The sequence below is a fragment of the Afipia sp. MLSD5-FHT05B12 genome (genome assembly GCF_058793355.1).
Window position 1 is genome coordinate 1 of the sequence record NZ_JBXAFS010000012.1, and the last position, 57079, is coordinate 57079.

The 57079-nt window shown below is 56.9% G+C and carries 53 protein-coding genes; 42 read left to right on the top strand and 11 right to left on the bottom strand.

From position 1 onward, the window contains the following. On the top strand, nucleotides 1-113 hold a 113-nt coding region (locus AC1Q6J_RS15810; RefSeq protein WP_492280280.1), incomplete at its 5' end, for an integrase core domain-containing protein. Between the two features lie 141 nt (nucleotides 114-254). Here AC1Q6J_RS15810 and AC1Q6J_RS15815 read toward each other — a convergent pair. Then, nucleotides 255-827 carry a hypothetical protein gene (locus tag AC1Q6J_RS15815; RefSeq protein ID WP_492280165.1) on the bottom strand — a complete coding sequence of 191 codons (573 nt, stop codon included), beginning with the start codon at nucleotides 825-827 and terminating at the stop codon, nucleotides 255-257. A gap of 356 nt (nucleotides 828-1183) precedes the next feature. Between AC1Q6J_RS15815 and AC1Q6J_RS15820 the strand changes: the two genes are divergently transcribed. The 9 genes from AC1Q6J_RS15820 (at nucleotide 1184) to AC1Q6J_RS15860 (ending at nucleotide 10262) form a co-directional block, all read left to right on the top strand. Next, nucleotides 1184-2110, top strand: coding sequence for a LysR family transcriptional regulator (locus AC1Q6J_RS15820; protein ID WP_492280166.1), 927 nt, complete (start codon nucleotides 1184-1186; stop codon nucleotides 2108-2110). Nucleotides 2111-2379: 269 nt separating this feature from the next. Beyond that, complete coding sequence (locus AC1Q6J_RS15825; RefSeq protein ID WP_492280167.1) at nucleotides 2380-3507, top strand: ABC transporter substrate-binding protein; 1128 nt, start codon at nucleotides 2380-2382, stop codon at nucleotides 3505-3507. A 52-nt stretch (nucleotides 3508-3559) separates the two neighbouring features. Then, nucleotides 3560-4477 (top strand): branched-chain amino acid ABC transporter permease, encoded by a 918-nt coding sequence (locus tag AC1Q6J_RS15830; RefSeq protein WP_492280168.1) that lies wholly within the window; start codon nucleotides 3560-3562, stop codon nucleotides 4475-4477. A gap of 74 nt (nucleotides 4478-4551) precedes the next feature. Further along, nucleotides 4552-6276 (top strand): branched-chain amino acid ABC transporter ATP-binding protein/permease, encoded by a 1725-nt coding sequence (locus AC1Q6J_RS15835; protein ID WP_492280169.1) that lies wholly within the window; start codon nucleotides 4552-4554, stop codon nucleotides 6274-6276. After that, a complete protein-coding gene (locus tag AC1Q6J_RS15840; RefSeq protein WP_492280170.1) occupies nucleotides 6273-6983 on the top strand; it encodes an ABC transporter ATP-binding protein in 711 nt (236 codons plus the stop codon). The genes AC1Q6J_RS15835 and AC1Q6J_RS15840 overlap by 4 nt, the downstream gene beginning before the upstream one ends. A gap of 13 nt (nucleotides 6984-6996) precedes the next feature. Then, a complete protein-coding gene (locus tag AC1Q6J_RS15845; RefSeq protein WP_492280171.1) occupies nucleotides 6997-7731 on the top strand; it encodes a nitroreductase in 735 nt (244 codons plus the stop codon). Next, nucleotides 7718-9259, top strand: coding sequence for an AMP-binding protein (locus AC1Q6J_RS15850; protein ID WP_492280172.1), 1542 nt, complete (start codon nucleotides 7718-7720; stop codon nucleotides 9257-9259). The genes AC1Q6J_RS15845 and AC1Q6J_RS15850 overlap by 14 nt, the downstream gene beginning before the upstream one ends. A 32-nt stretch (nucleotides 9260-9291) precedes the next feature. Next, nucleotides 9292-9687, top strand: coding sequence for a nuclear transport factor 2 family protein (locus tag AC1Q6J_RS15855; protein ID WP_492280173.1), 396 nt, complete (start codon nucleotides 9292-9294; stop codon nucleotides 9685-9687). An 8-nt stretch (nucleotides 9688-9695) separates the two neighbouring features. Further along, complete coding sequence (locus tag AC1Q6J_RS15860) at nucleotides 9696-10262, top strand: gamma carbonic anhydrase family protein (RefSeq protein ID WP_492280174.1); 567 nt, start codon at nucleotides 9696-9698, stop codon at nucleotides 10260-10262. A 57-nt stretch (nucleotides 10263-10319) separates the two neighbouring features. Here AC1Q6J_RS15860 and AC1Q6J_RS15865 read toward each other — a convergent pair whose 3' ends face one another. Further along, on the bottom strand, nucleotides 10320-10535 hold the full coding sequence (locus AC1Q6J_RS15865) for a hypothetical protein (protein ID WP_492280175.1): 216 nt from the start codon (nucleotides 10533-10535) through the stop codon (nucleotides 10320-10322). A gap of 379 nt (nucleotides 10536-10914) precedes the next feature. Here AC1Q6J_RS15865 and AC1Q6J_RS15870 point away from each other — a divergent pair, with 379 nt between their 5' ends. Continuing rightward, nucleotides 10915-11400 (top strand): lipocalin-like domain-containing protein, encoded by a 486-nt coding sequence (locus AC1Q6J_RS15870; RefSeq protein ID WP_492280176.1) that lies wholly within the window; start codon nucleotides 10915-10917, stop codon nucleotides 11398-11400. A gap of 137 nt (nucleotides 11401-11537) precedes the next feature. On the opposite strand, the gene AC1Q6J_RS15875 is transcribed toward AC1Q6J_RS15870, so the two are convergent. Continuing rightward, nucleotides 11538-11921 carry a hypothetical protein gene (locus AC1Q6J_RS15875; protein ID WP_492280177.1) on the bottom strand — a complete coding sequence of 128 codons (384 nt, stop codon included), beginning with the start codon at nucleotides 11919-11921 and terminating at the stop codon, nucleotides 11538-11540. Nucleotides 11922-12130: 209 nt separating this feature from the next. Here AC1Q6J_RS15875 and AC1Q6J_RS15880 point away from each other — a divergent pair, with 209 nt between their 5' ends. The 14 genes from AC1Q6J_RS15880 to AC1Q6J_RS15945 all read left to right on the top strand — a co-directional run bounded on the left by AC1Q6J_RS15880 (nucleotide 12131) and on the right by AC1Q6J_RS15945 (nucleotide 25455). Beyond that, nucleotides 12131-12427 carry a hypothetical protein gene (locus AC1Q6J_RS15880; protein WP_492280178.1) on the top strand — a complete coding sequence of 99 codons (297 nt, stop codon included), beginning with the start codon at nucleotides 12131-12133 and terminating at the stop codon, nucleotides 12425-12427. A gap of 48 nt (nucleotides 12428-12475) precedes the next feature. Beyond that, nucleotides 12476-13432: a cyclase family protein gene (locus AC1Q6J_RS15885; protein WP_492280179.1), complete on the top strand. Its 957-nt coding sequence runs from the start codon at nucleotides 12476-12478 to the stop codon at nucleotides 13430-13432. A 56-nt stretch (nucleotides 13433-13488) separates the two neighbouring features. Further along, nucleotides 13489-14796 (top strand): histidinol dehydrogenase, encoded by a 1308-nt coding sequence (gene hisD, locus AC1Q6J_RS15890; protein WP_492280180.1) that lies wholly within the window; start codon nucleotides 13489-13491, stop codon nucleotides 14794-14796. 2 nt (nucleotides 14797-14798) lie between these two features. Next, complete coding sequence (locus AC1Q6J_RS15895; RefSeq protein WP_492280281.1) at nucleotides 14799-15563, top strand: SDR family NAD(P)-dependent oxidoreductase; 765 nt, start codon at nucleotides 14799-14801, stop codon at nucleotides 15561-15563. A gap of 27 nt (nucleotides 15564-15590) precedes the next feature. Further along, on the top strand, nucleotides 15591-16049 hold the full coding sequence (locus AC1Q6J_RS15900; protein WP_492280181.1) for an SRPBCC family protein: 459 nt from the start codon (nucleotides 15591-15593) through the stop codon (nucleotides 16047-16049). A gap of 25 nt (nucleotides 16050-16074) precedes the next feature. Then, a complete protein-coding gene (locus AC1Q6J_RS15905; RefSeq protein ID WP_492280182.1) occupies nucleotides 16075-17007 on the top strand; it encodes an alpha/beta hydrolase in 933 nt (310 codons plus the stop codon). A gap of 15 nt (nucleotides 17008-17022) precedes the next feature. Beyond that, a complete protein-coding gene (locus AC1Q6J_RS15910; RefSeq protein ID WP_492280183.1) occupies nucleotides 17023-17895 on the top strand; it encodes an FAD binding domain-containing protein in 873 nt (290 codons plus the stop codon). Between the two features lie 14 nt (nucleotides 17896-17909). Continuing rightward, on the top strand, nucleotides 17910-18392 hold the full coding sequence (locus tag AC1Q6J_RS15915; protein WP_492280184.1) for a (2Fe-2S)-binding protein: 483 nt from the start codon (nucleotides 17910-17912) through the stop codon (nucleotides 18390-18392). Continuing rightward, on the top strand, nucleotides 18385-20772 hold the full coding sequence (locus AC1Q6J_RS15920; protein ID WP_492280185.1) for a xanthine dehydrogenase family protein molybdopterin-binding subunit: 2388 nt from the start codon (nucleotides 18385-18387) through the stop codon (nucleotides 20770-20772). The genes AC1Q6J_RS15915 and AC1Q6J_RS15920 overlap by 8 nt, the downstream gene beginning before the upstream one ends. 27 nt (nucleotides 20773-20799) lie before the next feature. After that, nucleotides 20800-22056, top strand: a complete 1257-nt coding sequence (locus tag AC1Q6J_RS15925) for an amino acid ABC transporter substrate-binding protein (protein ID WP_492280186.1) — start codon at nucleotides 20800-20802, stop codon at nucleotides 22054-22056. A 79-nt stretch (nucleotides 22057-22135) separates the two neighbouring features. Next, the gene (locus tag AC1Q6J_RS15930; RefSeq protein ID WP_492280187.1) at nucleotides 22136-23008 is read left to right on the top strand and encodes a branched-chain amino acid ABC transporter permease; all 873 of its coding nucleotides are present in this window, start codon (nucleotides 22136-22138) and stop codon (nucleotides 23006-23008) included. After that, nucleotides 23005-23994, top strand: coding sequence for a branched-chain amino acid ABC transporter permease (locus tag AC1Q6J_RS15935; protein WP_492280188.1), 990 nt, complete (start codon nucleotides 23005-23007; stop codon nucleotides 23992-23994). The genes AC1Q6J_RS15930 and AC1Q6J_RS15935 overlap by 4 nt, the downstream gene beginning before the upstream one ends. After that, nucleotides 23991-24722 (top strand): ABC transporter ATP-binding protein, encoded by a 732-nt coding sequence (locus AC1Q6J_RS15940; RefSeq protein WP_492280189.1) that lies wholly within the window; start codon nucleotides 23991-23993, stop codon nucleotides 24720-24722. The genes AC1Q6J_RS15935 and AC1Q6J_RS15940 overlap by 4 nt, the downstream gene beginning before the upstream one ends. Further along, nucleotides 24712-25455, top strand: coding sequence for an ABC transporter ATP-binding protein (locus AC1Q6J_RS15945; protein WP_492280190.1), 744 nt, complete (start codon nucleotides 24712-24714; stop codon nucleotides 25453-25455). The genes AC1Q6J_RS15940 and AC1Q6J_RS15945 overlap by 11 nt, the downstream gene beginning before the upstream one ends. On the opposite strand, the gene AC1Q6J_RS15950 is transcribed toward AC1Q6J_RS15945, so the two are convergent. Further along, nucleotides 25447-26370, bottom strand: coding sequence for a LysR family transcriptional regulator (locus AC1Q6J_RS15950; RefSeq protein WP_492280191.1), 924 nt, complete (start codon nucleotides 26368-26370; stop codon nucleotides 25447-25449). The genes AC1Q6J_RS15945 and AC1Q6J_RS15950 overlap by 9 nt on opposite strands. A 426-nt stretch (nucleotides 26371-26796) precedes the next feature. Then, the gene (locus tag AC1Q6J_RS15955; RefSeq protein WP_492280192.1) at nucleotides 26797-27429 is read right to left on the bottom strand and encodes a TetR family transcriptional regulator; all 633 of its coding nucleotides are present in this window, start codon (nucleotides 27427-27429) and stop codon (nucleotides 26797-26799) included. A 150-nt stretch (nucleotides 27430-27579) separates the two neighbouring features. On the opposite strand from AC1Q6J_RS15955, the gene AC1Q6J_RS15960 reads away from it, so the two are divergent. The 3 genes from AC1Q6J_RS15960 to AC1Q6J_RS15970 are packed head-to-tail and all read left to right on the top strand — an operon-like array spanning nucleotide 27580 to nucleotide 32779. After that, the gene (locus AC1Q6J_RS15960) at nucleotides 27580-28656 is read left to right on the top strand and encodes an efflux RND transporter periplasmic adaptor subunit (RefSeq protein ID WP_492280193.1); all 1077 of its coding nucleotides are present in this window, start codon (nucleotides 27580-27582) and stop codon (nucleotides 28654-28656) included. Next, complete coding sequence (locus tag AC1Q6J_RS15965) at nucleotides 28653-29726, top strand: efflux RND transporter periplasmic adaptor subunit (protein ID WP_492280194.1); 1074 nt, start codon at nucleotides 28653-28655, stop codon at nucleotides 29724-29726. The genes AC1Q6J_RS15960 and AC1Q6J_RS15965 overlap by 4 nt, the downstream gene beginning before the upstream one ends. Then, nucleotides 29723-32779, top strand: a complete 3057-nt coding sequence (locus tag AC1Q6J_RS15970) for an efflux RND transporter permease subunit (RefSeq protein WP_492280195.1) — start codon at nucleotides 29723-29725, stop codon at nucleotides 32777-32779. The genes AC1Q6J_RS15965 and AC1Q6J_RS15970 overlap by 4 nt, the downstream gene beginning before the upstream one ends. 643 nt (nucleotides 32780-33422) lie before the next feature. Here the strand turns inward: AC1Q6J_RS15970 and AC1Q6J_RS15975 are convergent. Further along, nucleotides 33423-34268, bottom strand: coding sequence for a LysR family transcriptional regulator (locus AC1Q6J_RS15975; RefSeq protein WP_492280196.1), 846 nt, complete (start codon nucleotides 34266-34268; stop codon nucleotides 33423-33425). A 143-nt stretch (nucleotides 34269-34411) separates the two neighbouring features. Between AC1Q6J_RS15975 and AC1Q6J_RS15980 the strand changes: the two genes are divergently transcribed. The 7 genes from AC1Q6J_RS15980 (at nucleotide 34412) to AC1Q6J_RS16010 (ending at nucleotide 40572) form a co-directional block, all read left to right on the top strand. Next, complete coding sequence (locus AC1Q6J_RS15980) at nucleotides 34412-35197, top strand: SDR family oxidoreductase (protein ID WP_492280197.1); 786 nt, start codon at nucleotides 34412-34414, stop codon at nucleotides 35195-35197. Between the two features lie 15 nt (nucleotides 35198-35212). Next, a complete protein-coding gene (locus AC1Q6J_RS15985; protein ID WP_492280198.1) occupies nucleotides 35213-35923 on the top strand; it encodes a ribonuclease activity regulator RraA in 711 nt (236 codons plus the stop codon). Nucleotides 35924-35973: 50 nt separating this feature from the next. Next, nucleotides 35974-36966, top strand: coding sequence for a tripartite tricarboxylate transporter substrate-binding protein (locus AC1Q6J_RS15990; RefSeq protein ID WP_492280199.1), 993 nt, complete (start codon nucleotides 35974-35976; stop codon nucleotides 36964-36966). 47 nt (nucleotides 36967-37013) lie between these two features. Beyond that, nucleotides 37014-38186, top strand: a complete 1173-nt coding sequence (locus AC1Q6J_RS15995; protein WP_492280200.1) for an enolase C-terminal domain-like protein — start codon at nucleotides 37014-37016, stop codon at nucleotides 38184-38186. Between the two features lie 30 nt (nucleotides 38187-38216). After that, nucleotides 38217-39059: an NAD(P)-dependent oxidoreductase gene (locus AC1Q6J_RS16000; RefSeq protein ID WP_492280201.1), complete on the top strand. Its 843-nt coding sequence runs from the start codon at nucleotides 38217-38219 to the stop codon at nucleotides 39057-39059. 362 nt (nucleotides 39060-39421) lie between these two features. After that, nucleotides 39422-39775: a transposase gene (locus tag AC1Q6J_RS16005; RefSeq protein WP_492280202.1), complete on the top strand. Its 354-nt coding sequence runs from the start codon at nucleotides 39422-39424 to the stop codon at nucleotides 39773-39775. Beyond that, on the top strand, nucleotides 39751-40572 hold the full coding sequence (locus tag AC1Q6J_RS16010) for an IS3 family transposase (RefSeq protein WP_492280282.1): 822 nt from the start codon (nucleotides 39751-39753) through the stop codon (nucleotides 40570-40572). The genes AC1Q6J_RS16005 and AC1Q6J_RS16010 overlap by 25 nt, the downstream gene beginning before the upstream one ends. A 542-nt stretch (nucleotides 40573-41114) precedes the next feature. Here AC1Q6J_RS16010 and AC1Q6J_RS16015 read toward each other — a convergent pair. From AC1Q6J_RS16015 to AC1Q6J_RS16025, 3 genes are all read right to left on the bottom strand, one after another. Further along, complete coding sequence (locus AC1Q6J_RS16015; RefSeq protein ID WP_492280203.1) at nucleotides 41115-41312, bottom strand: hypothetical protein; 198 nt, start codon at nucleotides 41310-41312, stop codon at nucleotides 41115-41117. Between the two features lie 267 nt (nucleotides 41313-41579). Further along, nucleotides 41580-43283: a bifunctional protein-serine/threonine kinase/phosphatase gene (locus AC1Q6J_RS16020; protein ID WP_492280204.1), complete on the bottom strand. Its 1704-nt coding sequence runs from the start codon at nucleotides 43281-43283 to the stop codon at nucleotides 41580-41582. A gap of 36 nt (nucleotides 43284-43319) precedes the next feature. Then, the gene (locus AC1Q6J_RS16025) at nucleotides 43320-44579 is read right to left on the bottom strand and encodes a nitrate/nitrite transporter (RefSeq protein ID WP_492280205.1); all 1260 of its coding nucleotides are present in this window, start codon (nucleotides 44577-44579) and stop codon (nucleotides 43320-43322) included. Nucleotides 44580-45248: 669 nt separating this feature from the next. Between AC1Q6J_RS16025 and nirB the strand changes: the two genes are divergently transcribed. From nirB to AC1Q6J_RS16050, 5 genes are all read left to right on the top strand, one after another. Next, nucleotides 45249-47708 carry a nitrite reductase large subunit NirB gene (nirB, locus tag AC1Q6J_RS16030; protein WP_492280206.1) on the top strand — a complete coding sequence of 820 codons (2460 nt, stop codon included), beginning with the start codon at nucleotides 45249-45251 and terminating at the stop codon, nucleotides 47706-47708. Continuing rightward, entirely contained in the window at nucleotides 47705-48040 is a 336-nt protein-coding gene (gene nirD, locus AC1Q6J_RS16035) for a nitrite reductase small subunit NirD (RefSeq protein WP_492280207.1), read from the top strand. The genes nirB and nirD overlap by 4 nt, the downstream gene beginning before the upstream one ends. Before the next feature lie 12 nt (nucleotides 48041-48052). Beyond that, the gene (locus tag AC1Q6J_RS16040) at nucleotides 48053-50713 is read left to right on the top strand and encodes a nitrate reductase (RefSeq protein WP_492280208.1); all 2661 of its coding nucleotides are present in this window, start codon (nucleotides 48053-48055) and stop codon (nucleotides 50711-50713) included. Nucleotides 50714-51377: 664 nt separating this feature from the next. Continuing rightward, nucleotides 51378-52175: a crotonase/enoyl-CoA hydratase family protein gene (locus AC1Q6J_RS16045; RefSeq protein WP_492280209.1), complete on the top strand. Its 798-nt coding sequence runs from the start codon at nucleotides 51378-51380 to the stop codon at nucleotides 52173-52175. 51 nt (nucleotides 52176-52226) lie between these two features. After that, complete coding sequence (locus AC1Q6J_RS16050) at nucleotides 52227-53018, top strand: SDR family oxidoreductase (RefSeq protein WP_492280210.1); 792 nt, start codon at nucleotides 52227-52229, stop codon at nucleotides 53016-53018. A gap of 67 nt (nucleotides 53019-53085) precedes the next feature. Here AC1Q6J_RS16050 and AC1Q6J_RS16055 read toward each other — a convergent pair whose 3' ends face one another. Further along, nucleotides 53086-53544, bottom strand: a complete 459-nt coding sequence (locus AC1Q6J_RS16055; protein WP_492280211.1) for a MaoC family dehydratase — start codon at nucleotides 53542-53544, stop codon at nucleotides 53086-53088. A gap of 222 nt (nucleotides 53545-53766) precedes the next feature. Between AC1Q6J_RS16055 and AC1Q6J_RS16060 the strand changes: the two genes are divergently transcribed. After that, a complete protein-coding gene (locus AC1Q6J_RS16060) occupies nucleotides 53767-55341 on the top strand; it encodes a fatty acid--CoA ligase (protein WP_492280212.1) in 1575 nt (524 codons plus the stop codon). Between the two features lie 53 nt (nucleotides 55342-55394). Beyond that, the gene (locus AC1Q6J_RS16065) at nucleotides 55395-56345 is read left to right on the top strand and encodes a LysR family transcriptional regulator (RefSeq protein ID WP_492280213.1); all 951 of its coding nucleotides are present in this window, start codon (nucleotides 55395-55397) and stop codon (nucleotides 56343-56345) included. Nucleotides 56346-56636: 291 nt separating this feature from the next. Here the strand turns inward: AC1Q6J_RS16065 and AC1Q6J_RS16070 are convergent, their stop codons facing one another. After that, a complete protein-coding gene (locus AC1Q6J_RS16070; protein WP_492280214.1) occupies nucleotides 56637-57032 on the bottom strand; it encodes a hypothetical protein in 396 nt (131 codons plus the stop codon). Nucleotides 57033-57079: the final 47 nt, after the last annotated feature.

Sequence of the window (57079 nt, forward strand, 5' to 3'; positions counted from 1 at the left end):
GGAGGATCGACTACAACACCAACCGACCACACACGAGCCTCAACGGGCTCACACCAACCGAGTTTGCAACCCGCCCCGACAGGGGGCAGAACCAGAACAGACTCTCCTTATAAACGAGGGCAAACAGGGGAGCAGGTCACTTGGTTGTGATTTATGGGTTCTGACATTGATAACTCCAGCATTCGAGCCGCAGCTCGTGAGGGAGTCATCGAAATTGCACACAATTTCCACGGAGTCAGCCAGACCGAATCACGCTAGCCAACGAGAGCAACAGGATATCTTGCTTCGGCGAACCGTTTTTCAAATTGGCTGTATCTGATCGTTATTCGTTTTCCACCGACGAAAAAAAGATAGCTGTAATACCTTAAGGCCCATTTCTTGCCTTTTGGTACGTTCAATACTTCTTCGACGAATCCGTCATCTGAAACAGATACGCAAAGATGCCTTAGTTCTTTCCAAACCAGTTTCTGGCCGAGCGCGCGAATTGGGCGAATAAATTCACGTTGAAATCCGGAAGGTGTTCTCAGCGCCCGCAAAGGGCGGTGCTTTGGTGGTGCAGGAAGGATCGGCCCAATTCGGTAGGTGCTCTCACGCGATAGGACTGACTTAGCTATCTGTGAATAGCGATGTCTCTCGTTCGCGAGGCTATGATATGCATTCCGAAAGTATGTCTCTGTTGATTTAAGCGAGCGCGTTGCTTGATCATGGTTCATTGCTTCCGATGCTCTACGGCACACCTCATCGATCTTTAGGTAAGCCTTGAAGTCATCACGGATCTTTGAGTTGATTTTTAAATTCTGAATGTTGATCGCAGCAAGTTTGTTCATCTTCATTACTCCGTACGCCCGAAAACAAGTGTGCTAGCTAATGAAAAGTTCAATATGTGTCTAATTCCAAAATTCGCATAATAATTTCTATGGAATTCACGGTCAGTAGAAGAGCATGGCATCTTGACGTAGTCATTCAGCCGCGTGTTTAGCAACCATGGATTGGCTTCAAAGACGAAGCTCGGCGTCGTGCTGCTGTAGTGTTTGGATTGTTGGGCGGTCCACCACCTGAATATTGCGGTAACCTGCTGGCGAATGGGAGTCTTCGCAAGGGTGAGCGCCAACTGGTGTCGTGATGCTCACAAAATGGGCCCCAGAACGGAGTTTTCCGGCACGTAATTTGCTTTGAAATAGGTATGGATATCAAACAAATACTGTATTTCAAGGCGGTAGCAGATAGCGGAAGCTTCGCGAAAGCGTCTGAGCGGTTGCACATCTCGCAACCTGCAATTAGTGCGCAGATCAGCCAGTTAGAGGCCGAACTCAACGCCGAGTTGCTGGTGCGTCATGCCCGCGGTGTCCGGTTGACTGCTGCGGGATCGATCTTTCTCGAGCACGGTCGTGACATTCTTGCCCGGATCGAGCAGGCCAGAGCGGCGGTTTCGGAGTCGACAGGTGAAGTGTCAGGTAGCGTGACAATCGCGATGATCACCACCATCGCCAATGTGGTCGCAGCCCCGCTTCTTGAGAGAGCAAAACAGTTTTATCCGAAGCTCGACGTGAGAATTTTCGAAGCTCTGAGTGGGGAAATCAGTGCATGGCACGCGGGTGCCAGGTTCGATCTTTCCATCATGTATTTGCCTGATGCGCACACAGTCGAAAACGCCGTTCCCTTTCTTCAGGAGCAGCTTTATCTTCTCGGACCGATTGACGACACGAGAGAGCAGGGATTGCCAATCTCTTTCAATGATCTGCGCAGCTTGCCTATTCATCACACCTCGAGAATTCACGCATGCCGGCTTCTACTGGATAGCACCTCCAATAAGGAGGGGGTCGATCTCAATATCATTGCAGAAATAGATTCGATCACGTTGCTCTATGAGTTTGCGGCGAAGCGTGGCGCTTTCACCATATTCCCATGCATTGGCGAACCACCGCTGTTTCAACGTGCCGTAGATTATCGCCGTATCGTCAATCCTGAAATGAATCTGCATAGCTATATTGTACCGGGCGCCAATCGTCCAAAATGCAAAACGATCGCGGCCGTCGTCAAATTGCTTTCGGGTCTTGCAGAAGAAATCTCGAACCCCGAAAGCCGCCTGGAACTCCAGTTTCACGATTAGAAGCCATTTTGCGAGTCTCGCTTTTAGTCGTTGATCCGGGACACCTGCCTCAATCAACAAGTTCGGAAAAGTTTGAAGCGCGTTGGACTTACCCGCGTTCAATAGCTGTCCACCGTGCGACCATTTTGCGGCACCCCTCAGGAAAACCTACGGCTCCCGTCGGAAATCGGTATTGGCCTGTGTGCCTGCCGTTGTGTGATGATTTTTCAACGGAGCGCTCAAGAGAAATTGTTGACTGGCCGCTCGTGTCAAACCTTGGAGACGAGATCATGAAGTATGCTTGCAAGGTCGTTACGGCAGCAATGGTTGCCTTTTCAGGAGTTGCTGCGGCTCAAGACGCGACCACGCTCAACGTACCGCTGATCGTGCCCATCACCGGACTGCTCGCGATGGAGGGGACCTCACAACTCAATGGCGCTTCGCTTGCCATAGCGCACGCGCCTGCAGGATTGAAGATCAATAGCGACACGGTCGATTCAGGTACTGCTGCCGAAGGTGGGGCAAACGCACTGGAGCGCGTTGCGAGTGGAAAAGATGTGAAGTTCGTAGTCGCGCCTTTGTTTGGAACGCAGGTGCTTGCGATGCTTCCCGTGGCACTTGAATACAAGATGCCCATTCTTGCTCCGTCGGGAACGGCGCCGTTGACCGAGCAGGGCAACCCATACATGTTCCGGCTTTACCCATCGGATGCGACGTCGAAAGTAGCGCATGTACGCTATGCCGTTGATGAACTGAAAGTGAAGAAAGCTGCGATTCTCTACAACACGACCGGATACGGCCAAAGCGGCTTCAAGTTCATGTCGGAGTACTTGGCCAAGGCAGGTGGCGAAGTTGTTTTTTCGGAAGGGATCGAACTGAGCACCAAGGATATTTCGGCGACTTTGGCAAAACTTCAAGCGGCAAGGCCAGATGTTATTCTGGTCCAGATGCACAGTGCTTCTATGGCGATGGTTGTAAAGCAGGTCGCCGCCGCGGGCATCAAAATTCCGGTTATCGGAAATACGACAGTGGCGATGCCGTCAACGGCTTCACTGCTTCAACCGTCAGATCTCAAGGGTGTCTGCGGCGAAAGCGCCTCGTGGGTGGAGAAAGGTGTGAATCCAGCGACTGACCGCTTCGTCAACGATTACCTTGCGAAATACGGTGCGATGCCGGATGCCTACGCGATCCAGCAGTATGATGGTCTCATGATGGCGCTCACTGCCGTCAAGAGTGGCGCCAAGACACCAGCCGATGTTCAGAAGTACCTGTCCACGCAGGACTATCAGGGTGTGGGAATGTCGTACAAATCCGACGGTAAGGGCAACTTGGCGCATTCGGCTGTGATCGTCTGTTACGACGGTTCTTCGCTGCTGCCGAAGCTCGTCAAGCGGTACGACAACATCACCGGCTTCTAACGCGCTCTCGATTGGTTCTCCCGCCCTTCACGTCAGCTCTCAGGTCGGACGAATGATACAGCTCATCCTGAATACGATTTCACTTGGCGCGGCTTATTCGCTTCTGGCAATCGGGTTCGTGCTCGTTCTGAATGCTACTGGTGCAGTTAATCTGGCTCACGGAAGCTTCGTTGTTCTGGGCGGTTTTATCGCGGCAAGCCTGGGATCTCTTCTCAAGGTCCCAGGCATCTTCATCCTTCCGTTTGTGCTGATCGGGATGATTCTTATCGGCGGACTTCTCTCGTTGATTGCCTACTATCCTTTGCGCGATCGGCCAGCGGTATCGGTGTTCATCTCCACCATCTCTATGGGGGCGATATTTGAAACGGGAACGTTGCTGCTGTTCGGGCCGTCACCGCGAGTCGGGCCTCCAATTCTGACAAGCGGCTCCTTCCAGATCGGCGATACAGTTATCAGTGTTCAGTCGCTCTCCATTATCGTCCTCGCCATCGCGTTAGTAACCATCCAGTACCTGATCCTTTCGCGAACCGTACTTGGCAAGAAACTGCGTGCGGTCGCTCAGGATCGGGAGATGGCGATGGCTCTCGGGATGAACGTCAATCTTATGATCGTAATTACATTCGGTATCGCCGCCTCGCTCGCAGGTGCTGCCGGCCTTATGTTCGCCAATACCTTCTTCATCACACCCGGCGATGGCGAAGGTTACATCATCAAGACGTATGTCGCGGCGACAATGGGGGGCTGGGGAAGTCTTCGCGGTGCAGTGGTCGGAGCTCTAATCGTTGCGGCTTTCGAAGTTCTGATTCCCTCGATCCCGGTAATTCTACCCTGGTTGGCGGACGCCGTACCATCGTTGCGGACGGTGTTCTCCGCGACAGCCTCGACTATTTGCCTGTACGTTGCTTTTCTCGTGGTTCTCTTCTTCCGGCCGCAGGGACTGTTCGGCGAAACCGTGCAGCAGCGCGCCTAATGATTACGTCAGAAAGAATCCGGCCGGCAGTCGCAATTGCCGCCTTCTGTGCGCTCGTCGCATGGCCTCTCGTCATGTCTTCGCCTTATGAGCTTCGATTATTTACCTTGGCCGGCGTCTTTGCGATCTTAGTGATTGGCTACCAATTTATCTTTGGATATGTCGGAGAGCTGTCGCTTTCACAAGGGGCGTTCTTCGGATTTGCAGCCTATGTCACGGGCATACTCGCCGCAAAAGCGGGCTGGAATTTCCCCGAGACATTCGTTTTGTCGATTGTGAGCAGCGTCTGTCTCGCGGGCCTGATATCGATACCTATCCTGCGTCTGGCGTCGCACTATTTTGCGCTTGCCACCTTGGGCATTGGTCAGGTTCTTCTGCTGCTTGCGATCGATTGGCAGTCACTTACGAACGGCGCGATCGGTTTATCTGGTGTTCCTCTTCCTAAAGTATTCGGATGGCAGGTCACGCGCGGTTGGCCGCTTCTGTTGTTCGTGTGGATCTTTGTTCTGGTAGCTGCGGTGATTGCGTACCAGACCAAACGTGGTCTTTACGGACTCGCGTGTCACATGGTTCGGCAAAATGCTGTCGCCGCGCGGGCTTTGGCGATCAATCCCGATGCGCTTCGCTTTGCGATGTTTCTTCTGAGCGCGGCAATGGCCGGGGCGGCGGGCGCACTGCATGCGCATACCATCCGGGTTGTTTCTCCGGAGGCCCTTGATTTCAAGGTTATGATTGCGTGCCTCACGATGGCTGTGATCGGCGGCCGCACGCATGTCTGGGGAGCCATCGTAGGCGCGCTTCTGATTGTCCATCTACCGGAATGGCTGAGGGGTTTCGAGCAAGCCTATGTTCTGATCACGAGTTCTATTCTTCTCGTGATTGTGATTGTGGCGCCCGAAGGAGTTACAGGGTTAATTGAATGGGTTCTTCCGAAGAAGCGCCGAAGCAAAAGCGCGCTTACACAGAAATTGGGCGGTTTGCGTAGCGCGCCGTCGACAGGCCAGATGCTGTTGCCTTCGGAGACGCCCATTCTCTCGGTTCAGAATCTGACGAAGACGTTTGGCGGCGTGAACGCATTAGCTGGCGTCAGTTTTTCGTTGATGCGTGGGTCGATCACCGCCGTTATCGGCCCGAACGGGAGTGGCAAGACCACTTTGGTCAATTGCATTACCGGTATCTATCTCGCTGACGCGGGATCCATCGTGTTGGGAGGCAACGATATTGTTGGGATGAGTTCTGACGATATCGCGGCGCGTGGCGTGGCACGCACGTTCCAGAACCTTCGCCTTGTCGAAGATATGAGTGTTCTCGACAATGTCGCTGTTGCCCGGTTTGGGGCTGAAGGCGCGAGTCTTCGCAAGGCGCTTCTGACCGGTCGGCAAGACCTGATGCTCAATCGAGCGCGCGAGTATGCGATGCACGTGTTGCGTCGCTTTGGCTTGGAAGACATTGCGGATACCGAATGCGGTTCGCTCGCACATGGCACTAAGCGGCTGGTGGAGATCGCTCGAGCCATCTGCCTCGAACCGATGGTGCTGCTTCTAGATGAACCCGCGGCCGGCCTGAACGAAAGCGAGCAGGCTGAGCTCGCGGAGCATCTGCAGGCTCTGGCGGCACAAGGTCTCACGCTCCTGATCATCGAACACAACATGGAGTTCTTGAAGACGCTCGCCACGCATATGATTTGCCTCGACTACGGACAACTGATCGCTTCCGGACGCCCGCAGGTGATCTACAAGGACGAACGGGTGATTGAAGCTTATATCGGCTCCGGACACGTCGTGGAGCAGGGTGCATGAACAACCTGCTCGACGCAAGAAACCTGCGAGTTCAATATGGCCAGATCGTCGCATTGAACGGTGTGTCATTTCATGTGGCGCCGGGCGAGGCTGTTGCTCTCGTTGGTGCGAATGGCGCAGGCAAGACCACGCTCATCAAGACGATTGTCGGGCTCTTGCGTCCGGCCGGCGGCGAGCTTCTCTTCGATGGTTACGACGTGAGGTCGGTGAAAACGTACAGGCGTGCGCGTCTCGGCATCGGCTATGCGCCGGAGGGGCGCCGTATTTTTCCCGGTCTATCTGTCCGCGAGAATCTTGAAGTAGCGTCTTTCGAAGACGGCAAAGAAACAAGGCGGCTAATCGATGAGATGTACGCCATTTTTCCTGGCCTTGCGGAGAAGGAAAGCTCTCTTGGCTGGACCTTATCGGGCGGTCAGCAGCAGATGCTCGCGGTGTCACGCGCGCTCATGAGCCGGCCACGCCTGCTGCTGCTTGACGAGCCTTCGCTGGGACTTTCGCCGAAGCTGACGGATGAAGTTTTGTGGCGCATTCCGGAGATCGTCAAGAGTGGCACCGCAGTGATCCTTGCAGAACAGAATCTTTCGAAAGCTCTCGATGTGACGCATCGGGCTTACGTGTTGCGGATCGGTTCGATTGTACTCGAAGGCTTGGCGTCCGATCTACGATCCAATCCTTCCATTCGCAGCAGCTTTCTCGGTGGCTTGTAGTGAGGTTCCTGGCATGAGCGTGATCGAATTGTTGCATAAGCGCCGGTCGGTGCGAAGCTTTCTCAAGACGCCCGTTCAAAAGGAGGTCATTGCCGATCTGCTGCGGGCAGCTGCGCGGTCGCCGAGCGGGACCAATATGCAGCCGTGGCGCGTCTACGTCCTGACGGGCGAGGCCAAGGACAGGCTTACCCGTGAAGTGTTGGCCAAGCGGGAGCTTGAGCCCCATCGGGAAAAGCCGCCAAAACCATTCGGCGAGTACGATTACAATCCAGAACCATTGTTCGAGCCATTTCTTACCCGCCGGCGGACGGTCGGATTCAGCCTCTATCAAATCCTTGGGGTGGCGAAGGGCGACAGGGCGGCAAGTTGGGTTATCGCTGGCCGTAACTTCGAGTTTTTTGGCGCTCCGGTAGGGTTGATATTCACGATTGATAAGTCCCTGCAGCAGGGGAGCTGGCTCGACTATGGCATATTTCTGCAGTCGCTTATGCTTGCAGCCAATGATGTTGGTCTTGATACCTGCGCACAAGCTGCCTGGCGTCACTATCACGACATTATACGGCCGTTGTGCAGCATTCCGGAAAACGAGATCGTTGTTTGCGGAATGTCGCTTGGTTACGCTGATATGGATGCGCCGGCCAACAAGTTGGTGACTGAACGAGAGCCTGTTGAAGGCTTTGCCAGGTTCATCGATGCGTTGGACTCTGAAAACTCGCAAACTGCGGAGACGAGCCATGCGTCTGTCTGATTTTTTCGACAAGCAGGCGGATGCAAGGCCCAACGCTGCGGCGGTGATCTATGATGGTCTAATCTCAACGTACGGCGATATCCAGGATCAAAGCCGCAGAGTTGCGCGTGCGCTTATGGCCACTGAGCTCGATCCCGGGGCGAAGATCGCGAGTTGGATTCCGAATCATCCATCGTTCTTTGCCGTTCAGATCGGGATTCATCGTACGCCATTCGTTTGGCTGCCGCTCAATCCTCGCGCCACCGCCTCAGAATGTGCTGCGAACATGGAGGCTTTCGGCGTGGAATGGCTGTTCATCGACGCGCAGTTTGGCAAATACATCGATGTTATCCGTGCGGCAGTTCCGACGTTGCGCGGCATCGTGTCGGTGAATGGCGAGATCGCCGGTTGCAAACCTATGGAGGTATTTTGGGGTTCACCGTCTGAGGCGCCAGCCGACATCGATATCAAGCCGATGGACATGGTCACGCTGATCACCACGGGCGGTTCGACTGGGCGCCCCAAGGGAGTCATGCGCACTAGCATGAATTGGGCAACCTTGATCGTCAACTACCGGCTCAAGCTCTTTAACGGCACGTTGCCTATCAACCTTGTCGTGACACCGCTATCTCACGTGGCTGGAGAGGTCGCGCAGGCCGTGTTCGCGGAAGGTGGTGTGAACATCATTCTCGCGAAGCCAGATCCCGCGTTAATACTTGAAGCCATCGAGCATCATCAGATTACAAGTTTGTTCGTGCCCCCGACGCTTCTGTACATGATGCTTGCGAGGCATGTGCCTGGGAAGCATGATTACCGTTCATTACGTCATCTCATGTATGGTGCCGCACCGATTTCCGTCGATAAACTCCGTGAAGCCTGGTCGGTGTTTGGTCCGGTGATGACGCAGCTTTACGGGCTGATGGAGGCCACCAGCACAGTATCTATCATGGCTCCGGAAGAACATGTTGAGGCTCTTGGTCTCGGGCGTTTCGGCAGTGTGGGGCGAGGAAGTCCACTGGTCATGATTGACGTATTCGATGACAAGGGACATCGCGTGACGCCTGGCGAAAAGGGAGAAGTCGTCTGTCGAGGTCCTAACCTCTGTAAAGGGTATGAGGGGAATCCAGAGGCAACGGCGGAAGCCTTTCAGAATGGATGGTTTCATACGGGCGATATCGGCTTCAAGGATGCCGAAGGCTATCTGCATCTCGTCGATCGTAGCAAGGACCTCATTATTACAGGTGGGTTCAATATTTATCCTGGTGAGGTTGAACAGGTGCTCTGGACCCATCCGGCGATTCAGGATTGCGCGGTGATAGGCGTTCCTCACGAAAAATGGGGAGAAGCTGTTACGGCTGTCGTCGAATTGAAGCCCGGAGCAAGCGTCCTTGAGGGCGAACTCATAGCGCTTTGCAAGGATCAACTCGGAAGCATCAAGGCGCCGAAGCATGTTGAGATATGGAAGACGCTTCCGCGCAGCATCGTCGGAAAAGTTTTGAAAAAGGATATCAGGGAACATTACTGGAAAGACACCAACCGAAGCATCTAGCAACAATAGAAATCAAACCAAGGAGAGTTATCTTGACTGATGCCGCATTGAAGATTGAATCACAGAAGCAGGTCGTCAACGACGTGATTTCGAAATACCTACTGGCTGTAAAGACGTGGGACGAGAAATCATTTCGCGCCACTTTTCATCCCAAGGCGAACATCCAGCACTATTATGTCAAGGGCGATGAGATCAAAACGATCACGCTCGACGAGTTCGTCGCGTCGATTGGTTCGCTGCACGCAAAATTTGACAACGCGGAGGAGAAGGCGCGGGAGATAGAGGTGCATATTGTGGATTACCTCGCCAGCGTCCGCGTTGCTTTCAGCTTTGTGATGGGCTCTCGGACGATGGATGGGCAGGATCTGTTCAACCTCGCTTTCTGTCAGGGCGAATGGAAAATCATCCATAAAAGCTACTATCTCTGAGGCGTAAGATGAACGAGCAAGTTAAGATATCGTCGAGAAGTGGTGAGCGGTCAGCCCTGTATCGGTTGGGCGACGCCCAGCCTTTGATCGATCCGTCGGCATGGATTGCGCCCACAGCGGCCGTCATCGGCGATGTCCGTATCGGCGCTGAATCTGGTGTGTGGTTTCATTGCGTACTGCGCGGTGACGCTAACTTCATTCAGATAGGGAAGCGGACGAATATCCAGGACGGCACGATCGTGCACGTCGATCCTGGCGAGTTTGCCGTGGTGATCGGAGACGATGTTACTGTTGGGCATGCCTGCATTATCCACGGCTGCCGTCTGGAAGACACTGCGTTTGTCGGGATGGGGGCGACAGTGATGAACGGTGCTGTCATCGAGCGGGGAGGCGTGCTCGGTGCGGGCGGGCTTCTAACGGCAGGCCGACGGATTGGGGCGGGGGAACTCTGGACCGGGGCTCCCGCCAAATTGCGGCGCGTGCTGACGGATGAGGAACGAAAAGAGTTCATTTCGAATGCTCCACACTATGTTCGGAACGCTGCTCGTTTCAAAGGCGCGCTGGCTGCCATTTGAACTTTTGACGCGCGTCGCGGATGCGACGATTGGATAGTTACTGGCAGAGTTCTTGCTTCAATCTGAGTTGCGGTACTCATGTTGGGTGCGCATACTGGAGGAGAGGCATGGGTGCTTGATCTTAGTCACGCGTTTAAATGGGTTATCAGAAACTCGTTTGATTTCAAAAATCGTCAGCAGGGAGCGAAAACTCAAGGCGTCTTTCTGGAAATCGACGTCGTAGTTAGCATAGATATTCAGGAAGAAGATCCATTCTTGTTCGCTGTCCGGCATTCCGCTCCATTGGCCTTTTAAGTCATATCTTTCGACGTTAGGTACTAACGCCTTACGAGGCCATTTCGAGATTGCAGTAGTGAGATTCGCGGAATGAGCCGTTATGGAATGCCGGGTCGGCCCCAGCCATTCGGTGGGTTAAGCGGATGCAGCAATAAACAGCCTTGTAGGGAGCCTTACTGAGCAGTGATCTAAACATTCCGCCAAACTGCAAAATTGCCGCCATTTTTTCCGGCCACGCTTGGTGCGGAGTACGGCCCTTTGCTGACAGGGACTTCTGGCGATAACATTTGGTTATTGCGACGTATCAAAAAGGTATTGGCTCGCGCAAGTCTAGGACGTCACCATGGATTCATAACTATAATCTAGGGATGAAATCATGCTTACCAATAGCCTCCTCCGCGCGATCGCGGTGATTGCCGCTATTTCGTTTTCTAGCGCGGCTTTCGCGGATACCGCACAAAATCTTATCGGCACCTGGAAGTTGAAGCGCTGGGTGCTGGAGGATGTAGACTCGAAGGCTCAAAAGCCTTCGCCATTCGGCGAACGTCCTAGCGGATTTGTGATCTTCACGACGTCCAATCGTCTGGTTGCATTGATCACTGCGGAAAATCGCGCGATACCCGATGGGGTTGATGCTTCTGCGGCTAATTTCAAAACGATGTATGCGTATTCAGGTCTCTACAAGATCGATGGAGCCAATTTCATAACAAAGGTGGATATTGCAGGTGAGCCGAAGTGGATCGGCAGCGAGCAAAAGCGGGGCTACCGTTTTGAAAATGAAAATCTCATCATTGAAAGTCCAGCAACAACACAGGACGGTAAAAGCTGGCGCGGCATTCTGGTGTGGGAGCGCCAGCCTTAAGCGTCAGCTTTCCGCTGCAGAGTAGGAAAAAGGAGGGCCGCGATACGCGTTCCTCGTTTTTCAGTGATGTAGCAAAATCTAATTGCAGCATGTGCGCATAAGGAGAGGCAACCAATCTACGGTCGCCGAGAAGGTGATTAACTGACCAAATGTAGAACGACCAGGAATGTCGTGAGGGCCAGTAATCCCAACGCACCAACTTCGCTGGAAAATTTTATCATATTAATGAGTGTGACGTGTGCGACGGCATACTCGTCTCGTTGATCGACTTCGTACCGCCGCCCGCTCGCAACTTGCACCATTATCGAAAGCACAAAGATGCCTGACAAAATCAGGCCTGCGATGAAGCCGTGACCAATCAGCGCTAATCTACCATTTTCGGGATGAAGGGCGCCTTCCTGAACATAGCCGGCGGCGAGAACGCCGACCACGTTCATTAGGAGCAACGGAGCGGCGGCTAGAATCCGCTGCGGGCCGGCCCATCCAGTTTGATCGTCACTCGCTCTCATTGGTGCATTCATTCTTTTATCTCCTTCATTCACAGTATCGGAGCGCGCTCCTTAGCTCCGATATCATTGTGTTATGGGCGTCTACCCAAAAGGTATTGGCCCACACCGGCTAACTTCATCTAGGTAAGCAAGATCACATTTGACAGTTTTGCAACATGTCGAATGGTGATGCTGAGAAGACCGGAACGATCCGGCTGCAGCTAGACCGAACGGAGGAAGCTATGATCGCAGCTCTTGTGCTGTTTTGGGTGCCTGCCGGCACGACATTGCCTCAAATCACAGAATCCTTCGAGCAATCTGCGCCGCGATTTTGCGGCCTGCCAGGATTGATTAGCAAGCAGTACTTATTCGACGGGGAAACGCGCGCGGGCGCATTTTACCTGTGGTCTTCGCGAGAACTGGTTACTGCCTTCTTCGACGATAAATGGAAGCAGGCGCTTACAGAGCGTTATGGATCGCCTCCCTCGTTGTCTCTCTTCGAGGTGCCCGTCTCCATAGATAACAGCGCGGGCAAATAGGCCCGTAAATTCCACGTTATCTCAACCGCTAAAATGCAGGATTCAGACATGCTTATTCCGGTGAATCAGAAAGCCATTCGCGAAGCCAGCTCGAAACTCTCGAATTGGGGCCGTTGGGGAGATGACGATCAGATCGGCACTCTCAATAATATCACGCCGGGCGACATTATTGACGCGGCCAAGCTGATCCGCAAAGGCAAGGTGTTCTCACTTGGCCTCTCGTTGAAGGAACCTATCCAGTCAGGCCTCTTTGGCGGGCGATGGAATCCGATCCACACGATGCTCGCAACCGGAACGGATGCGGCCGCGGGCAACCAAGACGAGCCATATCCATATTTGCGGTATGCCGACGATGCGATCAACATGCCTTGCCAAGCATCGACGCAATGGGATGCTCTTTGCCACATCTTCATCGATGACAAGATGTACAACGGTTACAGCGCTAAGCTTGTTGATGCACGAGGCGCCAAGAAGCTGGGCATCGAGCATACCCGCGATAAAATGGTCGGTCGGGGAGTGCTGCTCGATGTTGCCCGTTGGAAAGGCAAGGAAAGCCTCGACGATGGCTACGGGATCACGAACGAAGATCTCGATGGCTGTGCCAAAGCGCAGGGCATCAATGTTCGCAAGGGCGATTTCGTCTTGGTGCGCACCGGACATCAAGAGCGTTGCCTGTCGAAAGGTGACTGGGCGGGCTATGCTGGCGGCAACGCCCCAGGAATGGCCTTTGAAACCTGTTACTGGCTGCGTGATAAGGATGTGGCTGCTATCTGTTGCGACACGTGGGGATGCGAAGTCAGGCCCAACGAAACAGTCGAAGCCAATCAACCTTGGCATTGGGTCGTAATTCCCGCCATCGGCATAACCATGGGCGAAATCTTTTACATGAAAGATCTGGCGGCTGACTGCGCGGCAGACAAGGTTTACGAGTTCTTCTTCACGGCCCCCCCGTTGCATCTTCCTGGGGGGGCGGGCTCTCCAATCAACCCACAAGCTATCAAGTAAAGCGCGCACGGCTTCTTAACGGGGGCCGGCCATGACTGAAAAGAGAGGCATTCCATATGGCAAAGTTGCTTAAAAAAGGCCGTGATGCGCAGGCGCGAGCTGAAGATGACGCTCGCGTTCGGCAAACGGTAGAATCAATTCTCGCCGACATTGAAAAAAGAGGCAATGTCGCCGTACGAGAGCTATCCACCAAGTTCGATGGTTGGGCGCGCGACGACTACCGTCTTACGGACAAAGAGATCAAGGATTGCGTGTCGCAGCTCTCGAGCCGCGATTTGGATGATATCCGTTTCGCGCAAGAGCAGGTCCGTAACTTCGCGGAGCATCAGCGTGGAACGATGAAGGACATCGAGGTGGAAACTCTGCCTGGTGTCTGGCTCGGTCATAGGAATATTCCGGTCAATTCGGTCGGCTGCTATGTGCCTGGAGGCAAGTATCCACTTCTCGCATCGGCTCACATGTCGATTATTACCGCACGCGTCGCAGGTGTTGATCGGATCGTTACGTGCGCGCCACCTTTTCAAGGCAAGCCCGCTCCAGCGATTGTTGCCGCGCAACACCTTGCTGGCGCTGACATCATTTACGCGCTGGGTGGAGTGCAGGCCATCGGCGCCATTGCTCTTGGAACGGAAACGATTGACTCCGTCGATATGCTGGTTGGTCCCGGCAATGCCTTCGTGGCCGAAGCGAAGCGCCAACTTTATGGTCGGGTCGGCATCGATCTGTTTGCGGGTCCTACCGAAACACTCGTGATCGCAGATGAATCGGTCGATGGAGAGATGTGTGCGACCGATCTCCTTGGACAGGCCGAGCATGGTCCTAACTCGCCAGCGATTCTTTTGACGACTTCGGAGAAGCTGGCGAAGGAAACCCTCGCTGAGATCGAGCGACTGCTGAAGATTCTCCCAACCGCTGACGTCGCTCGTCGTGCCTGGGAAGATTACGGCGAAGTTATCCTTTGTGAAGATGAGCGCGAGATGGTGCTAGAGGCGGATCGGATCGCCTCGGAGCATGTCCAGGTGCTCACGAAAGATCCAAACTACTTCCTTGATAACATGACCAACTACGGCGCCCTTTTTCTGGGACCACGAACGAACGTTGCCTTCGGTGACAAGGTTATCGGGACCAACCATACTCTCCCGACTATGAAAGCCGCTCGGTATACAGGTGGTCTCTGGGTCGGCAAGTTTTTGAAGACGTGCACGTATCAGCGCGTTGAAACCGATGAAGCATCGGCCAAGATCGGAGAGTACTGTTCGCGGCTTTGCATGCTCGAGGGTTTTGCCGGTCACGCCGAGCAGGCGAACCTCCGCGTTCGGCGCTACGGCGGTCGCAACATTCCTTACGCGACAGCGGCTGAATGACCATGTTCTTACCAGTTACGCCGTCACTGCGAATTGATAACAAGCGTGCGCTCGTAACGGGTGCCGGCCGCGGGATCGGTTTGGCAGCAGCAGTCGCACTGGCGACAGCGGGTGCGCATGTCACTCTTGTGTCGCGGACGGCCAAAGAACTGGATGAGGCAGTAGAAGCCATCAAGCTGGTGGGCGGCTCAGCGGAGGCGCTCACGGTCGATGTGACTGATATTGATCAGATGACGCAGGCAATCGGCGCGCTGCCGATCCAGGATATCCTTGTCAACAACGCGGGGATGAACCGGCCCAAGCCGATGATCGACCTGACAGTCGACGACTACGATGCGGTCATGGGGCTCAACGTCAAAGCGGCCTTTTTTACCGCACGACTGGTTGCCCAACGGTTGCTCTCGGCGGACAGGGCTGGCTCGATCATCAACGTCTCTTCACAGATGGGGCATGTCGGCGCCGCCAACCGTACCCTTTATTGCACGTCGAAGTGGGCGATTGAGGGTATGACAAAAGCGATGGCGGTTGAGTTTGGGCCGCGCGGAATCCGCGTCAACACCATCTGCCCTACGTTTGTCGAAACGCCCATGACAAGAGATTTCCTAAGTGACGCCGAGTTCAGGCGCCAGGTTCTTGAAAAGATCAAGCTTAAGCGTCTGGGCCGCGTGGATGACGTTATGGGGGGCATTGTGTTCCTTGCGAGTGAAGCATCAAGCCTGATGACGGGATCGTCGTTGATGTTGGATGGCGGCTGGACCGCCGAATAGCGAAGTCTGGCACGACGGAGAAAAGACATGGCGATACTGTTAACCGGAGAATATCGACTGCCGATCGCACAAAACGCTGTGTATGCAGCTCTCAACGATCCGGAGATTCTTCGTAAGTGTATTCCTGGCTGCGAAGAGCTGGAGCAGCGCGAGGGGGATATTTTCGCCGCGGTTGTCAGGCTGGAGCTTGGCCCTCTGAAGACGCGCTTTCGCGGCAAAGTTAAATTGGAAGATCAGGATCCTCCCAATAGCTATCGCATCAGCGGGGAGGGCGACGGCGGCATTGCCGGGTTCGCAAAGGGTGGCGCATTCGTAAAACTCAGCCCGGACGGCGAGGGCGGAACGAAGCTCGTCTATGAGGCGGACGCCAACATCAACGGAAAGATCGCGCAGCTCGGGCAGCGCCTGATCACCAACACAAGCAAGAAAATTGTAGATCGGTTCTTCGAGAATCTCTTAGCAAATCTTCATGCGAACGCGGCCTGAGCAGCGCAATTCAGAAAGGTATACCATGGCCAAGGTTACAGAAGTCTCATTTTACAGCGAAGGTCTCAAACTCAGCGGCATTTTGTACGAACCGGATGATTTGAAGTCCGGCGAAGTCCGCCCGACGATTGTTTGCTGTCACGGCTATACCGGCGTGAAAGATGTCTATCTGCTTCCCGTCCCGGAGCGATTGGCGAAACATGGTTATGTTGCATTCGCCTTCGATCATCGCGGGTTTGGCAAGAGCGAGGGTGTGGTCGCTCGCTTGATGCCGACGGAGCAGGTCGAGGACATCCGCAACGCCGTCACCTTCATGACAACGATTCCGTCAGTCGATACCAGTCAGATTGCACTCTACGGCACGTCGTTTGGTGGCGGTAACGTGGTTGTTGCTGCGGCAACCGATGATCGCGTGTGCTGCGTCGTCTCCGTGGTGCCTGTAGCGAATGGCTATCGCTGGATGAAGAGCCTGAGGAAACATTGGGAATGGCTCAAGTTCCAGAAGGTTCTGGCGGACGATCGCGTTGAGCGCGTTCTCACCGGAAAATCCCGTCGCGTCGATGTGACCGAGCTGATGCCGGGCGACCCGCACTCGCGTCAGGTGATTCAGGAGAAGGTAAAGGCGGCGGAAAAATATACCGAGGGCTATCCGCTCGAAAACGCCGAAGCGACGATGCGTCACATTCCCGAAGATTACGTGCACGCGATTTCTCCAAGGCCGATTCTGTTTATTCATACCGAGCGGGACGGGCTTGTGCCGATCGATGAATGTTACTCGATGTTTGCCAAGGCGAACGAGCCAAAGAAGCTCGTCACCATTCCAGACGGCGACCATTACGACGTGTACGAGTTCGTAAACCCGCCTGTGTTTGAAGTGGTGATGCGTGAAACCATTGCGTGGTTTAACGCTCATCTCAAGAAGGGCGACGGGACTGTAACCGCAGCGAAAGTTGCCTAGCGACAGGAGTGCGACATGGCGTTACCCAAGTTCGATTACTTGGCGCCGAAGAGTATAGGCGAAGCCTGTGCAGCTTTGGCGGCGAACCCGGACGGCGGCAAGCTCATTGCCGGCGGCGTGTCGCTGTTACGCGTCATGAAGTTTCGGATTATGTCGCCGGATTGCTTGATCGACGTGAAATCGATCCCGGGCCTCCGATACGTCAAGTGCGACAAGGACGTGCTGCGGATCGGCGCAACCGCTACGTCGAGTGACGTTCTCAAGTCATCCGACGTAGCAGACAAGTTCCCTCTCCTTTCTCAAGCGATCGGCCGGATCGCTACAACTGCAGTGCGAAACTGGGCTACTGTCGTAGGGAATATCTGTGTGGGCCATACCGCCAGCGACCCCTCGGCCGCATTGCTTGCGCTTGACGCGGAGCTCGTCATCGCCAGTCCGAGCGGCGAGAGAACCCTGCCAATCGATCAATTCTTTCTGGGCCACATGTCTACGGCCCTGGAGGAGGCTGAACTCGTTCGCGAAATCAGGATCCCTATCCCAAAAGAGCCGGTCGGCATGGCGTATCTCGCCCACGCCGGACGCGCGGCCATGGAAACACCGCTCATTGCAGTCGGGGCGGCTCTCATGGCCAATGGCAAGGGATGCACAAGCGCGAGCATCTCGCTTGCGGGTTCGGCCGAGACGCCCATTCGCCTGACGAGGGCTGAAGAGGCCCTGATCGGCGCGAAACTCGATGATAAGGCGATTCACAACGCCGCACTGATTGCCGCCGAGGATTGCGCGCCAGACAGCGATGTCTACGCATCCGCAGAATATCGACGCCGCCTTGTTGCAGTCTACGTGCGTGACGCATTGTTGGCTGCAGCTGGTCGCATTGGCCCCGCCTAAGCGAGCAGAACAACATGCGAAGAGCACTCAATATTGAAATCAATGGCCGCAAGCAGGCTCTGGAGATTGAGCCTAACGCGCTTCTCTTGGACGTCCTGCGGCTCGGCGTCGGTCTCACCGGCACAAAAGAGGGATGCGGTGAAGGCGTGTGTGGCTCGTGCACCGTCATGGTCGATGGCGAGCTCGTGCGCTCCTGTCTGACGCTGGCGATGCAGCTTGAAGGCAAGTCGGTGACAACGATTGAAGGAATTTCGAACGGGTCCGAGCTTCATCCCATCCAGCGCCGCTTCCTGGAGCATGGAGCCGTGCAATGTGGATTCTGCTCGCCAGGCTTGATAGTGACTGCAAAAGTGCTGCTGAGCAGCAATCCAGATCCATCAGAGGACGAGGTCAGAGATGCCATCCGCGGCAACTTCTGCCGTTGCACCGGTTACGTAAAAATCATTGAGGCCATTCTCGCGGCCGCCAAGGAACTGCGGAGTGCGGCCCATGCATGACGCTCACGACAGTGCAGAGTTGGCGGTCCTCGGCAAGAATGTCATTCGCGAGGAAGGGCACGGGAAAGTCACCGGCCTGGGAAAATATGCCATCGATCTTGAAATGCCCCGCATGCTTTGGGCAAAAATCAAGCGAAGCACGCGTCCACACGCCAAGATCATCAACATTGATATCAGCCGCGCGCAAAGCCTTGCCGGTGTACATGCGGTGCTCGTCGACAAGGACTGCCCGCAGACACTGTTTGGCTTCGGCTGTTACGATGAACCTCTCCTTGCGAGAGGAAAAGTCCGATACATCGGAGAGCCCGTCGTTGCGGTCGCAGCCGAAAGCGAAGCTATCGCCGAACTGGCCTGCGACCTCATCGAGATCGATTACGAAGACCTTCCGGCCGTCTTTGACGTGCACGAGGCGTTCAAAACCAATCCGCCGGTAATTGTGCACGAAGGCCAAGAGCACTATCGGCGTGTTCCGATCGGACCACCACAATACAATCCCAAGCATCCCAACGCCTTTGGCTACTACCGCATACGCACGGGCGATGTCGATGCGGGCTTCAAGGAGGCGGACCTTGTTCTGGAAGGCACTTATACGAACGCGATGATGGGTCATGCTCCGATGGAGCGGCACAATTCGGTGTCCCTATGGGACGCTGATGGAAACGTCACCGTTTGGTCTTCATCACAAGCCGCTTATCCGCTGCTGAACCAGATCAGCGAAGCGCTCGATATTCCGCATTCGCGGATCCGCGTGATCATTCCCAAGTATGTTGGGGGTGGCTTCGGCGGAAAGATAGAAATGAAAGCCGAAGGACTTTGCGCCGTTCTTTCGCGGGCGGCTGGCAACAGGCACGTCAAGATCGTCTACACGCGCGAAGAGTCTTTGTGCTGGGCGGGTGTACAGCACCCGTTTGAAATGAAGATAAAGTCGGGCGTCAGGAAGGACGGTACGATCGTCTCATGCGAGATGTTTGTCCTGGTTAATGGCGGTGCCTACGCGCAACACGGATTCCTGGTCACCCGTCAGGCGAGCTACGGTCCGCTCGGATCCTACAGATTCCCCAACTTCAAGCTCGATAACTACGTTGTTTATACCAATCAGCCTCCGGGTGTCGCCTACAGAGGCTTTGGGAACACGCAGATCCATTTTGCGCTTGAATCCCATATCGACGAGCTCGCTGCGGCGCTCGGAATGGATACGTACGAGATCCGACGAAAGAACGTTCTTGTCGAAGGCGAGATCAACGCTGCCGGCGAGGTCCAGCATTCGGTTGCCGGAAACGAACTGCTTGATGAGATCAAGCAAGGGCTGGAGCAGCACGGCGAGCTCGTCAGGGGAGGGGAGGGACCCTGGCGCAGGGGCCGGGGCATCGCTTTTGCAAACAAGGATAGCGTTGCTCCTTCTGCATCCTCGGCAATTGTGAAGGTGCATAACGACGAGACCGTCGAGATTCGGCATAGCGCCGGAAATATCGGTCAAGGCAGTTCGACGACCCTCATTCAGATTGCGGCCGAGTTCTTCAAAGTTAAACCTGACCGGGTGAAGACGGCCGAAGTGGACACGTGGGTTACGCCTTACGATCAGCTTACAGGGTCGAGCCGCATCACATTCGCAGCAGGCAACGCCGTTATAATGGCCTGCGAGGACGTTAAGGGCCAAATACTCAAGATGGCCGCCGAAGTGATGCAGGCAAAGCCTGAAGAGCTCGATCTCGCAGATATGAAAGTCTTCGTCAGGGATAACCCTGATCGGTTCATGGCGGTCCGCGAGCTTTTCCGCACAGTGTTCTTCACGGGCTCGTTCCTTCCCACCGGCGGAGAATTGCTTGGCAAGGCGACCTTCACAGTACCGTCGAGCAAAATTGACCCAGAGACCGGCCATGCCGCTGATGACGGCATGCGCAAGATCTTCTCGTTCTGCACGCGCGCAGCGCAAGCTGTTGAAGTTGCCGTGAACATTGAGACCGGCGAGGTTAAGCTCGAGAAGATCGCCATCGCAAACGACGTGGGCCGCGCCATCAATCCAATGTCCTGCGAGGGACAGATGCACGCGGCGCTTTCGATGGGACTTGGCCAAGCGCTCTCGGAAGAGTTCCAACTGAGCGAGGGCAGCATCCGCAACGCCGATTTTTCGTCGTATCGCTTTCTTACCGCGAAAGATGCGCCGCCGAACAAGTTCGTCTCGACACATATTGTCGAAATCCCGCAATTCGACGGGCCGTATCAAGCCAAGGGCTTTTCAGAAGCAACGACGTCACCGACGGCGCCCGCAATTGCAAATGCGATCTTTGACGCTGTCGGCGTACGCGTTCGGCATATGCCGATGACGCCGGAGCGAGTTCTTGCAGCGCTTGATGAGCTGAAAGCCACCAACAAAAACTAAACGTAAACCCGAATCCGGGAGGAACAAATGACAGAAATTTCAAAGAGACTTTTTCTTTATGGAATGGGGCTTGGCTTGGGTACCCTGACTATGCCGAGCCATTTGATGGCACAAGAGGCGCCTATCAAGATCGGAACCAGCATGGCGCTCTCCGGTCCGCTTGCCAGCGGCGGACGGCAGTCCCAGTTGTCGCTTCAAATGTGGGCAGAAGACGTAAATGCGCGCGGCGGTCTGCTCGGCCGCAAGGTAGAGATCGTTGCATACGACGATCAAGGAAACCCTGCGCAGTCACCGGGAATTTTCTCCAAACTTGTGGATCTGGACAAGGTTGATCTTCTGATAGCGCCTTACGGAACGGTCCCGGCCGCGGCGATCATGCCGTCGGCGAAGGAGCGGCGGTTGCTGGTGATCGGACACATCGGTTATCAGATCAATTCCAAGGCGAAACACGATATGTGGTTCAACAACTCACCATGGAGTGATGCTGAGAGCTGGGTTGGAGGTTACTTCCGCCTTGGCACGCACGCGGGCGTGAAGAAGATCGCATTTCTGGCCGCAGATCAGGAGTTTTCCCAGAATATCCTCGCCGGCGCAAAAAAATTGTCGAAGGATGCCGGCTTTGAGGCCGTCTATGAACAGTCATACCCACCCACGACTGTTGATTTCTCGGCGATGATTCGCGCAATTCGCGCCGCTGCACCGGACATGGTCTTCGTCGCATCTTACCCCGCCGATTCAACCGCAATCATTCGAGCGGTGAATGAGATTGGTGTTGGTTCTTCCGTAAAACTCTTCGGCGGCGCTATGGTGGGATTGCAGTATGCGTCAGTCATGCAGACGCTTGGATCGCAACTCAATGGTGTTGTAAATTATCATACATACGTTCCGGAAAGCACAATGGCCTTCCCGGGTATTCAGGATTTCCTGGATCGTTTCGCCAAGCGTGCTTCCGGCGCAAACGTAGAGACGCTCGGTTATTACGTCGCTCCATTCGCATATGCCTCGGCTCAGATCTTAGAACGTGCGGTCACGGCCACGAAATCACTCAAGCATGAAATTCTTGCAGACTATCTACGCAAGAACGAGGTCAGCACGATCGTGGGCCCCATCCGCTGGGGTCCAGACGGCGAGTGGGCCAACCCACGCGTAGTCATGGTACAATTCCGGGACATCAAGGACAACGACCTCGAGCAATTCCGGCAAGAGGGCAAGCAAGTTATCGTTGAGCCTAAGGAATTTCGGACCGGGGAGTTCGTGTCCTTCCAGCAAGCGCGTAAGCGCTAGCCCCACCAACGCACGATCTTTGCGACATGGTCGGCGAGCAAGGCTCGTCGTCTGCAAGGAGCGATGTGGAGAGCATCTGATGATTTCACTCGACCTGCTGTTTGAAGCAATCGTCTTCGGTGTACTGGTAGGGTGCTTTTATGGGGCACTCAGCCTAGGACTCTCGATCTCGTTCGGACTGCTGGACGTGCCGCATATTGCACATGCGGCCTTCCTGGTGCTTGCTGCTTATATGGTATTTCTTCTCGGGACTTACGGTTTTGATCCGCTAGTCGCGGCTCTGTTCATCATACTTCCTTTTTTTGTTTTCGGTGTTCTGGTCTACCGGCTTTATTACGAGGCTTTCGAAAAGCGCGGGGCCGATGCCGGCGTCCGGGGCATTGCTTTCTTCTTCGGTATTGCATTCATCGTTCAAGTATTCCTTTCGATGACCTTTGGCTTGGACCAACGCACGGCGACGGCAACGTATATTGGCAATAGTTTTGCGGTCGGTGAGATGCGCTTGCCCTGGCGTCTGATCGTGGCTCTTCTCGTGGCGATCGGCGCGACACTGATTTTGAAACTCTACCTGTCGAACACGCTGCAGGGGCGGGCAATCCGCGCGGTTGCTCAGGATGCCTGGGCGTTGCGCATTGTCGGCGTCAACCCTGTGCTTACAAAACAATGGGCGTTTGGCTTGGCCACCGCGGTTGCGGCGATCGGCGGAGCTTTGCTGATCATTGTAAGCCCGGTCGAGCCCAGTCTCGACCGCATATACATCGGCCGCACATTTTGCGTTGTCGTGCTGGCAGGGTTGGGCAGCGTCACTGGCACGCTCGTCGCCGGTATCATCCTCGGCGTAATTGAATCTCTCGTCCTCACCATGTTCGGGGCCTCATGGGCACCTGCGGTCGCCTATGGTCTCCTTCTTTTGGTCTTGGGCATTCGACCACAAGGATTGTTCGGCCGATGAAAACCAACTCCATAGTTCTCGGGATCGTCGCGATAGCGCTCCCAATCGTTGCATATCTCTTGCCGGCACTCGGCCTCAACGAATACTACCTTTACGTGAGCTATATCGTTCTGCAGTATGTGGTGCTCGCGACGGCGTGGAACGTGCTTGGGGGCTATGCCGGGTATGTAAACTTCGGAACGGGTGCGTTTTTTGGTGTCGGCGCGTACGCCGCTCTCTTCCTTATGCTCGCCTTTCAGGCTCCGCTTATCGTACAGATCGCAGGTGCGGCGATCATTGGAGCCTCACTCGGCGTCGGCGTCGGTCTCCTGACGCTTCGGCTAAAGGGAATCTTTTTCTCGATTGCGACCATTGCTGTGGCGATCGTCATCGAGACTTTCATACTGAATTGGCGCTTTGTCGGCGGCGCTGCGGGTATGCAAATCATCCGGCCTCCCGTACCCCTCGGATTCGAGACTTACACGCGACTTCTTTTGGTCACCATGATGATTCTTGCGGTGTTTTCGCTTGCGGTAGCGCGTTACATCCAGAACTCGTGGCTGGGGCGCGGCCTGCAGGCATTGCGCGATGCTGAGGTGGCGGCCGAATGTTCGGGCGTGCCGACATTGCGGCTGAAGCTGACCGCGTGTGCGCTGTCGGGAGGGCTTATGGCGATGGCTGGATCGACGCTGCCTCTCTATTCCAGCTTCATCGAGCCGCACTCCGCGTTCAGTCTGAACTACTCAGTGATGGCACTTTCAATGGCGGTGATTGGCGGAATGTCCAGATGGTGGGGACCGGCGCTCGGCGCCATCGTGATTGCAGCCAGCCAGCAATTTGCTGTTTCCGCCAGCCCTGAGAAACATCTGCTTATCGTTGGCCTTTCGCTGATTATCTTCGTCGTGATCGCGCCTTCGGGCTTGGTGGGCTCCGTCCAGTGGTTGCGAAAGTGGCTGTCGCCGGCCGCTTCTGACGGGCGTCTGAGTGAAAGGTTGGGTAAGCCATGACCGCATTTCTGCACGTCCGCGATGTCACGAAGACATTCTTTGGCTTTACGGCGCTTTCCAATGTGAACCTGAATGTCACAAGCGGCGAACGACTTGGACTCATCGGGCCGAACGGCTCGGGAAAAACGACGTTGATCAATTGTATTTCCGGCGCCCTGCAAATTGATACCGGAGAAATTCAATTTGAAGGATCAACCATTTCCAAGATGGCGCCTCATCAAAGGGCAAAACGAGGCATTGCACGGACGTTTCAGATCCCGAAGCCATTCCACTCGATGACGGTTGCTGAAAACTTGATGGTACCTTTGGAGTACATCGTTCATGAATTGATCGACGTCTCCAATGAGGATTCGATCTACCAGGAAGCGAGTGAGATATTAGCGCGTGTCAGGCTCGACGATCGACGCCATGCACATCCAGGCGATCTGTCTCAAGTCGAGCTGCGTAAACTTGAGCTCGCACGCGCAATCGCTGCACGACCGAAATTGCTTATCTGCGACGAGGCGATGGCTGGTCTGGCCATGAAGGAAGTAAATGAAATTCTGGATATCCTGCTTGAGTTGAACGGGGCAGGGATCACCATCATCATGATTGAGCACATTATGCAGGCGGTCATGCGTTTCTCACAAAGGATTGTTTGTCTGAGCGCCGGGCAGATCATCTGTGATGACCTTCCCGACAAGGTCATGGCGAACGCCGAAGTCAGGAGAGCTTACCTTGGCAGTTAAGATCGTCGTCAGCGACCTCCACGCGGGTTACGGTCCTGTGCAAGTCTTGCACGGACTGTCACTGGAAGTCCGCGATGGAGAAACGGTAGCGCTCCTCGGAACAAACGGAAACGGCAAAAGCACATTGATGAAGTGCTTGATCGGGGATGTTCGGCCGACGCAAGGGCAAGTGAGTTTGGAGATTGATGGGGAAGTCGTCGATTTGTCTCGCCTCACAACGGAGCAGATTGTCGAACGAGGGGTAAGCATTGTACCGGAAGGCCGCCGGCTCTTTCCGTTGCTGACTGTAGAGGAAAACCTGCTTCTCGGCGGATACAGAAAAGAAGCACGCAAGCGCACCAAGGAGAACCTTGAGTATTGCTTCGAGTCATTTCCGATCTTGAAAGAACGGCGGCGGCAGCCCGCAGGCTCGATGTCGGGTGGCCAGCAACAAATGCTGGCCTTGGGCAGGGCCCTGATGTCTTCTCCTCGCGTTCTGTTGGTAGACGAGCCCTCGGTCGGACTTGCACCCATCATGGTGACGCAAGCAATTACAAAGATCGGTGAGCTGAAGAAGCGTTTCGGCTTGACGGTTATTATGGCCGAACAGAATTTCGAAGAGGCTCTGAGGATCGCCGACCGCGGCTACGTCCTGGTGCATGGTCACATTGCGTTTGCAGCTGACAGTGCGGCCGAGCTGAGAAACAGCGATCTCATTGGAGAGCTATATCTGGGTACACACGCGTCAAAGTGATTCAGCCAGGATTGCGCTGGTCCAGCTACCATTCTCGATCTTCTTTCGAATAATATCGAGCAGTAGTTGGCGGAAAAGCTTTGCCGGGAGGGGCAGCTCTCCCGCTGCCGGCCGGATGAACGCCCAGTTCACGTGAAGCCCCTCGATGGGACTGGCAGAAATGTCACCCTGCTTGAGCGAAGACTGGATGGCACAGTAGGGGAGGATACTATACGCCGTTCCCCGCGCGACCAGGCCCGAGATCATGCGCGTTGAATTGCTATCTGCGAGTATGCGCATCGATATTTCTGCACGCTCAAACGCAGTTTCAATGGCCAGACGAAAGTTATTCATTCGATTGGTGAGAATGAGCGGCTTGTTCTCGGCAGCCTTTAAGGTGACGGATTTCGAAGGTGACAAGCCCGCCGAAGCTGGCGCCGCAAGGAATAGACCCTCAGTGAAGAGACGCTCAGCGTTCACGCCGGGTGTGTCGTCCAAAACAACGACGGCACAGTCAAGTTTCCGCTGCTGCACGTCGCTTGCCAGGTCAATGCTGATGCCTTCGCGCACGTGCAAGTGGACGTCCGAATATCGGCGGCAGTACTCATCGATCAACTCAAGACTGATGAACTGGCCGATTGCCGGCGGCAATCCGACGGTGAGATGCCCCCTGGGCGACGACTGATCCGCGACAACTTCCCGCAGCTTGTCAAATTGATACACGACCGACGTGGCGTGCTCTTTCAGAGCCCGTCCAGCTTCAGTTAATTCGACGCCGTGACCGGATCGGGTGAAAAGGGCTTCTCCCAGATCCTCCTCGAGAAGCCGTATTTGACGGGACAATGCAGGCTGCGCGATGTTGAGAACATCTGACGCCCTCGTCAGATTTCCGAGTTCCGCCACTTGGAGGAAGTAGCGGATCTGCCTTAAATTCATAAACTTATGCTCTTCGGTCTTAGGAAATCAGTTCTTGGTACAAATTAGCATTTTATCAAAAACAAGTCAGCGGTTATTGAAATCTAATTCAGCTTCAAAGTATATCGCGATAGGAATGATTACCCAGAACTATTTGGCGTAGTTGTTTCAACTTCCCAACTGATTCAATGCAACGCTTCCCTGTTATGTATGAGCTTTCCCTGAAAGGCCCGCCGTCATTGCGTTTTATCGGATTTTCCCCGGTGTAAGATACGAAAACGCTGATTATCGCGTGGAATTTGCGTGCGAGCTTCTGGGCGAACGCACGGCCTCTAGGCAACCCGTGATCGGACGCTGTAAACGCAACGTGCGGAACAGGCGACATTGTTAGCGATTTTGCACCAACCAATTTGTGGGGACATCGCGAACTGGGCGTCGCCTAATAGTCTAACGAGAGACGTCGATTCCATTCATGAGCAGATCGAAACTTGCGTCGGTGAAAGCGGCGACGTCGATCTTCTTCCGGTTACCGAATAGTAGCGACCATAGGGTCAGTAGCAGTGCCGGACTCATGACAATTTTTTCTACGAACTCGCTTGCAGGTAACGACGGCCGAAACTCGCCCGAGGCGATCCCTGCTTCGATGAGTTTCCGGAACTGGTCAATGAGCGCCCGCACGAATTCCTCGTAGTGCCGGTCGACAAGATCTGGAAAACGCGCGCCCTCGGCTATCAGGAAACGGAGAGTCTCGCGCGACACTCTATCTTCGGCCATGCGGTGACACACGAAGACAATCAGCGCGCGGAGGCGAGAGGTGTGTGACCCTTCTAATTTCTCTATGTAGTTCTCCAGCTCAAAAAACAGTGCCTGAGATTTGTGCCGAACCATCTCGTCGAACACACGCTCCTTGGTGTCGAAGTAAAAATAGATCGTTCCCTTCGTGACGCCTGCGCGTTTGGCCACGTCTTCTAGCCGGGTGGCTGCGTATCCGTTTTCAGCGAATTCCTCGAAGGCGGCATCAAGGATTTCGGCGGGTCGTTCAGCTTTGCGTCGCGCGCGTTTCTTGATCTCGTCAGTCATTAGCTTTCGCCTTCTCATTGGCATCCATTCGATATTATTAATTAGCTGGATGGTCAATAATATTATTGACTTTCTAGTTAGATAATAATATTACTGACCATCCAGATAGTTAATAACCGAGTCCTGCTGTCGACCAAAGGGCCCTTTGTCATGCATCCAGCGCTCCGACACGCCTCGTTTCTCTCGATATTTTTGCTTCTTGGTGCCTGCAAGGAGAACGCGGCCGAGACGCGGCTGGCGATGTTGGTGCGAACCGAGGTTGTTCGTCTTGAACCACGGCAGACGGTTATCCGCCTCACAGGTGATGTTCAGGCGCGTGTACGTACCGAGCTATCGTTTCGCGTCGATGGGCGCGTCACGGAGCGGATGGTGGATGTCGGCGCCCATGTGAACGCCGGTGATGTTCTCGCGAGAATCGACCCGGCCGAACAGCGCGCGAATCTCGAAGGATCGAAGGCTGCCGTGGCCTCCGCGGAGGCTCAGTTGCGTGTCGCGACAGCGGCATTCGAGCGGCAGAAGACGTTGATGGCCAGTGGTTTTACCACCCGGACTTCGTACGATCAGGCCCAAGAAGGGCTGCGCACAGCAGAAGGATCGCTCGACATTGCCAAGGCGCAATTAGGCACTTCGACCGACGCGTTGACCTATACAGAGCTGCGGGCCAGTGCAGCTGGCATCATTGTAGCTCGCAATGTCGAAGTTGGTCAGGTCGCTCAGTCCGCGCAATCTGCCTACACGCTTGCGGAAGACGGCGCGCGAGACGGAGTGTTCGATGTCCATGAATCAATCTTCTTGCATCCGCCGGAAAGCAATACAATCAAGCTGACGCTCGTTTCAGACCCGTCGGTCACTGCAATTGCTCGATTGCGCGAAATCTCGCCTACCGTCGATTCCAAGAATGCAACTGTCCGGGTGAAATTCGCAATTCAGAACACGCCGCCGGAAATGACGCTCGGCAGTGCGATCACGGGTGAGGGGCGTACCAAGCCGGTTGACAAGATCGTCCTGCCTTGGAGCTCCTTGGTCGCGTCTTTGAATGGGCCTGCCGTTTGGGTTGTCGATCCTAAAACTAACGCCGTGTCCCTCAACGACATCGAGGTCGAGACCTATGAAACGAACTCTTTCATCGTCAGCAAAGGGCTTTCGGTCGGGGAGCGTGTCATTACCGACGGAGGCAAACTGCTTCGACCGGGTCAGGTTGTGAGATTTGATGGGGCGAAAACATGATGTCCATTCGAACCGTGTGTGTCGTTGCAACTGCTGTTGCCCTGGCCGGATGCGAGCAGAAGGCGGCTGCGCCGGACCCGGTACGCCCCGTATTATCAACGGTCGTTGAGCCTGTGGGGGCGACAAATGTTGCTGTCGTCGGAACGGTGCAACCTCAGTTTAAGACGGATTTCGGATTCCGCATGCTCGGCCGATTGATCTCGCGGCCCGTCAATGTCGGTGAAACGGTCGAAAAAGGTCAGCTGCTTGCCGCTGTTGATCCGTTTGCGGCGGAGCTGGCGGTTAGGTCTTCGCTCGCAGAAGTTTCCAAGGCGCAGGGACAGCTCGTCAATGCATCAGGCACCGCCGACCGGCAGCGAACTCTCATCGAAACCGGCGCGACCACGAAGGCGAGCCTGGATTCGGCGGAGCAGAGCAGCGCCGCCGCACAGGCCGCCGTTATCCAGGCGCAATCAAACCTGATCAAGGCACGTGAACAACTCGGCTATACCAAAGTAAGTGCGGACTATGCCGGTGTCGTGACAGCTATCGGTGCTGAAGTAGGGCAGATGATTGGACCTGGCCAGACCGTCGTTACGGTAGCGCGGCCCGATATCCGGGAAGCTGTTATCGACGTAGCCGAGGATATTGCGAACACGCTAAGGATCGGTACGCCGCTGACGGTGATACTGCAACTCGATCCGCATATCCGGGTCAAAGGCAAGGTGCGCGAGATCGGCCCTCAGTCCGACGCGGTGACGCGCAGTCGCCGTGTCCGCATTACCCTCGATGCTCCGCCGGAGTCCTTCCGGCTCGGCAGCACCATCACGACCTTAATCCCTGGCGATGCTGCGCGCGGATTTCGACTGCCTGCGACTGCGATCCTTACCAGGGACGGAAAATCGAGCGTCTGGTTGCTTGACCTCTCCACCAGGTCGGTGACGTCGCGCGACGTAGAGATTGTATCAAAGAACGACGGCTCGGTAGATGTGACCAGCGGAATTGAGGCGGGCGCGCGGATTGTGACGGCGGGGGTCCACCATCTCAAGGAAGGCCAAAAGGTCCGACTGGAAAAGGAAGCCGCACAGTGAAATCGTTCAATCTTTCAGACTGGGCTCTCAATCACCGGTCGCTCGTCTGGTACTTCATGATTGCGTTCATGGCGGCCGGACTGTTCTCCTACCTCAATCTGGGACGCGAGGAAGATCCGGCATTTACCATCAAGACGATGGTGATCCAGGCGAAGTGGCCGGGTGCGTCCGCCGAGGAGACCACACGCCAAGTCACTGACCGGATTGAAAAGAAGCTCGAAGAGCTCGAATCCCTCGACTATACAAAGAGTATCACTACAGCCGGCCAGACGACCGTGTTTGTAAATTTGCGCGACACCACCAGGGCGCGCGACGTCACGCCGACGTGGGTGCGCGTCCGCAACATGATCGCCGACATCAAGGGAGACTTTCCCGATGGCGTCGTCGGTCCGGTTTTCAATGATCGCTTCGGCGACGTATTCGGCAACATCTACGCATTCACCAGCGATGGGCTCACGCAGCGACAGCTTCGCGATCGCGTGGAAGAAGTCCGTGCCCGCGTCCTGCAGGTCCCCAATGTCGGTCGCGTCGACATCATCGGCGCGCAGGACGAAGCGATCTATTTGGAGTTCTCTATCAGCAAAGTTGCCGCTCTGGGGCTCGACCAACGGTCGATCTTGACATCGCTACAGGCGCAGAATGCGATCGCACCCTCGGGTGTGCTACAGGCCGGTCCAGAACGCATCAGCGTCCGGGTCAACGGGCAGTTCACTTCAGAGGAAAGTCTCAAGGCGATCAACCTCCGCGTCAACGAGAGGTTCTTTCCTCTGACGGATGTCGCCACCATCAGGCGGGGTTACACTGATCCACCGACATCGCTATTCCGATTCAAAGGTGAGCCGGCGATCGGCCTGACTATCGGAATGAAGCCTGGCGCCAATCTGCTCGAATTCGGCGAGGCGTTGAAGAAGGAGATGACGCGCATTACCACGGACCTGCCGGTTGGTGTAGGGGTGCATCTGGTGTCCGATCAACCACAAATCGTTGATGAGGCGGTGTCTGGATTCACGCGCGCGCTGTTCGAGGCGATATTCATCGTGCTGGCGGTCAGCTTCATTAGTCTTGGGATGCGTGCAGGCTTGGTTGTTGCGATCTCTATTCCGCTGGTGCTTGCGATCACCTTTGTGGTGATGTCCTATTCTGGCATCTCCTTGCAGCGCATTTCGCTTGGCGCACTGATCATCGCGCTTGGCCTGCTGGTCGATGACGCCATGATCGCCGTCGAGATGATGGTTGCGCGACTAGAGATCGGCGATAGCCTTTCGAAGGCTGCGACTTACGTCTACACGTCGACGGCCTTTCCGATGTTGACAGGCACGCTGGTGACGGTCGCAGGCTTTATCCCGGTCGGCCTCAACAGCAGCGCCGCGGGCGAGTTTACTTTCACGCTGTTTGTCGTGATAGCGGTGTCGCTTGTGGTGTCATGGATCGTCGCAGTGCTTTTCACGCCCCTGCTCGGCGTGGCCATCCTGCCGGACAAGATGAAGGGCCATCATGACAAGAAGGGGTGGTTCGCGAGCGCTTTCGCTCGAATTCTCGACCTCAGCATGCGATGGCGTTGGATGACCATCGGCGTAACGCTTGCCGCGTTCGCGCTGTCCATTTTGGGCATGAACTTCGTCCAGCAGCAATTCTTCCCGTCCTCCGACCGCCATGAGTTAATCGTCGATTGGAACCTGCCGCAGAACAGTTCGATCGCTGAGACCAATGCACAGATGGCTCGCTTTGAGCAAGAAGCGCTGAAAGAAAAGGAGGGCATTGATCACTGGTCAACGTATGTCGGTCAGGGCGCGCCACGCTTCGTCCTGTCATTTGACGTTCAACCGGCTGATATTTCGTTTGGCCAGATCGTGATCGTGACCAAAGGTCTCGAAGTTCGCGATCGTTTAAAGGATGATCTTCAGGCATATCTTAAGAAGACGTTTCCCGGCACGGATGCCTTCGTGAAGCTCTTGGACATTGGCCCGCCCGTGGGGCGGCCGATCCAGTATAGGCTGAGTGGACCGGATGTCGGTAAGGTCAGGGCGTTTTCGCAGCAACTCGCAGCGATTATAGCAGGTAACCAGCATCTCGGCGATGTGGTGTTCGACTGGATGGAGCCGGCGCGGGTTGTGAAGGTCGACGTGCTCCAAGACAAGGCACGGCAGCTCGGAGTCACGTCGGAGGATATCGCATCCACCCTCAACGGCGTCGTTGATGGAACATCGATCACGCAGGTCCGCGACGATATCTACCTCGTCAAGGTGCTCGGCCGTGCCAAGGCCTCGGAGCGTGGCTCGATCGAAACGCTGCGAAATCTGCAGCTATCAGGGAGCGGTGGTCATTCTGTGCCTCTCGCGGCGATCGCCACATTCCGTTATGAACTCGAGCAGCCTACGATTTGGCGCCGGTCGCGTCTTCCGACCATCACGTTGAAGGCGGGTATTCTCGATAACGTCCAGCCGGCGACGGTGGTCGATCAGTTGAAGCAACCGGTTGCCGAGTTTACGTCGAAACTGCCCGCTGGTTATTATGTCGCCGTGGGCGGCAGCGTCGAGGAGAGCGGCAAGGGGCAGGCACCGATCGTTGCCATTATCCCGATCATGCTCTTCGTGATGGCAACCATCCTGATGGTGCAGTTGCAGAATTTTCACCGGCTGTTTCTTGTGTTCGCCGTCGCGCCGCTCGCCTTGATCGGGGTTGTCGCCGCATTGTTGCCGAGCGGTGCGCCGTTGGGCTTTGTTGCGATCCTCGGTGTGCTGGCATTGATCGGGATCTTGATCCGCAACTCCGTCATCTTGATTGTTCAGATCGAGCATTTGCGCAGCGAAGGCCACCCGCCCTGGGAAGCCGTCGTCGAGGCGACCGAGCATCGCATGCGTCCGATCCTGCTGACTGCTGCTGCGGCAAGTCTCGCGCTTATCCCGATTGCGCGCGAAGTGTTCTGGGGCCCGATGGCCTACGCCATGATGGGCGGCATTATCGTTGGCACCGTGCTGACGCTGTTGTTTCTGCCTGCGCTTTACGTGACTTGGTTCCGCATCAAGGCGCCTCATGAGACGCGATCCGCATGATAATTACAGATCAGTCGCCGAATGCATCAGTTCTGTCTCGCGGATCGCGTGTCCAGATGAGTAAGCTTGGCCGCGAGCGACATCCCAAGTACGGCGAGCGACAAGGGATCATCGTCGGACGTGGGTCTCCAGTAGCCGGCGAGTCAAGTTTGACGGTCGCAAGAATATCCAAGTGATCCACCAGGATTATCTCGAATTGGTTGCTCGACCGGCCACCGCATCCCGCTGAGCCGCCCAGCGACACGAGTCAGCGCGATCTCGTGACCGTGAGCACTACTTTCTAACATGATATGTCATGCATTGCATCCCTCGTCGGCTGTCCGTCTCGTTACTCATGGCTTCAGTGCTGAGCTTTCTTGTCGCTGGATGTTCGTCGCTGCCACGGTTGCCATATAACGCCACGGATGCATCCTCCGCGCGCGTCCTCGATCTCACGGACCTGCGCCGTTATGCCGACGAACCGGCCGCGGCGTTCCGAAGCGAGCAGAATCAGGTCGCGCTGCGCGGGCCTCGGTCCTATCTGGCGCTGTCCGGAGGTGGGGCAGACGGGCGCCTATGGCGCCGGTGTGCTCAACGGCTAGACAGAGGCAGGCACGCGCCCGTACGACAGGCGCAGCCGGACGGGCGATCGCGGGTGAGATCGTCAGCCGAGGAAGGCTGTTACGAGATGACTTTGAGCGGATGTCCTCAGCGAAAGCATGCCAAGACGCCGGGCATAGCCAGCATCGGCGATCGGTCTTTTTTTGAGCGAAAGCCCGGAAGGCCAGGGCGGCGCCCAATCCGGAACGAGAGAGACGCCGAGGCCACGGTCGACGAGCACAGCGATTGCATCGAGCGAATCGAGTTCGAACCGTTCCCGCGGCCGAATGCCGTTGCGCCGCAAGTAGAGGTCTGCCAATCGCCCTCCCCAATTGCTCCTGTCATAGCGTATAAACGGACATGTTGAGAGCATATGAGCCAGATCGCCATCAACATCCTCGGGCGAGATCGCGACCAGCGGTTCCTCCCGCAGCAGTCGCCAATCGCACACTTTGGGGATCGCGTAGTCCGGCTCGACGATGAGGGCGGCATCCAGCGCTCCATCGAGCACCTTGGGATAGAGTTCGCGAGAGGTTCCGGGTGAGACATGGACGTCTATACGCGGAAATTCGAGGCTGCAGCGCTTCAGAAGGTCCGGCAGCAAACCTGTCATGGCCGTCGCGATCGCCCCAAAGCGTAGTTCGCCCGCGATTTCGCCGCCACGCGCGGTCGTTCTCAACGCGCGGATGTCGCGCACGATGCCGCGCGCCTGCCTAAGCACGGCGGAGCCGGCCGCCGTCGGCATCACCGTCCGTCCCGAGCGAACGAGAAGTTTGACTCCGATCTCGGTTTCAAGGGCTTGAACACGTTGCGCTATCGCCGCCGGCGTAACGTGGAGTTCGCGTGCCGCGGCCGCGATTGAGCCTCGTTCGGCCACGACCATCAGGCTTTCGAGGAAGCGTGTATCCATAGATAGAAAATCTATCGACTGATAACAGAGTTTGCCATCTTTTCTTTGCTTTGGATTGCCCCGAACCTATCGCGGAAGCAATGGCCTCCAAGGTCAGGCCGCCGGTGCGACCGTTGGTACAACGGAGGCTTTGAGGGAAAAAGATGGATCTCGGAATTAAGGGACGGACAGCACTCGTTCTTGGTGCGGGAGGTGGCCTCGGCCGCGCTATCGCCAGCGCGTTGGCCAGTGAGGGCGTGCATGTCGCTCTCGCAGACATAGACGAGCAGGCCCTTGCCGCTTCAAAGCGGGCCATAGAGGTAGGGGGCGGGCGCGCCCATTCATTGGTTTGGGATATCGCTAATATTAGCGCGATCCACGGCCATGTCCGGTCTGTCGAGGATGAGCTGGGACCGGTCGATATCCTCATCAACAATACCGGCGGACCGCCGCCGACGCCTGCATCCGGTCAGGACCCAGCTCTGTGGCGCAAGGGCTTCGAGGGCATGATCCTGTCGGTGATTGCGATCACCGACAGGATCCTGCCGGGCATGCGCGAGCGCCGCTGGGGTCGCATCATCACCAGCGCCTCGTCGGGCGTGGTTGCCCCCATTGCGAATCTCGGTATCTCTAACGCCCTGCGTCTTTCGCTTGTCGGCTGGTCGAAGACGCTCGCCCGCGAGGTGGCCCGCGACGGCATCACGGCCAACATCATCTTACCAGGCCGTGTCGCCACGGACCGGATCAGGTTTCTCGACGAAGCCAAGGCCAAGCGCGAGAACCGATCTGTTGAAGACGTCGCAGCGGAGAGCACTGCTTCCATTCCGACCGGCCGGTACGGTCGGCCAGAGGAATATGCCGACACTGTGGCGTTCCTCGCCAGCGAACGCGCCTCCTACATCACCGGCTCCGTCCTCCGTGTGGACGGCGGCCTCATAGCCAGCATCTGAAAAGAGTTTTTACCAATGACCCTCGACCGTTCCATCGTCGAAACGCTTTCGGCAATATCGACTGCCACGATCACCACGGTTCTTTTGAAGAAGGGCCTGCGCAACGTCTGGATGCGCGGCACGCGGCCCTTGCGGCCTGACCAGCCGCGGCTTGTCGGGCGAGCGTTCACCTTGCGCTTCGTGCCGGCTCGCGAGGATCTTGCGACGCCCGAATCCTGGTCGTCGCCCCGCTCCACCAGGGCTGCGATCGAAGACATGCCGGAAGGCTGCATCGCAGTCGTCGATGCCATGGGAGTTACCGATGCGGGCATCTTCGGCGATATTCTCGCCGCCCGCATGCAGAAGAAAGGCGTCGCCGGTCTGGTGACCGATGGCGTCATGCGCGACGTGGCGGGCGTTCTCGCTACCGGCCTGCCGATCTGGTGCCAGGGTGCGGCCGCCCCGCCTTCCGTTGCTGGTCTCACCTTCGTCAATTGGCAGGAGCCGATCGGTTGTGGCGGCGTCGCCGTCTATCCCGACGACGTCGTCGTTGTGGACGGCGACGGCGCGGTGCTGATCCCGCAAAAGCTCCTTGACGAAGTCGTCTCCGTGGCGCGCGAGCAAGAACGGCTCGAGGGCTGGATCATGGGCGAGATCGAGCGCGGTGCCGCGCTGCCCGGCCTCTATCCTCCGAACGCAGAGAACAAGGCGCGCTACGAGGCGTGGCGCGACGCCCAGCCAGCGTAACGATCAGCACGCCGGAAACAACGAAAAAACAACGAGAAGGGAGAACGCAAATGACTGCCAGGGAACGATTTCTTGAGCCGTGTCGGCTCGTCGTGGCCGTATTATCGCTGTGGATAGCCGGCCAATCGCCGGTGCTGAGTCAACAGATCAATCTCGTCGTGCCGTATGCGGCCGGCGGCCCAACCGACGTCACTGCCCGCCTGCTCGGCGAACGGATGGGCAGATCGCTCGGTCAGATCGTCATCGTGGAAAACGTCGCGGGGGCGGGCGGCACCTTGGCGCCCGCGCGTGTCGCGCGCGCGGCGCCGGACGGCATGACCATCCTCATTCATCATAATGCGCTTGCGGCCGCCCCTGCGCTTTATTCAAACCTCAGCTACGATACGAAGACGGCTTTCGAGCCGATCGGCCTCGTCAATTCGGGTCCGATGGTGCTGGTCGGCCGGAAGACGCTGGAAGCCAGGACGCCGCAGGAGCTGTTCGCCTGGATCAAGGCAAAGGGCGACAAGGCAAACTTCGCTCATGCCGGCGCCGGCACCAGCCAGCACTTGTGCACGACGCTGCTCGGGAATGCCCTGGGCGTCAAGCCGACCTTCGTGTCGTATCGCGGGGCGGCGCCCGCGATGAATGATCTGATCGGAGGCCAGATCGACTTGATCTGCGATCAGGCAACCAACGCCGTCCCACAAGTTCAGAGCGATTTGGTTCGCGCCTTCGCCGTGACATCGAAGGAAAGGATCGACTCGATCCCGACAGTTCCGACCACTGCCGAAATTGGCGTGCCGGAGGTCGATTACACGGTATGGCACGGGCTCTACGTTCCAAAGGGCACGCCTCAAGCGACGATCGACAAGCTCAACGCCGCGTTACGCAGCGCACTGGAGGATCCGGCCGTCGTCGAGCGTTTCAAGCAACTCGGGACGACAGTGTTTCCGCCGTCTGAGCGTTCGCCGCAGGTTCATGCGGCTTTGTTCGCTCGCGAGATTGATCGGCTGGAAAAACTTATCGAGACAGCCGGTGTGAAGGCCGCCGAGGCGAAATAGACCTTCGCCGCAACGAAAAATCTATCCGAGCAACGCGAGGACACACAATGCGGATCAAGGCGGTCATCGAGCGAACTGTCAAGGTAGACAGCAACGTTCGCAACGCGCGCGTCGATCTCAGCCAAATGACCGTCTCTGCGATCGCGATCGTGACCGACGTGATTGGGGAGGGCAATCGACCGATCTGCGGCTTCGCCTTCAACTCGTTTGGAAGGTACGCCTGCGGCGGTCCGTTGCGCGACCGGTTCATCCCATGGTTGCTCGCGATGGAGCCCTCGTCGCTCCTCGACGAAAACGGTTCGAACTTTGCGCCGTCCCGCGCGCTTTCGCTGCTGCTCAAACGCGAGAAGGCTGGCGGGCATGCCGAGCGTTCGATGGCGCTCGGAACACTGGAAATGGCTCTGTGGGATATCGTCGCCAAGATCGAGCGCCGCCCACTCTATCAGGTTCTAACCCAACGGTTCGGCCAGATCAGGCACCCGGAAGAGCGAATACCGACCTATGCCGCCGGCGGCTTCTATGGGGCCGCCGACCCCGTGTTGGCAGTTCATGAAGAGGTCTCTCGCTGGCGCGACGCCGGTTTCCGTGACGTGAAGATCAAGGCGGGCGGAGCAAACCTGTCGACCGATAGCCGGCGCTTCGAGGCGGCTCTCGATATCGTGCGGCCGATAGGGGGACGGCTCGCGCTCGACCTCAGTTGTGCGTTCGATGCAAAGGCCGGCGCTGCCTTTGCGGCGAGCGTGCGACCCTACAATATGTGGTTCCTGGAAGAACCGTGCGATCCCTTCGACATTGAGGGGTATCGCGCCGTCGCCGAGATGGGGACGCCGGTGGCGGGCGGCGAGAACCTGTTCTCAGCCCGCGAGGTCGATGTCTTTCTCCGCTACGGCCGCTTCGAGAACATCGTGCTCCAGCCCGATCCGCCCTTGGCTTACGGCGTGACTGGATTCAGCGAGATCCTGGCGGTTGCGGAAATGCATGGCCTGACCCGGAGTTCGATTTTCCCGCATGGGGGCAACATGATGTCTCTCCATGTTGCTGCGGGGCTCGGCCTTCAAATGGTTGAGGCGTATCCGGGTCTTTTCGGCATGTTCGGCGGGTTCAGCCGCGAGGTCGAGGTGAGAGACGGCTCCGTCAATCTCCCGGCGGCGCCGGGGATAGGCTTCGAGGAGCAGCCGGCGCTTTATGACCTGTTCCGGGATCTCGTCAATCATGCGTGAAGAAGCAACGAACCTGAAAGTATTGAGCTGATGCAGAACACCATCGCTGTGATCGCGCCAGGTGCCATGGGAAGCGCGGTTGCGCGTCGCCTTGGCGAACATGGCGCGCAGGTATTGACGTCCTTGTCGGGCCGTAGCACGGCAACCCGGACGCGCGCCGCGTCAGCAGGCATGATCGAGGCCGACGACGACCAGATCGCGGCCGCCGACATCATACTGTCGATGGTGCCGCCGGCCGAAGCAGTAAGCCTTGCCGAGCGGCTCGGCGCCGTAATTGCCAAAAGCGCGACAAAGCCAGTGTTTGTCGATTGCAACGCGATCAATGATCGCACGGTCAAAATCGTTGAAGCGACGATCGCTTCCGCAGGCGCGCGCTTCGTCGATGGCGCGATCATTGGCTTCCCGCCGAAGCCGGGTGAGATCGGGCCCACTTTCTATTTTTCCGGTGAGGTCGCGCCGCAACTCGTGGCGCTGGGCAGACTCGGTCTTAAGACTCGGATTATTGATGGGCCGATTGGCGCAGCTTCGGCGCTCAAGATGTCTTATGCCGGGATCGCGAAGGGCGTGACCGCCCTCGGTGCCGCTATGGTGCTCGCCGCGACGCGTGCTGGCGCGGCGGATGCCCTGAAGGCTGAGTTGGCGGAAAGCCTTCCGCAAATTTTTGAGCGCCTTTCGGTGGCGCTTCCCGACATGATTCCAAAAGCAGCCCGGTGGGTTGCCGAGATGCATGAGATTGCCGAGTTCGTCGGCCATGATCGTGGCGAAAGCGGCTTATTCAATGCCGCTGCCCTTCTCTTCGACAGACTTGCACATGATTTTCGACAAGATAGCGTCGAGATTAATTACATCGAGAAATTCCTAAGCAGTAAATAATTTTGGTATTTGCGAATTCTCCGCCGGGCTCTGCGCCAACCGCCGATTCACCCACACGCATGCGTGTTTCTATACGCGTGCGCGTTCACGCGATCCAGGCGATTAAAGAGTGCTTGGGCGATGCATGGCCGCACTTGCCGTCTGTGTGAGCCGGAAGGCGGTCAGGCGACCAAGGTTATTAATCCGGCAACCGGAAGGTCGTCGGTACAGTTCCAGATCTTGGGAGGCGTGCGAACAAATTCCAGTTACAGTTATTTGCGATGGAAAATCCCTGTTACGGAGAACAATGGACTGCACCCTTAGAGGTGGACAGATTGGCGCTAAGCGATTGATACTTTGGCGGCTCTTTTGAGGAGAGGGCCATGCCCCGTTATCGTTCATTCGACGTTGGTTTCAAGCGTCAGGTCGCCCAGGAATTTCTGACGGGTGAAAGTCTGAACAGCCTGTCGAGAAAGTATGACGTTGCGCGGAATCTGATCCGGATCTGGGTGTTGAAGCATGAAGGCGGTGAGTTCGAGCCAGAGTTCGAGCACGATAATCGGCTGAAAGCGCATGAGGTCAAGATTGCTGGCCTGGAGCGTATGGTCGGCAGGCTGACCATGGAGCTTGAGTTTTTAAGGGGGGCTCCGAAAACACCGACGTCGCGCAGAAGAGAGCCTATATCGATCGTCACCGGCCCCGTGGCCTCTCTATCCGACGAGGATGCGAGCTCATGAACCTTGCCCGATCGACATACTATGACAAGCCGGCAGGTCAGCCGGTCGGGGAGGCAAAAGCTGTCGAAAAAATAAGGGAAATCTGTGCCGAGTATCCACGCTATGGCTATCGGCGGGTGACTGCTCAGCTGCATCGAGATGGCTTGGCAGTGAACCACAAGCGTGCCATGCGGATCATGCGAGAGCAGGGCTTCACAGTGCGGCCGCGGCGCCGTTTCGTGGTGACCACGAACAGCAATCACGCTGGTCCGATCTTCCCCAATCTGGCGAAAGGGCTCACGCTGAAAGGCCCCAACGAGCTCTGGGTTGCGGACCTGACCTATGTCGCCATCGCCAGAGGCTTCGTGTACCTCGCGGTAGTTTTGGATGCCTGGTCCCGGCGTGTCGTCGGTTACGCGCTGGGGCGGGCGATCGACACCAAGCTCACGGTCGCCGCACTGAGAGCGGCCATCGAACATCGCCGGCCTCCAGCGGGATGCATTCACCACTCGGACCGAGGCGCCCAGTACGCCGCCGAGCAGTATCGGCAACTGCTAGCGGAACATGCGCTTCGCGGCTCAATGGGCCGGCCTGGCAATCCGTATGACAATGCCAAGGCCGAAAGCTTCATGAAGACGCTGAAAAACGAAGAGGTCTACCTCGGAGGCTATGAGACGTTCACCGACGTCATTCATGCGCTTCCGCACTTCATCGACGAGGTCTACAACAAGCGACGGCTCCATTCTGCGCTCGATTATCGGAGCCCTATCGAGTTCGAGGTTCAACACGCCGACCAGGCTGTCAATTCGATGCCCTAATCCCTGTTCACCCTCGTGGGTGCACTCCACAAACTCCCTGATCCCGTCAGACATTTCCCTATTATCTCACTTAGGGAACTCCGCCGGAAGTGCCTACGTATAGGCCCTTTCTATCAATCGAGTTGTCCAATTAGGACCGATTTGTGCAATTTTCCCAGTAAAATTCCCTGTTAGCAGGGAATTGTCTTGGAGACCGGTGCGATCAGCACTGCGCCGCCAGCCAGCCAATCCGGCTTTCAGAGAAAATCCTTCTCAGGCGCCAGAAAAGCCCGCGAAATGCGAGCTTCTTTTAATGTCGACGAGTCTCCAGGGACCAATTGTCGAACTTTTGCAGCGATAACTCCCCAGAAGTCTCCAGCTATCTATTGGAAAATTCCCGTTTTCTGGAGACTCGCGATGGAGACCGGAGAATAAACCCACTGCACGGTCGTGCGACTAGTCCAGTTCGCACTCTAAGTCGCCAAATCTCGACCGAGCGTCTTCAGAGACGCGGGCTGGACTTGTTTTTTGGAGTATTGGGAACGGCCGCACACGGGCATCCGCTACGCCCGAAAGGCCTGGTTTCCGCGCGCCGGAGTTGGAGGACTACTTTCAAGCTTAGGGTTGGAGGTTAGACTGTCTTTTTCGATCACGCGCATACCGAACTTGGAAGATCCCGTATAGCGGACATCGGCCGAAGCGGAGGTTGCGCATGCGGCGAGGATGGCTGTCGTGGCAATTGCGATCTTGATGAAGGGCATATGACGTCTCCTGACGTTATCGCCGTGGAACATCCACGGTGTCATGTCAGAACAATCGAACGAATGATCTGAGAATTGAAATATCGTTTGGCTTTCGACACGATGTGCGCCGTCTATGCAATGTGTTGGATGCAGTTCGCGTAAGCGGAAGCTCAAGCTCACCGAGACTTTCATGTCATGAGATATCTCGGGCTAGCTCGGGACAGTGCGCAGAGCTTCAGAAAATCATCGCTGTGAACCGATCTACGACAATGAGAAGGCCACCGTCTAATGCCGCGCCAGAAGTATCGCGACGAGGAAGATCAGACCTGCTGACAATAGCTTCCAGAAAAGCAATGGATTGCGTTCGTAGAACGCCTTCCGCGTCGTGACTGCGGGCTTCGCCCATATGGCGCCGTTTTCCAGCTCGTGCGCGAATTCGATGACGTCACCGAAGCGTTGCGCCGGATCGACGCTGAGCGCCTTGCCGATGACCGCATCGAGCCAGGCCGGCAGATCGGGACGATAGCGCGACAATGGGGCCGGCTTGCCGAAGCGAGGCCGCGAAAACGGCTCGATCTCGCCATAGGGATAGGCGGCGGTGAACATGCGGTAAACCGTCACCCCGAGCGCATAGAGATCCGAAAATTCGTCGCCGGTGCGCCCGTTGAAGAGTTCGGGTGCCATGTAGCTTGCGGTGCCGGGAATGTCCTGAGCGGGAAAATCTTCGAGCAGGGGTACCCGGGCGACGCCAAGATCGACCAGCCGCAATCCGCCGGCCGCCAACAGGATCACGTTGTCCGGTTTGATGTCGCGATGAATGATGCCTGCCCGATGCAGGGTCGCAACCGCACGTGCCAGCTTGGTCGAGATATCGATGCCTTCGGCGAGTGAGAGCCGCGGCGATCGCTTCAGACGCTGCTCAAGCGTTTCGCCCTCATAAAGCGGCATGACCGAATAGAGTCGCGTCTGACGCCCGGCGGGAACTTCAATGATCTCCCCGATCCACAGGCTCCTTACGCGCGCCGCCACCCATGCCTCGCGCACAAAGGCGAGACGATACGAACCTTCGCTGGCTACGCGCGGGTGCGGAAATTTCAATACCAGCTTGCGGTTCTGCCGCTTGTCGATGGCGGTAAACAACCGGCTATAGCGGCCGTCGGACAACACTTCGCCGAGAACGAAGTCGTCGATCGTCTCGCCGGACGATGGCAACTCAAGGATGGGAAGGGTCTCGATCGAGTGGGTGAGCTCGTTGCGATCAGCGGGCGGCAGGTCCACGACGTCCAGCACCAAAGCCGTCACATTGTCATTACTGCCGGCGGCCAGCGCCCCGTCCACCAGCATGCGCGCGGTTTCTTCCGGTGAAGCGCGCTTATCGAGCAGCACCTGCAAACGGTTGTCGTCGAGGACACTGTGAATGCCGTCGCTGCAAAGCAGTAGTCTGTCGTGTTGTCGCAGGCCGACCGCAGTATAGTCGACGCGCGCAAAATCCTCGAAGCCGACGGCGCGGCTGAGCACGTGGGCGAGGTCGCCGCGTCCTGCCACGTGATCCTTGGTCAGGCGCTCCAGGCGGCCTTCACTCAAGCGGTACGTGCGCGTGTCACCGATATGAATGACATGGCAACTGCGCCGGGACAGGATGATCGACGAGAACGCGCAGCTCATACCGCTGAGCATGGGATCGACACGGCCCTGCGCATAGATCCAGCTGTTGGCGGCCTCCAGCGCCCGCGAGGCGATGCGCCGAACGCCAAGCGTCTCGGGGAGGGAGTAGTAGGCGTCGAAAAAACATCGGATGGTCAGTTCGGCGGCTTCCCGTCCGCCCTTGTGACCTCCGACGCCATCCGCCACGGCAGCAACGATGTCGCGGCTGAATGCGCCGGTCTTGCCGAGACAGACCGCGACGTAGTCTTCGTTAGCGGTTCGCTTGCCGGTCTCGCTGACGAAACCGACCCGGACCTGAAGATTTCTCTGCGAGCCGATTGTCACGTCACAGATCTGCCGAGCCTGGAAAAGCGCGCGTGGTCAGACCCGCGCCCCCGAAACCGCGCCCCACGTCGTGCGCCATCGGACTTTGACCATGGCAAGTCCGAGAAAGCCAAGCAATGCTAGCACTCCAAAAAACAGGAAACCGGCCCCGAATCCGCCGGTTGCGGCCTTCGCGGTACCCAGCGCCTGAGCCAGGAAAAAACCGCCGACCCCTCCGGCGCACCCAACCAGGCCGGTCATCAAGCCGATATCCTGGCGGAACCGGAGCGGAATGAGTTGAAATACCGCGCCGTTGCCCATGCCGAGCGCCAGTACGCCGATCGAGAACAGTACGACCGCCATCCATGCGATGCGCGGCATCTGGAGCAGCGACCAGCCCGCAGCGGTCGGCGCCACCGGTCCTTCCGGCATGAAAGCGATGACGAAATAAGCGGCGACGACAACAGCAAACAGCATCGACAACGAACGGATGCCGCCGATGCGGTCGGCGATGAGTCCGCCGACGGGGCGGAAGCCGGAGCCGAAGGCGACGATCAGCGAAACAAGCAGACCGGCCGCCACGCCGGAGACGTGGTATTGCACGGTGAAGTATAGCGGCAGGGCGTTGGCAAGTCCGACGAAGCCGCCGAAAGTGATGAAGTAGAAGAACATGAACCAACGGCTGTCCGGGTCGCGCAACAGCGTGCCATAGGCTTTCAGCGAGATCGGTTTGCGCTCGCCCGGTGCGTCCTTGGCCGCGAACACATAATAAACGAGAACCAGCACCATCGGAATCAGCAGCAATCCGAACACGGCCTGCCAGCCCCAGTGTTCGGCGATGGAGGGCGCGAGCATCGTATCTAGGACGACGCCCATATTTCCTGCACCCGCGATGCCCATCACCACGCCCTGGTACTGGGGAGGATACCAGCGGCTCGCCTGCGGCAGGGCGACGGCGAAGGACGCACCGCCGATGCCGAGTGCGAGGCCGAAGATCTCGATCGCGAGTTTGCTGTCGAGCCCGAACCGCCACACCCAGGCTGTCGCCGCGGTGACGATGAGTTGCGCGATGATGCCGGTCCGCTTGGCGCCAATGATATCCGCAAGGATGCCCATCGGGACTCGCAGCAACGCACCGGCCAAAACTGGAATCGCAACGAGCGTGAACTTCTCGCTGACAGCGAGATTCATATCGTGCGCGATGTAGACGATCAACGGGCCGAGCGCGACCCAAGCCATGAAACTGATGTCGAAATACAGGAACGCAGCCAGGAGCGTCGGCCAATGGCCTGCCTTCTTAAACTCAGCAAACTTCATTGTTACAGCCTCATATGTGGCTGACGACGCGCAAAACGTGCGGCCGACCTCAGCGCAAACGGATTATTTGTCCGGTGTGAAATTGGCGCAAAAGAGAGATCATCTCATCGTTGAGAGCTCTCGGGTTCAGTACCCTGCGCCGCTGGTGGCAAGAGCAGCAATTAGTGTGCCAAGAGATTGGGGGTGCCTCTTCGCAAGCAATCGCAGCGCTTTGCAGTATTGGACCGTCGATCAACTAGGTCTTCGTTGCTCTGTTTATCGGCAAATGCAGCCGATCGAACATGCATGATGGTGTTTTTTTGTGCGACACGAAAATGTCAGGCGAACGACCGCGCCCGGATTTATGATCCCAGATCGCCAGCGATTTGCACAATAGATAGTCTGTTTGTCTAATATTTCATCCAATAGTCGTGCGCCCGGTCATGTGCGGCCCGGCGCGCGCGATCAAGCCGCTCAGATCGTTGGCAGAATTGCCAAACCTCAGACTTGGCACGCCTCTTGAATTCAGCAGATGACCATTAATCGTCACTGACGACGGTTATCTGCCCGCGGATGGGCGCTTCTCCACATCACACTTCCTAAGCTCTTGAGATCCTCAGGAGCTTCTCGCCGATCAACGACGCACGGATGCGTCGGGGAGCGGCGCCATTGCAATTTGAGAGGCAGATCATGCTCGAGAGGATTAACAAGCAAAAGCTGGTGGTGATCGGCAACGGCATGGCCGGCATCCGCACAGTGGAAACACTGCTCGAGCGCGCGCCGGATCTCTACGACATCACGGTGTTCGGTTCCGAGCCCTACGGCAACTACAACCGTATCCTGCTGTCGCCAGTTCTCTCCGGTGAGAAGTCGGTCGACGACATCATGCTCAACACCGAGCAATGGTACGACGATAACGGCATTACGCTGCGTAAAGGCGAGACGATCGTCATGATCGACCGTCGTACCTGCGAAGTCGTCACCGCCGACGGTTCGCGGGTTTCCTATGACCGCCTGCTGATTGCGACTGGCTCCAATCCGATCATCCTGCCGATTCCGGGCAAGGAACTGCCAGGCGTTATCGGCTTTCGCGATATCCATGACGTCAACAGCATGGTTGAAGCCTCGACGAGCCGGCGGCACGCCGTCGTCATCGGTGGCGGCCTGCTTGGCCTGGAAGCCGCCAACGGCTTGATGAAGCGCGGCATGAACGTCACTGTCGTGCATCTCCTCGATAGTTTGATGGAGCGTCAGCTCGATCCGGTTGCAAGCGGAATGTTGCGCAAGTCGCTGGAAGAGCGCGGCATGGTTTTCAAGATGCCGGCGCAGACGCAGGCGATCCTGGGCGACGATCATGTCACGGCCGTGCGCTTTGCAGACGGCTCGGTGCTCCCGGCCGATCTGGTCGTGATGGCCGTTGGTATTCGCCCGAACATCGAACTCGCTCAAAAGGCGGGTATCCATTGCGAGCGCGGCATCGTCGTCTCTGACACCATGCAGACCTACGACGGACGCATTTATGCGGTCGGAGAATGCGTGCAGCACCGTCGCCAGACCTACGGTCTGGTCGCGCCGCTGTTCGATCAGGCCAAGGTCTGTGCCAATCAGCTCGCGATGAAGGGCTTTGCGAGCTACTCGGGATCAGTGGTCTCGACCAAGCTGAAGGTGACCGGCATCGATTTGTTCTCTGCCGGCGACTTTGCCCCAGGCGACGATAAGGAAGAAGTCGTGATGCAGGACGCCGCGCGTGGCGTCTACAAGCGCATCGTCTTGCGTGACAAGAAGATCGTTGGCGCTGTGCTCTACGGCGATACGGTCGACGGGCCCTGGTATTTCCAGCATCTGCGCGATGGCACCGATATCTCGCAGATGCGGGAGCGTCTCGTGTTCGGGGCAGCCAATCTCGGCGATGGCGGTCACGCCGGCCAGAATTCTGCCGCCACCATGAGCGACGAAGCCGAGATTTGTGGCTGCAATGGTGTCTGCAAGGGCACCATCGTCAAGGCGATCGTCGACAAGAAGCTCTTCACCATTGATGACGTGCGCGCCCATACCAAGGCATCGTCGTCGTGCGGTTCATGTACCGGCCTTGTGGAACAGGTGCTCGCGTTCACGCTCGGTGGCGACTATTCGACGGCACCGAAGGTCAAGCCGATATGCAAATGCACCGACCACAGCCACGATGATGTACGGCGCGTTATCGTAGAACAGCAGTTGAAGACCATTCCCGATGTCATGTTATTCATGGATTGGAAGACCTCCAACGGCTGTCACTCATGCCGGCCCGCCTTGAACTATTATTTGCTGGCCACATGGCCCGGCGAATATCGCGACGACCAGCAGTCGCGTTTCATCAACGAACGCGTGCATGCCAATATCCAAAAAGACGGCACCTACTCGGTCGTGCCGCGGATGTGGGGTGGGGTGACCACGCCAGACGAATTGCGCGCGATTGCCGATGTGGCGGACAAATTCAAGATTCCGACCGTCAAGGTCACGGGCGGTCAGCGTATCGATCTGCTCGGGGTGAAGAAAGAAGACTTGCCCGCGGTATGGTCTGACCTCAACGACGCCGGCATGGTATCCGGCCATGCCTACGCCAAAGGACTGCGCACGGTGAAAACGTGCGTCGGTTCAGAATGGTGTCGCTTCGGCACGCAGGATTCGACTGGTCTTGGCATCAAGATCGAAAAATTCATGTGGGGCTCATGGACGCCCGCCAAGGTGAAGCTTGCGGTGTCGGGTTGCCCGCGCAATTGCGCCGAAGCGACCTGTAAGGATGTTGGCGTGGTCTGTGTCGATTCCGGATACGAGATTCATTTCGCCGGCGCCGCCGGCCTTCACATCAAAGGCACCGAGTTCCTCGCCAAGGTAGCTACCGAAGACGAGACGCTGGAAGTGATCTGCGCGCTAACGCAGCTCTATCGTGAGCAGGGCTGGTACCTGGAACGCATGTACAAATGGTGCGACCGCGTCGGTCTCGATGCGATCCGCAAGCTTGTGGTCGACGATCTGGCCAACCGGAAAGCGCTGTTCGGACGCTTCTCTTACTCGCAGCAATTCTCGCAAAGGGATCCATGGGCGGAGCGCGCCCAGCATGGCGTCGATCGCAACGAGTTTGTGCCATTGGCGGAATTGGAGCTCGCATGACCCGGTGGATTGAAATCGGAACCCTGGACGATATTCCTCGTCTCGGCTCTCGCGTGGTGCGGACGGCGTCAGGCAACATCGCGGTGTTCCGGGCCCAGGATGACGAGGTGTTCGCGCTTGACGATCGCTGCCCGCATAAGGGCGGCCCGCTGTCGCAGGGCATTGTCCATAACAAACGCGTTACATGTCCGCTGCACAATTTCGTCATCGAACTTGCGAGCGGCGAGGCGGTCGCGCCGGACCAGGGATGCGCGCGCTCGCATCCGGTCAAGGTGGAGGACGGCACCGTGTGGCTGTCGCTTCGTCAGACAGCGGCCAATCCCGCCGAGTGAGGGTGACCACGCGTGTCAGTGAAGACAACCTGCCCCTATTGTGGCGTCGGCTGCGGCGTGGCCGTCAGCAGGGATTCTGCGGGCGCGGTCACCGTCCGCGGTGACCCGCTGCATCCTGCCAATCTCGGGCGGCTCTGCGCCAAAGGCTCGGCGTTGGCTGAAACCGTTGGTCTCGAAGGGCGCTTGCTTGAGCCCATGGTTAATGGGCAAGCCACGACCTGGGACGCGGCGCTTGACGTTGTAGCCGACGGATTCAGCAGGGCTATCCGGGAGTACGGACCGGATTCGGTGGCGTTCTACGTCTCGGGTCAGCTTCTCACCGAGGACTATTACGTCGTCAACAAGCTCGCGAAGGGTTTTGTTGGCACCGCCAATATCGATACCAATTCGCGGCTATGCATGGCCTCCAGCGTGGCGGGCCACAAGCGCGCCTTTGGCAGCGACACGGTTCCTGGTTGCTATGAAGATCTGGAACTGGCCGACCTGTTGGTTCTGGTCGGCTCCAACGCGGCCTGGTGCCATCCGATCCTCCACCAGCGCATGTTGGCTGCGAAGGCCAGGAATCCCGCTTGCCGCATTGTCGTTATCGACCCGCGCCGAACCGCGACATGCGAGGGTGCTGATCTGCATCTGCCCGTTCGTTCGGGTAGCGATGCCGTTCTGTTTAACGGATTGCTCGCTCATCTTGCAAAGACGAACACGATTGACGGCGCATTCGTGGGCGATTTCACAACCGGCGCGGAGGCTGCGCTGGCGCAAGTCGCCGGCCAGACCGTGATGCATACCGCAACTGTCTGCGGACTGCCGGACGGGGCGGTCGAGCGGTTCTTCGACTGGTTTGCTAAAACCGAACGCGTCGTTACGCTCTATTCCCAGGGAATCAATCAATCGAGCAGTGGCGTCGACAAGGTCAATGCGATCATCAACTGCCATTTGTTGACGGGGCGTATCGGACGACCCGGCATGGGGCCGTTCTCGCTGACCGGCCAGCCCAACGCCATGGGCGGGCGCGAAGTCGGCGGGCTGGCCAACCAACTCGCCGCCCATATGGATCTCGAGAATCCGCTGCATCGCGATGCCGTCCAGCGATTCTGGCATTCACCCGTTATCGCGGACAAGGCCGGGCTCAAGACAGTCGAGTTGTTCGACGCGATGGCCGACCGGCGCATCAAGGCGGTCTGGATCATGTCCACCAATCCGCTGGTCAGCCTGCCGGACGCCGATCGCGTGCGCGCGGCGCTTGATACCTGCGATCTTGTCGTCGTGTCGGATTGCATGCGGCATACCGATACGACGCGTCACGGCCACGTGCTGCTGCCGGCCTCAACGTGGGGTGAAAAGGACGGCACCGTCACCAATTCGGAACGCCGCATTTCCCGGCAGCGGCCGTTCCTGCCGGCGCCCGGTGCCGCGCGCCCGGATTGGCGGATCGTCTGCGACATCGCTCGCCGCATGGGATTCTCGGGCTTTGACTATACGAATGTGGCAGAGATCTTTCGCGAGCATGCCAGCCTCTCTGGCTTTGAAAATCACGGCGTGCGGGATTTCGATATCTCCGCCCTCGGTACGCTCGATGATCGCGCTTACGAGGCGCTGGCTCCTGTTCAATGGCCGGTGACGCGGGACCATCCGGCCGGTACGCCGCGGCTGTTCGAGACAGGAGGATTCTTCACCCCCGATCACAAGGCGCGCTTTATCCCGGTTGTGCCGCGCTCTCCCAAAAATCCAACCAGCCACGAATATCCCTTGGTGCTCAATACCGGCCGCATTCGCGATCAATGGCACACGATGACGAGGACCGGGAAGTCGCCGCGGCTCATGATGCATATGTTCGAACCGCGTGCGGAATTCCATCCGGACGATGCGCGCAAGGCGGGTCTCGACGACGGCGCGCTCGCGCGTCTGTGCAGTCCCTGGGGCCAGATGGTGACGCGTGTGACAATCACCGCTGAACAGCGACGCGGGTGCGTGTTCGTGCCGATGCACTGGAATGGCGAACATGCGGGTGACGGTCTCGTCAACGCGCTGGTCAATCCCGCGACGGATCCGATATCCGGACAACCGGAATCCAAGCATACGCCGATCAACGCTGAACCCCATCTGCCGACGTGGCATGCTTTTATTCTCAGCCGATATCCGATTGAACGCCCTGAGGCCGGCTACTGGGTTTCCGGACGCGCGGGCACGTGCTGGCGAATGGAGCTTGCGATGGAGGAGCGGCCGGCGAGTTGGCGCGACTGGGCGCGCGCGCAGCTTCGTGCCGAGCAGGCGGATGTCGAATGGATCGCCTATCGCGATCCGAGCATCGGCCGCTATCGCTATGCGAGCATTCGCGAAGGGCGATTGGAGGGCTGCGTTTTCATTGCGCGTGACCACAGACTTGTGTCGCGTTCATGGCTGACCAGCCTGTTTTCGGAAAACACGCTCTCGCCAACGGCGCGGATGTCGCTGCTCACGGGGCAGCCTCTGGAAGCAGGTGAAGATATCGGGCCGATTGTTTGCTCGTGTTTCGGCATTGGTCAGCGTCAAATCTCGGCCGAAATACTCAAGGGTGCGAGGAATGTCGAAGCCATCGGGCAACGATTGAAAGCCGGTACCAATTGCGGCGCATGCAAGCCGGAGATCAATAAGCTACTCGATGGCAGGCTCGCATTGAATTCCCATCCCGCATGAGAGCATAATGGTGATGCATGTGGTCCTGATCCCTAGTGAATATTCTCACACACCTCCATGCGTACCGAAAATCTCATCCGGCGCTTTTGCAGGTAGAATTCTCTGATCCTGTTCCAAAATTCCCAGATCCACCGAATTCTTCCCCTGTTAACTCGCATAGGGAATTCCTCGAAAGTTGCTGCAGCACAGCTATTCCTCGACAACCCTCTGTCTAGAATCCTGTTGGCTGGGAATTCAGCTGGAGACGGGCGCGATCTGCACTGCATCACCAGCCACTCTGAAATCCGATTATGGCCGATGACATCCTCCGATCTTGAATGGCTCCAGGCGCAGGTCAGCGAGGCAGTCTTACCGTCGGAACGGTCCGGATCGTTCAATCGTGAAATGCGAAATGTTGGCCACTGCTAATTCATTTGTGAATAACGATCATCCACAATTTTAGTAGCTGGACGCGGTATCGGCTGCTCTGATCATGTCCAAGCGCGTCCGACGCCCTGATCGGATGACAACGGGTATTGTAGGAAGCCTGGATGGAGCATTTGGACGACCATCCGATTTTATTCTCGCCATTCCAACTTATCCGGTGAAGCGCACCGGCCTTTATGGCGGATCGTCGATCCTAATGTCGGGCAACTTGATCCAAGGAAATTCGGGAGGAAACAACGTGAGTGAGACGAAGACTGCTGTAGGGCAGGTTCGAACCGAAGTGCATGGTCATGTACTGAAGATCATCATCGACAATGCGGCCAAGAAGAATTCCTTCAGTCCGCAGATGATGCACCAGATGTCCGACGCGCTGACCCTTTTGCACAATACCGACGACTATTGGGTCGGTGTGGTCTGCGCGGAAGGAAGCGACTTTACCGCCGGTCTCGATATGCCGAAGTTTTTCGGTCCGACAGCGGATAAGGACGCGCTTAAACTGAAGGAAGGCAATGTCGATACATTTGCGCTTCAGAAGCGTTGCCGGAAGCCGATCGTGACGGCGGTTCAGGGTATCTGCTTTACCATCGGCATTGAAATGATGCTTGCCGGCGATATCGTTATTGCGGCCAGCGACAGCCGGTTTTGCCAGATGGAATCAAAGCGTGGCATCGCTCCGCTGGGTGGTGCGCATTTTCGTTTTCTGACGCGCGCCGGATGGGGTGACGCGATGTATCATCTCTTCCTGTGCGATGAGTTCTCGGCGGAGCGGGCCTACAAGATCGGTCTGGTCCAGGAGGTTGTTAGCCCCGGTCAGCAGATCCAGCGCGCGATGGAGATCGCGCAGACGATCGCCACGAATGCGCCGATCGGTATTCAGGTCACGAAGGAAGCTGCATTGAAGTTCATCGAGAGCGGCGAGCGGTCCGCGATCGATTACATTCCGAAGATCAGGGATCGCGTGTTCAACAGCGAGGACTTCAAGGAAGGCATTCAATCCTTTGTCGAGCGCCGCGCTGCGGTCTTCCGCGGAAAATAGCCGCATCCGAAACGGCAGCCATTTCAACTAGCCAGAGGGACGACAGGCGATATGGGAAGCATCAAGAAGGCATTCGATCTGACGGGCAGGACTGCACTCGTTACGGGAGGCTCACGCGGGCTTGGGCTTCAGATAGCCGAAGCACTTGGTGAGCAAGGAGCGAAAATTGTCCTGTCGTCGCGCAAGGCCGGTGATCTGGAAGAAGCTCAAAAGCATCTCGCCAAGCTCGGCATTGAGGCAGACTGGATCGCAGCCGACAATTCCAAGGACGAAGACATCAAGCGGCTCGCGGATGGGGCGATCGCCAAGCTCGGCAAGGTCGACATCCTTGTGAACAACGCTGGAGCGACCTGGGGTGCGTTGACGGAAGATCATCCCATCGAAGCATGGGACAAGCTTATGAATCTCAATATTCGCGCGCTGTTTGTACTCAGCCAGCAGATCGGAAAGAAATCGATGATCCCCAACAAATATGGGCGGATCATCAATCTCGCATCGGTTGCCGGCCTGTTTGGCAGCAGCGGTGAGATGCAAACGATTGCCTACAACACTAGCAAAGGTGCGGTGGTGAACTTCACCCGCGCCCTTGCGGGCAGTTGGGGCCGCCATGGCATCACGGCCAACGCGCTTGCGCCCGGATTCTTCCCGTCGAAAATGACGAAGGGCGTGATCGCATCGGTTGGTGTCGACAAGTTGACCGAAGGTGTGCCACTTCGCCGTCTTGGCGACGATGATGATCTCAAGGGGGCTGCGCTGTTGTTTGCCAGCGACGCTGGCAAACACATCACCGGGCAGATCCTGGCCGTCGATGGCGGTCTGACAGCTGTGCTGTCGTCGTCCTGAGTTATCAAAAACCCGGCCCGAAAACGGGCCGGGTTTTTGATAGTGTCTCACGTCGTCACTTGAATGATTACGGTATGATGAGAGCGAGACTCTCCGCCACCAGGGCCGGCGATTGATTGTTTTCGATCTCCAGCGTAGCCTTGCTCTTGATCAGGAATTGTCCGTTCTCTTTCGGCTCGATGCCGACCAGAGCTAACTGCAAGCGAACCCGCTCGCCTGCTTTTACCGGCGTAATGAACCTGACTTTGTCCAGCCCATAGTTGATGATCGCAGAAGCATCCGCGGGAGCAAGCCCCAGCTTCATCGCCAATGCGGCGACCAGCGAGAGACTGAGATATCCGTGGGCAATCGTGCCGCCGAACGGGCTCTCCTTCTTGGCGCGTTCAATATCGACGTGGATCCACTGCCGATCGCCGGTGCATTCAGCGAATTGATTGATTCGGGGCTGGTCAACATCGATCCAATCCGACGCCCCAAGGCTCTGGCCAACGAAGTCCTTGACGTTGGCGAGCGTGATTTCCGTCATAACAATCAGCACCTTACATCATGGTTATGACCGTCATTGTCGTTGCTGCCGGAATGATCGCCATGGCGGATATTTTGAGCCTATCAACAGGGATGAATAACCGTTTCGTCATTCATCGCTGAATAACCAGTCACCAAATTCTCCCTACCTCTTGAGGTCGGGCGCGTACAGCCTGCTGTCCCAAGGGTCCAAGTTCAATGGAGCCCAAGGGAAACGCCGTTCATGACCAATTCAATAACCTTGGCTGGCACCGTCGCGCCAATCGAGACGCTCGCCGACATCCCGCGATATCACGCGGCTCTGACCCCGAATGCGGTCGCCCTGAATTTTGAAGGCAGGGAGACCACCTACGGCGGCCTCGACCATGCTTCCAACCAGGTCGCAAATGGCCTGATCGCTGCCAGCGTCAAACCGACGGGCCGCATCGCCATTCTCGACAAAAACAGCGACTCGTTCATTTCGGTTCTTTTGGGGGCCGCCAAGGCGAATGCGGTGCTCGTGCCGATCAACGCACGGCTTGCCGCGCCGGAGATCGCGTTTGTGATCAATGATGCTGGGGCGGAAGTTCTGTTCATTGGCGAATCGTTTCTGGAAACATTTGCCAAGATTCGCGATCAACTCGTCACGATCCGGAAAGTGATTGTTCTCGATGCGTCATACACGGCGTGGCGCGACGCGCAAAGCACGCGTGAACCCGGCGTGATCTCGCAGCCGGATGATGTCTGCATTCAAATGTATACCAGTGGAACGACCGGTCACCCCAAAGGGGTTCAGCTTACCCATCGAAACTTTTCGCTGACGTCGCCGACGGTATTCGATTTCTGGGGCCACTGGACATCCAGTGACACGCTGCTGATTACAATGCCGCTGTTTCATATCGCGGGGGCCGGGACGGGCATCTTGGGACTGCTCGCTGGTATGAAGATCGTTGTCCTCCGCGAGTTTGTCCCGTCTCAGGTCCTTCAATCGATTCAACGCGATCGCGTCACGGCTTCGTTCTTTGTGCCCGCAATGATACTGGCCCTTCTATCGGAAAAGAATATCGATCAGATCGATACGTCCTCGCTAAAGCGCGTGATCTATGGCGCCTCGCCAATTCCAATCGGTCTGTTGAAAAGCGCGTTGCGCGTGTTCAAACAAACTGGATTTGTTCAGGTCTACGGCCTGACCGAAACAGCCGGAGTCCTGACCGCGCTCTTGCCGGAAGACCACTCCCGTATCGAGAGCGAAGTCATGAAATCATGTGGCCGGCCTATCGACGGTGTTGAACTGCGAATTGTGGATGCTCTAGGGAAGCCGTTGCCCTCGCGCGAGGTGGGAGAAGTCGTCTGCCGGACGGCAAAGAACATGGTTGGATACTGGAATCGTCGCGACGACACAGCCAAGACCCTCAAGGGTGAATGGCTCTATACGGGAGATGCAGGATACCTCGATGAGAACGGATATCTTTATATCCACGATCGCATCAAGGACATGATCGTTTCCGGCGGGGAGAACATCTATCCTGCAGAAATCGAGAGCGTCTTGTTTAGCCACCCGGATGTCGCCGATATCGCGGTCATCGGCGTGCCGGATGAACGGTGGGGCGAAGCCGTCAAAGCCCTTGTGGTGCCGATGCAAAATGCCATTGCGGACGCCGACAGCATTCTTAGATATGCGCGGGAGCGCCTGGCGGGTTATAAGATTCCGAAGTCGATCGAGTTCTTGTCAGAGATGCCAAGAAATCCTTCAGGAAAGATATTGAAGCGCAAGCTTCGAGAACGGTACTGGCAGGGACACGACAGGCGTGTAAACTAGCTGCGCATGCCCGTCCCACGACTATCCCTTCCCAGGCAGCGCGGAAAGCAGATGTGACCGAAGCAAACTGGGACCTGTACCGTTTATTTCTTGTCGTGGCCCGAACGGGCAGCGTCAATCGCGCCGCCAACGAACTTGGGATGAGTCAACCGACGCTGAGCCGGCGGCTGAAAGAGCTTGAGCGGTATGTTGGAGCGCCGTTGTTCTTTCGGGCGTCGTCGGGAGTAAAGCTGACCCCGGAAGGCGAAGACCTTCGGCGCTCGGCCGGGGATATTCTGTCCGCGTTTGACCTGTTCAATCGTGAGTTGCGTTTGCGGGTCGGCCAGAGGTCGTCCGTCGTCAAGATATCCGCGACGGAGGGACTGACAAAGCATTGGCTCCTGCCTCGCGTCAAACAACTCCGCGGCCTGAACAGCCGTCTGCGTCTCGAGCTCACATCGACAATGCATCAGCAATCCCTGGCGACAAGTGATCTCGATTTCGTCATCAGAATGGGTGATCCCGGCGAAAGTGAGCTTATCGGAAAGCGGGTAGCGACCGTCGCGTTCGGCATGTTTGCGTCGGAGGAATATCTGGCGGCGCATCCTGCACCGCGATCCTTGGCTCAACTCAAGGATCACGACATTATCGGACTCACGGAGGATTTTGCCGGTTTCCGAAGCGAACGCGCTGGTCAAATGCAATTGGCTACGCAGTTCTTTGCTGCGGCGGAGGTGCGAAATGCCCTGCGCATCTTGCCGGTTGCAAGTCACTTCGCCGCAGCGGCGGAGGGCCTCGGTCTTGCCCTTCTCGCTGTGCCCTTTGCGCAAGCCGAACGACTTGTTCGGGTGCTTCCGAATGAGACGGCATTTTTGAATGTGTGGTTGCTTCGACGTCCTGAAAGCGATCTCAGAAGGCTGACCCGCGAGGTCAGACGCTTTCTTGAGAGTGAGTTTGTAAAGTCGAAAAGCTGGTTCTCCGGCAACCAAAGATCTAGTCACGTTTCGAATCGGCGCAAATCCTAGGAATCGCCATTATGAACGTGAGCTCAACGACCCAAATTGTTCGATCATAACGACGCGAAGAAATGAACTGCCGAATTCCCGGCGAGGCTGATGCGGACCGCTTAGGTGTTGGTGAGGCCTTTGTTCCCGACAATACGACGCAGTGATAACGACAGCGATAATCGACGCAACCGTGAAACGCTCCAGGTCCGTTCGCTTGCTGAGAAACAGCCTGGTCGGCGCCAAAGGGTTCGGGCGCTAGCTCGGTCGTGTGGATAGCATCGAGCCGGCCAACTGGCGACCTGTTATCCGTCAGGACTGATTTGCGGCCTCAGGCACAGCTTTTTGGTTCCCCGCGAGTCTTGCACGTATCAGTTCAATTCCGGCTCGCAGGAAATAACCCAGCGCCAGTCCGGCAAAGACGCCTAGAACCTTAACGCCGGCATCACGCAAGCGTGCGTGGCGGCCCAGCGAGGCTACCTGTGCAAACTCAATGATGAAGACAGCAAGTACGAGCGAAAGTCCGACGAAAGAAATTCTGCTCGGATAAGCGAGAGTGAATAGCGTCGCGACCGTGAGAAGGGCGAAGAACCTTTCAACGCTGCCTGGCAGGTGAGTGATTGGACGCAACCCGATCGGGCCGTCCGTTACAATCACGATCGCGAGGATAGACACCCATGCAAGCACTTGAAATGTCGTTCTGAGCATTGCGGTTTGCTTCGTCCTCTAAATCACGCTCATTCTGTCGCGCTTAT

What these genes read in the sequence shown, in the direction of transcription:
- AC1Q6J_RS16015 (WP_492280203.1), bottom strand. Translation starts at nt 41,312, where the DNA reads ATGCCCTTCATCAAGATCGCAATTGCCACGACAGCCATCCTCGCCGCA.
- AC1Q6J_RS15840 (WP_492280170.1), top strand. Translation starts at nt 6,273, where the DNA reads ATGAACAACCTGCTCGACGCAAGAAACCTGCGAGTTCAATATGGCCAG.
- AC1Q6J_RS16055 (WP_492280211.1), bottom strand. Translation starts at nt 53,544, where the DNA reads ATGACGGAAATCACGCTCGCCAACGTCAAGGACTTCGTTGGCCAGAGC.
- AC1Q6J_RS15830 (WP_492280168.1), top strand. Translation starts at nt 3,560, where the DNA reads ATGATACAGCTCATCCTGAATACGATTTCACTTGGCGCGGCTTATTCG.
- AC1Q6J_RS15825 (WP_492280167.1), top strand. Translation starts at nt 2,380, where the DNA reads ATGAAGTATGCTTGCAAGGTCGTTACGGCAGCAATGGTTGCCTTTTCA.
- AC1Q6J_RS15960 (WP_492280193.1), top strand. Translation starts at nt 27,580, where the DNA reads ATGCATCCAGCGCTCCGACACGCCTCGTTTCTCTCGATATTTTTGCTT.
- AC1Q6J_RS16025 (WP_492280205.1), bottom strand. Translation starts at nt 44,579, where the DNA reads ATGAAGTTTGCTGAGTTTAAGAAGGCAGGCCATTGGCCGACGCTCCTG.
- AC1Q6J_RS15925 (WP_492280186.1), top strand. Translation starts at nt 20,800, where the DNA reads ATGACAGAAATTTCAAAGAGACTTTTTCTTTATGGAATGGGGCTTGGC.
- AC1Q6J_RS15815 (WP_492280165.1), bottom strand. Translation starts at nt 827, where the DNA reads ATGAACAAACTTGCTGCGATCAACATTCAGAATTTAAAAATCAACTCA.
- AC1Q6J_RS16050 (WP_492280210.1), top strand. Translation starts at nt 52,227, where the DNA reads ATGGGAAGCATCAAGAAGGCATTCGATCTGACGGGCAGGACTGCACTC.
- AC1Q6J_RS15875 (WP_492280177.1), bottom strand. Translation starts at nt 11,921, where the DNA reads ATGAATGCACCAATGAGAGCGAGTGACGATCAAACTGGATGGGCCGGC.
- nirD (WP_492280207.1), top strand. Translation starts at nt 47,705, where the DNA reads ATGACCCGGTGGATTGAAATCGGAACCCTGGACGATATTCCTCGTCTC.
- AC1Q6J_RS15915 (WP_492280184.1), top strand. Translation starts at nt 17,910, where the DNA reads ATGCGAAGAGCACTCAATATTGAAATCAATGGCCGCAAGCAGGCTCTG.
- AC1Q6J_RS15820 (WP_492280166.1), top strand. Translation starts at nt 1,184, where the DNA reads ATGGATATCAAACAAATACTGTATTTCAAGGCGGTAGCAGATAGCGGA.
- AC1Q6J_RS15930 (WP_492280187.1), top strand. Translation starts at nt 22,136, where the DNA reads ATGATTTCACTCGACCTGCTGTTTGAAGCAATCGTCTTCGGTGTACTG.
- AC1Q6J_RS15955 (WP_492280192.1), bottom strand. Translation starts at nt 27,429, where the DNA reads ATGACTGACGAGATCAAGAAACGCGCGCGACGCAAAGCTGAACGACCC.
- AC1Q6J_RS15860 (WP_492280174.1), top strand. Translation starts at nt 9,696, where the DNA reads ATGAACGAGCAAGTTAAGATATCGTCGAGAAGTGGTGAGCGGTCAGCC.
- AC1Q6J_RS16070 (WP_492280214.1), bottom strand. Translation starts at nt 57,032, where the DNA reads ATGCTCAGAACGACATTTCAAGTGCTTGCATGGGTGTCTATCCTCGCG.
- AC1Q6J_RS15870 (WP_492280176.1), top strand. Translation starts at nt 10,915, where the DNA reads ATGCTTACCAATAGCCTCCTCCGCGCGATCGCGGTGATTGCCGCTATT.
- AC1Q6J_RS15910 (WP_492280183.1), top strand. Translation starts at nt 17,023, where the DNA reads ATGGCGTTACCCAAGTTCGATTACTTGGCGCCGAAGAGTATAGGCGAA.
- AC1Q6J_RS15900 (WP_492280181.1), top strand. Translation starts at nt 15,591, where the DNA reads ATGGCGATACTGTTAACCGGAGAATATCGACTGCCGATCGCACAAAAC.
- AC1Q6J_RS15940 (WP_492280189.1), top strand. Translation starts at nt 23,991, where the DNA reads ATGACCGCATTTCTGCACGTCCGCGATGTCACGAAGACATTCTTTGGC.
- nirB (WP_492280206.1), top strand. Translation starts at nt 45,249, where the DNA reads ATGCTCGAGAGGATTAACAAGCAAAAGCTGGTGGTGATCGGCAACGGC.
- AC1Q6J_RS15885 (WP_492280179.1), top strand. Translation starts at nt 12,476, where the DNA reads ATGCTTATTCCGGTGAATCAGAAAGCCATTCGCGAAGCCAGCTCGAAA.
- AC1Q6J_RS15995 (WP_492280200.1), top strand. Translation starts at nt 37,014, where the DNA reads ATGCGGATCAAGGCGGTCATCGAGCGAACTGTCAAGGTAGACAGCAAC.
- AC1Q6J_RS15835 (WP_492280169.1), top strand. Translation starts at nt 4,552, where the DNA reads ATGTCTTCGCCTTATGAGCTTCGATTATTTACCTTGGCCGGCGTCTTT.
- AC1Q6J_RS15935 (WP_492280188.1), top strand. Translation starts at nt 23,005, where the DNA reads ATGAAAACCAACTCCATAGTTCTCGGGATCGTCGCGATAGCGCTCCCA.
- AC1Q6J_RS16005 (WP_492280202.1), top strand. Translation starts at nt 39,422, where the DNA reads ATGCCCCGTTATCGTTCATTCGACGTTGGTTTCAAGCGTCAGGTCGCC.
- AC1Q6J_RS15880 (WP_492280178.1), top strand. Translation starts at nt 12,131, where the DNA reads ATGATCGCAGCTCTTGTGCTGTTTTGGGTGCCTGCCGGCACGACATTG.
- AC1Q6J_RS16060 (WP_492280212.1), top strand. Translation starts at nt 53,767, where the DNA reads ATGACCAATTCAATAACCTTGGCTGGCACCGTCGCGCCAATCGAGACG.
- AC1Q6J_RS16000 (WP_492280201.1), top strand. Translation starts at nt 38,217, where the DNA reads ATGCAGAACACCATCGCTGTGATCGCGCCAGGTGCCATGGGAAGCGCG.
- AC1Q6J_RS15920 (WP_492280185.1), top strand. Translation starts at nt 18,385, where the DNA reads ATGCATGACGCTCACGACAGTGCAGAGTTGGCGGTCCTCGGCAAGAAT.
- AC1Q6J_RS15845 (WP_492280171.1), top strand. Translation starts at nt 6,997, where the DNA reads ATGAGCGTGATCGAATTGTTGCATAAGCGCCGGTCGGTGCGAAGCTTT.
- AC1Q6J_RS15850 (WP_492280172.1), top strand. Translation starts at nt 7,718, where the DNA reads ATGCGTCTGTCTGATTTTTTCGACAAGCAGGCGGATGCAAGGCCCAAC.
- AC1Q6J_RS15980 (WP_492280197.1), top strand. Translation starts at nt 34,412, where the DNA reads ATGGATCTCGGAATTAAGGGACGGACAGCACTCGTTCTTGGTGCGGGA.
- AC1Q6J_RS15950 (WP_492280191.1), bottom strand. Translation starts at nt 26,370, where the DNA reads ATGAATTTAAGGCAGATCCGCTACTTCCTCCAAGTGGCGGAACTCGGA.
- AC1Q6J_RS15905 (WP_492280182.1), top strand. Translation starts at nt 16,075, where the DNA reads ATGGCCAAGGTTACAGAAGTCTCATTTTACAGCGAAGGTCTCAAACTC.
- AC1Q6J_RS15990 (WP_492280199.1), top strand. Translation starts at nt 35,974, where the DNA reads ATGACTGCCAGGGAACGATTTCTTGAGCCGTGTCGGCTCGTCGTGGCC.
- AC1Q6J_RS15865 (WP_492280175.1), bottom strand. Translation starts at nt 10,535, where the DNA reads ATGCCGGACAGCGAACAAGAATGGATCTTCTTCCTGAATATCTATGCT.
- AC1Q6J_RS15895 (WP_492280281.1), top strand. Translation starts at nt 14,799, where the DNA reads ATGTTCTTACCAGTTACGCCGTCACTGCGAATTGATAACAAGCGTGCG.
- AC1Q6J_RS15985 (WP_492280198.1), top strand. Translation starts at nt 35,213, where the DNA reads ATGACCCTCGACCGTTCCATCGTCGAAACGCTTTCGGCAATATCGACT.
- hisD (WP_492280180.1), top strand. Translation starts at nt 13,489, where the DNA reads ATGGCAAAGTTGCTTAAAAAAGGCCGTGATGCGCAGGCGCGAGCTGAA.
- AC1Q6J_RS15965 (WP_492280194.1), top strand. Translation starts at nt 28,653, where the DNA reads ATGATGTCCATTCGAACCGTGTGTGTCGTTGCAACTGCTGTTGCCCTG.
- AC1Q6J_RS15975 (WP_492280196.1), bottom strand. Translation starts at nt 34,268, where the DNA reads ATGGATACACGCTTCCTCGAAAGCCTGATGGTCGTGGCCGAACGAGGC.